Source organism: Rothia sp. HMSC069D01 (assembly GCF_001810135.1).
In the GTDB taxonomy this organism is placed as follows: domain Bacteria; phylum Actinomycetota; class Actinomycetes; order Actinomycetales; family Micrococcaceae; genus Rothia.
In genome coordinates, this window is record NZ_KV800109.1 from 248,324 (window position 1) to 305,994 (window position 57,671).

The following is a 57,671-nucleotide window of genomic DNA, read 5'->3' on the forward strand; positions in this document are numbered from 1 at the left end:
CCCCCCCGCCACAACGGCGGGGTAGCTTAGTGGGGTTGAGCGATACACGCATCAGCCCCAAGGACCAAAGGTGAGGCACACCTGACGAGGTGCCTCGGAACCGGCACCGGGTGAACCCGCAACACCCACCCAACGGTGGAGGCGCGTGCCCATCCTAAAGTGACGACCCGGTTCCCTACTCGGCGGAAGCCTGTGCCTTCAACTCGGCAGGCATAGCGTCTGCCAGAGAATTAGTTACGGGCTTCGCCTTGGTCGTGTCAATACGCTCGCGACCCTTGCGACCGCCGGCGCCCTGCTCACGGCGAGCCTCTGCCTTACCGCGAAGCGGAGCCAGAACCATCACCATGTTGCGGCCATCCTGGCGGGGGCGAGACTCAACGGTGCTCACCTCAGCCAGCTCAGCCGCCAGACGCTCCAGCAGACGCACACCCATCTCGGGGCGCTGCTGCTCACGACCACGGAACTGAATCATTGCCTTGACCTTGTCACCACCGGAAAGGAAACGACGAGCGTGTCCAACCTTGGTTTCGTAGTCGTGGGTATCAATCTTCAGGCGGAAACGGATCTCCTTCAGAACGGCATTAACCTGCTTCTTGCGGGATTCACGAGCCTTGATTGCGGCTTCGTACTTGTACTTACCGTAATCCATGAGCTTGCACACGGGCGGCTTCGCGTTCGGGGCAACCTCGACCAGGTCGAGTTCGGCGTCCTCAGCCAGACGCAGAGCGTCCTTCAGAGGGACAACGCCTACCTGCTCGCCACCGGGACCGACAAGACGGACCTCGGGAACGCGGATACGATCGTTAATGCGTGGTTCGCTAATGACTAGCTCCTGTGCTCTGTGGGTTTCCCCGTGAATACTATCCGTTGCGGGCGCTAAAAAAGCCCCCGCAGTTACACAAGCGGAGGCACAAACCAGCGTACGCCGAAATCGGCGGACGAACCCGTTCACCTCAAAACTCGCAAACAAACGCCTGCGGCGGTCAACCGGGTGGGAGACGCGCTCCACTTGCAAACTGCCTACAACCATACCGCAGAATCCCCGACAGACGCAAGGAAATAGACGCAAAACACCATAAAATTGCGGGGGCTCCCCCAGAAAGTCCACAGAAGCACCCACTCTTAAGGACGCATTTACCGAATTAAACGAAATGTGAGATTCTAGGGTTATGAGCACTGAAAACAATAACTTCCGCTTTACCGCGGGAGAAGAAACCCCCGTCCACGGCCACACCGAGCTCACCGAGGAGCAGGTCGAGGCCGTTAATGAGCAGCTGCGCGATATTGCAGACGTTCCCGCCATCGAAATCATTAGCTCCGCGGCCATCCACATGATGAGCGCCGCAGCCGTCAAGTGCGGCCTGGCCTCCGACGAGAACGCAGACGATCTCAAGGACCTCGATGAAGCACGCAAGCTCATCACCGCCCTGGCGGGCCTGGTCACCGCTGCCGCCCCCGAAATCGGTTCCCAGCACGCAGCACCCCTGCGCGATGGCCTGCGCACCCTGCAGTTGGCATTCCGTGAGGCTTCCCCCTTCCCGGACGAGCCCGGCAAGGGCCCCGGCGAGAAGCTGACCGGCCCGGTGTACTAAACCGTACCCGGTCTATTCGCAGCGAAGCCCCGTCTCCCTCACGTTGAGGAAGACGGGGCTTCGTCATATATAAAACCTATGCGGATAAGAAATCTACGCGGGCTAAAGCAGAGCGGTAGCTTTAGCGGGAGCCAGCGACCTCAAGAGCCTGTTCAAAACTAAAGTTACCCACATACAGCGCCTTACCCAGCACCACGCCCTCCAAACCATAAGGCACCATGGAACGCAGCTTCTCAAGATCAGCCAGCGACGCCACACCACCGGACGCCACCACCCGGCAGGCAGCCTGAGCCAGCACCTCATCCAGCAGCTCCGCACCGGGACCCGCCAGGGAACCGTCCTTGCTCACATCCGTAACGATATAGCGGCGCACGCCCGCGCTCTCCAGCCACGCCAGCGCCTCCGCCAGGTCAGGGCCCGACCAGTCGGTACCGCGAGCCACCGTCACCCAGCCCCGCTCAGGGTTATAGCGGGCATCGAGACCAAGAGCCAGAAGATCAGAATCAGCGTAACGAGCCAGAGTGCTTTCAAGCCAGGAAGAATCCGCCAGAGCCGCACTGGTCACGTTCACGCGATCCGGACTCAGGCTCAGGGCGCGCTCCAGGCTCTCAGCATTACGCACGCCGCCACTAACCTGAATACGAACCGGGGCAGAGCTCCGGGCGCTCTCTGCACGGACGGCGGCAACCACCTCAGCCAGAACCTCAGTATTCGTGCCGCGACCAAACGCCAAATCAAGGTCAACCAGGTGAATCCAGCGAGCACCAGACTTCACCCAAGTCAGAGCCGCTTCAACAGGGTCGAGGCGCTGCTCACCACCGGACAGGGTGCCACCCACCGGGCGCACCGCATAGCCTTCAGAAATATCAACAGCGGGCAGAAGTTCAAGAACGGGCGCAGACATTAGTTACCTCCCGCAGCAGTAGCGGAGTCGCCAGAAAGCAGGCGACCGGTCACCGTCAGGGACGCAACCCAGCGGCGCATAAACTCCGCCCCCAGCTCGCCAGAACCTACCGGACAGAACTGCACCGCCGTCAGCGGACCGTTCTCAACCGCCGCGATGTAGGCGGGATCGGTGACAGTCCAAGTCACTGCCGGAGGGGCAATATATTCAATGCTCTGATCAAAAGCCCACTCAAAAACGCCGTGCTCAGATTTGAAGTGAGCCTCGCCCTCAAGATCCTTGAGCAGCGTACTATCGGAGGAAGAACGCAGGGCAGAAACACCGGGCGCCAGGTCGCGGGTAGAAAGCTCCACGCTCTCACCGGGCCACTCCCCCATGCACTGAACCTGAACCTGCCCCATCTGCGGATGCTCCACCGTAATAGAGTCAAAGAGGCAGCTCAGTGCCGCACCGGCAACCAGCACCGGACGACCACCGGCAACGCGGCGGCCAATCACGCGCTCAGCGTCCTTAGCTTTCAGGTCTTCGTACGCCTCAAGAGAGCTCACACCGCCGGTAACCACCATACCGTCAGCCTCACGCAGCTGATCGGGCACGGTAGTGACGATAACGTCCGCCCCAGCATCCTGAAGAAGCTTCACCAAGGCGCCACGAGTTCCGGGTTCACCCAAAACGGCAACCACAGGACGAGCAGTCTGAGCATTCTGTACAGATTCAGTTTCCTGTGCAGATTCAATTTCGGTGAGTGTGGGTTCAACGGGAACAGGCATCGGTGCGCTCCTATTTCATAGGCTCAAGAATTTAGCTCAAGCGCTCTAGCTTGAGAGATAGAGGATTCGGAGTCAAGACATCAACCTCATGCAGAAGCCAACCACACACGGGTCCATGCTTAGCGCTGAGTCTGAGGAATTTCCAGACGCTGACCGGCATCAACAGAGGTACTGGTCAACGAATTCAACTCCATAATACGAACCACAGTATCACGGGTGTCACCCTGCGGATCCACCGCCTGAGCAATATCCCACAGGGTCTCGCCGTGCTTGACCACAACGACGGTTCGAGTCGCCGAAGAGTTCTCCACGGAGGCTGAAGCCGCCGGGCCAAAGAAGCTAATAGCACCGAGCACAATCAGCGCCGCCAAAGTCAACAGAGGCAGGCCCTTCAGAAAACCGCGCACAGTGCCAAGACGACGAATAGAAGCGGGAACCGCGCGCAGAAGCTCGCCTCCCTTAGCCAGAAGAACACTCTTCGCGCCAGGCGCCTGAGCCGCAGAAGATGCCTGAGTAGAAACAGCAGGGGTAGAAGCAGCAGAGGCAGAAACAGCAGGAGCGTGGGCGGGCTGAGCCACCTGCGCAGGACGGGGTGCATGAGCCGCACGAGAAGAGCGAACAGACTACGAAGACGCAGGCACACGAGAACGCCCCTGCATGGTGCGGGCCGACACGGTGCTGGCGGACGCAGTGCGGGCGGGGTGAAGTACCACCAAACCTGCCGGAAGGTGTGCAGAAGTGCCACGAGAAGCAATAGGTGCTGCTGTAGTCATTGTGGTTCCTTTCTCTCAGCTCGCCCCGGGGTTGCCCCGCGGGTCTAGCAATGCCGAGCGATACCCGCTCGGAGGTCCTAGTTGAGTGATAACTATGGAGTGGTGATTGTTAGGCGATAACTATTGGGTAGCTAGTCCCTAGTTAGGTCAGAGCGTCGGATGCACCGGGCTGCGCTGGGTCGCACTGGGTGACCCCGGAACCCCATCCCCTGCGCTCTCTCTTCGCCAGATGCTCCCTAGAGCATCCAAGGTAGATCATGCGAAGAGAGAGGCAGAGGATTCGAATACATTCGAACACCCATTCACTCTCCTCTCCCGAAAGACTCCGGGTTGAATCTTCGAATATTTTTCGAACATTCACCCGTAAATCCTGAATTCCAGGAGAGATTCAAGAGTATATACGAACTCTTGTTCTAAAGTCTAGCAGAGATGTACTAAAAATTTCTTCGAGTTTCGAAGAAAAAATCTAGAATATTTGTTTGAGTTTTTCGGTGTAGTGTTCTACACTGGTGTCAAGAGACGTTCCACACGCTCCTGATGAGTCCTACTCACAGCAGGTTTCTGTACCCGTTACGGTTTGATTCTGTATCGAATGCAGGTGCTGCTGACTGAGTTTTATAGGGCGGAGGCGCATACTCGTTGCCTGCGTATCGCTCCGGTATCGCTCCGGCACGGATAGAATTCCTCCACCCCCTGACGAGATAAGACCCATTTCGGCAGAACCAAAAAATTTTTAGGACTTCACCAGAAAACGTGTGAAGCACCCATCCGTGCCCCGACCGGACTGTGTCTCAAACAGACTGCAGAGACCGGAGTACAGAATTCGGGGCACAGACCGAAGGAAAAGAAATGGCAACAGCACCCCGTCCGGCGCTGACCGCGCGCCAGCAGAAGATTCTTGACGCGATCCGCACCGAGATTGAACAGAAGGGTTACCCCCCGTCCATGCGCCAGATTGGTGACATGGTGGGTCTTGCGTCCCTGTCCTCGGTCACTCACCAGCTCGGTCGCCTCGAGACCATGGGCTACATTCGCCGCGACCCCAAGCTCCCCCGTGCCATTGAGGTGCTGGATGAGAACGGCATCGGCATCCACGGTAGCGCTTCCTCTTCCCTGCCCGAGCTGCCGAACTTCGAAGTCGGCGATGAGGACCTCGTACCCGTTCCCCTGGTTGGACGAATTGCAGCGGGCGGCCCCATCACTGCCGAGCAGTCCGTGGAGGATGTGCTCGCTCTGCCCCGCCAGCTGGTCGGTAGCGGCAAGCTGTTCATGCTCAAGGTCAAGGGTGATTCCATGATTGACGCCGCAATCTGCGACGGCGACTGGGTGGTTGTCCGAGAGCAGCACACCGCAGACAACGGCGATATCGTTGCTGCTCTGCTCGACGATGAAGCAACCGTAAAGGTGTTCCGTCAGGTTGACGGCCACACCTGGCTCATGCCGCGCAACTCTAACTACGAGCCGATTATGGGTGACCGCGCAACCGTTATGGGTAAGGTCGTCTCCGTGCTGCGTAGTCTCTAGAAGATACAAGTCTCTAAAAGTTGCAGTCTCTAGAAGACGCGGGCTCTCAACAGCACAGCTTCTAAAAGAAGCTGGTTCTAAACAGCACGGCTTCTAACAGACATAACCGTTAGGGCTCTTAGCTCTCTATAGAAATCACCCCGGTGATACGTAAACGTTCACGTATCACCGGGGTGATTTCTATATGTCTAAATTTATATGCCCAAAACGGGGCGGCGGCGCGGCAAGGAATGGATCTCGCCCGAGCTAACGCTCAATACTCGCCGAAAGACGAGCCAGCGCACCAATCACGGCTGCCTTATTCTGCGTCGACCACATCGGCGGCATCGCCTTCATCAAGAAACCGCCGTAACGTTTAGTCGCCACACGAGAATCCAGTACAGCCACCACGCCGCGGTCAGACACCGAACGAATCAGGCGGCCCGCGCCCTGCGCCATACGAATCGCCGCATGGTGAGCAGAAACCGCCATAAAGCCGTTACCGCGGTGACGGTTCACCGCCTCCGTACGAGCCTGCGCAATCGGGTCGTCCGGGCGGGGGAACGGAATGCGGTCCATCACCACCAGGCGGCAAGAGTCACCCGGAACATCCACGCCCTGCCATAGGCTCATCGTTCCGAACAGGCATGAGTCAACGTCCTCGCTGAACTCCTCCACCAGAGCCTTGAGCGAAGACTCACCCTGCAGAAGAATGTTCAGGTCGCTATGCTCACGCATGTACTCGGCGGCACGCTCAGCGGCACGCTTCGAGGAGAACAGGCCCAGGGCGCCGCCCTCCGACGCCTCGCACAGCTCACGCAGACGCTCCAGCTGACCCTCGTGCACACCAAATCCCGGAGGCTTCAAATCTCCGGCAACGTACATGATGCCCTGCTTGCGGTAGTCGAAAGGTGAACACACATCGATACTCGTCCAGCGCGGCGCACCCTCCCCTTGCAGTCCCAGGGCAGCGGCTGCAACATCAAAAGAGTCACCCACCGTCAGGGTCGCACTCGTCAAAATCACGGTGCGGTCAGCGAACAGGCCGTCACGCAACTGCAGGCCAACGCTCAACGGAGCGATATTCAGGGTCGCCGGGTCGGTATCGGAAGCAGCCACGTAGCGGCCGTTCTCCCAACCGCCCTGACGAGAAATCCACAGAACGTCCTGCTCGCCCGAAGCCTCCAGAACGCGGCTGCTCATATCGTGCACCTCAGAGACACGCGAGCGCGCCATCTGCAGGCCGGCGTCAACGTCCTGACCGTCCGGTTTGGTATCGGACAGGGCGGTGCGGGCGGCATCATTTACCGCAGAAATAGCGGTCAAAAGGCGACCGTCCAGGCCCTTCAGAAGGCCCTCGGCAAGACCCTCGAAAGCGGTCTCCAGGGTGCCGGCTGCCATTTCCAGTGCGCCGGAATCAGCCTTCGAATGCTTCTTCACGCTACGCGCCGCACGGCGAACCATCGCAACCGTCAAAGAACCAGACACGGCACCTGTCACGCGGTCCACCAGCTCATGAGCCTCATCAATAATGACCGTCTCATGTTCGGGCAGAACCTTCATGCCCTCGAAAGCGTTAATCGCCAGCAGGGCGTGGTTCGTGATGACAATGTCAGCCTCAGCGGCACGGCTGCGCGCCATCTCGCTAAAGCACTCTTCCACTAGCGGGCAGCGGCGGCCCAGACACTCGGCGGCGCTGACCGACACCTGAGCCCAGGCGCGGTCAGAGACTCCGGGCTTCAGCTCGTCACGGTCGCCGGTCTCCGTGCGGTCAGCCCACTCGCGCAGGCGCACCACTTCCTCACCCACGCGCGAGGTCGAAGAAGGCATGTCGAAGAGAGCATCCGGCTCGTCTTCCGGGTAGCCGCCCTCCAGCTTGTGCAGGCAGAGGTAGTTATTGCGGCCCTTGAGCAGAGCCACCTGCGCCTGCGACTCCGGGCGCGGCTCCAGCGCTTGTAGAAGACGCGGAATATCGCGGTTCACGATCTGCGCCTGCAGGGCAAGAGTCGCCGTCGCAACCACAATCGGCTGGTCCGACTCCCCCACCCGCGCCAGGGCAGGAACCAGGTAGCCCAGGGACTTACCGGTACCGGTACCCGCCTGGACCAACAGGTGACGCTGCAGTTCAAGAGCCTGCGCCACATGCGCCGCCATGATGCGCTGACCGGCACGGTTCTGACCGCCGGTGGCGGCAACCGCCTCGTCCAGCAGGGTCAGGGCATCCTTCGCACCGGGCAGGGTCTCAAGCTCCTGCCCGGTGAATCGGGTGCCGTCGGTTGCCGGTCCGGGTACAGTTCCCGGGGTGTTTTTGGGCACGTTGATGCTCTCGGTCACGCTCGTCCGCCCCTATAGAGCCTCAGCGGTGGAGGACTGCTCGGAAACAGAAGCGGTCGCTTCAGCCAGAGCGTGTGCCTCTGCAAGTTCCTCTTCCAGGACCTCTAGCAGGTCACCCTCCAGCACATACTCGGACAGTTCGGAGGCTACATCCTCACGGACCAGAGCCACCACGAAGGTGCCGTCCGATACGAAATCGGTGCTCTTAATTTCAGCGTCCCACTCGTGCAGGCGCGAAATAATCTCACCGTGCGAGTACGGAATCAGCAGCTTCACCTCAATGGAGGGGCGCGGAATGGTGTCCGCAATCTTCTGCTTCAGCTCCTCAATACCCTCACCGGTACGCGCCGAAACGATCACGTGCTCCGGCTCGCGCTGACGCATGCGCTCCAGCACGAACGGGTCGGCGGCATCCGCCTTATTCAGCACAATGATCTCAGGGATATGGCGGGCGTCAACCTCCGCGATGACCTCGCGGACAGCACGAATCTGCCCCTCCGGGTCCGGGTGCGAAGCATCCACCACGTGCAGGATGACGTCAGCGTCGGCAACCTCTTCCAGGGTGGAGCGGAACGCCTCGACCAGCTGGGTCGGTAGCGAACGCACGAAACCCACCGTGTCAGAGAGGGTGTAGCCGATACCGTCCGGGGTCTGAGCCTTACGGACGGTCGGGTCCAGGGTCGCAAACAGGGCGTTCTCAACGAGCACGCCAGCGTCGGTCAGACGGTTCAACAGGGAGGACTTACCCGCGTTCGTGTACCCGGCGATAGCCACCGAGGGCACACGGTTACGGCGGCGGTTCAGGCGCTTCGTCTCACGCGCCGGTGCCATCGCGGCAATCTCACGCTTCAGCTTCGCCATGCGAGCGCGCAGGCGGCGGCGGTCCATCTCAATCTTGGTTTCGCCGGGACCACGCGAACCGATACCCTCACCGGCTGCGGCACGGCCACCCGCCTGGCGGGACAGGGACGCACCCCAACCACGCAGACGCGGCAGCATGTACTCCAGCTGAGCCAGCTCAACCTGTGCCTTACCCTCGCGGGACTTAGCGTGCTGAGCGAAAATATCGAGAATCAGGGCGGTGCGGTCAATGACCTTGACCTTCACAATGTCTTCGAGGGCACGACGCTGAGAGGGCGCCAGTTCGGAGTCGACAATCACGGTGTCGGCGCCGGTCGCCTCCACGATGTCCTTGAGTTCCAGCGCCTTACCGGAGCCGAGGAAGGTGCCGGGGTCCGGCTTGAGGCGGCGCTGAACCAGGCCGTCCAGAACCTCGGAGCCGGCGGTTTCAGCCAGTGCGGCGAGCTCACGCAGGGAGTTCTCGGCGTCCTCTACGGTGCCTTCAGTCCACAGACCGGCAAGCACCACGCGCTCCAGGCGCAGCTGGCGGTACTCGACCTCGGTGACGTCTTCAAGCTCGGTGGAGAGGTTCGCGATACGGCGCAGTGCGCGGCGCTCGGCGAGATCTTCCTGGTCACCGTCATATTCGGAGTGTTCGCGCTGAACGTCAGAAATTTCGCGCGCGCGAGTATCCAGCACACGGCGGCTATTGTTGCCGTGGGTGCTGGAGGAGTTATCGCTGTGGTGCGCGGTACCGGCGGCGTCATACGTCGTGACGGAGGCGGCGGCCTGGGAGCGACCCAGGACGCGGTCTACGGTGCGGCGCAGCTGCTCATCGCTGGGCAGCTTTTCGGTATCAGATACGGGGGTGTTCTTAGAATTCATACGACTCTAATTCTACCGCCGTTGCCCGCATCGGGTAGGGGGTTCGGTCGCCTGTGCGCTCAGGGCGTGCAAGCTGTTGGCCCACCCCGCGCATACTCTACCGTGTGCGGCGGGATCTTGCCCTACCGGTACACTGGATAGCATGAGCGAGCAGCATTATTTCTCTGAAACCCCCGAGACCGAATTCAAGCCCCGCCCCGTGCAGGTGGAGCTTGCCGGCCGCAAGGTCACCGTCACCACAGCTAACGGCATTTTCAGCCCCTCCGGCATTGATAAGGGCACCGCTATTTTGCTGCAGGAAGCACCCGACCCGCAGGGCAAACGCATGCTCGACATCGGCTGCGGTTGGGGCCCCATCACCCTGACTCTGGCGATGCTCGCCCCGCAGGCACAGGTGCACGCGGTGGACGTGAACTCCCGCTCCATCAGCCTGACCGAACGCAACGCCGCCGCTCTCGGCCTTTCCAACGTCACCGTGGGAACCCCCGACTCCGTCGACCCCGAACTGCGTTTTGACACCATCTGGTCGAACCCGCCGATTCGCGTGGGCAAGGAGGTTCTGCACGAGATCCTGCTGACCTGGCTGCCGCGCCTGGCACCCGGCGGTGACGCCTACCTGGTGGTGCAGAAAAACCTGGGTTCCGATTCACTACAGAAGTGGATGGATGCGCAGCTTGAGGAGCTGCACCCCGGCGAGTTTGAGGTCTCGCGCTATGCGACCTCGAAGGGTTTCCGTATTCTGCAGGTGCACCGCTACGAGGACTAAGACCTCTAGCGCTAACTGCTTAAAACATAAAAGCGGCGGGTGTTTTCTGAATGTGTTGTCAGAAAACACCCGCCGCTTTTGTCTATAAAATCTCTGGTCTAGGACTGCTCGCTACCGCAGCAGACTATCGCAGCACGACGGTTGCAACCATCTGCGCCGGACCAGCCAGAACCACATGCTCCAGGTCATCCGGGCCCAGCACGAAAGTCACCGCGAGGGTACCGCCGGGCACGTGCACGAGCCACTCATCCGGAGCTTCCTCGCCACCCCAGAAACGGGTCGCCGCAGCCGCAGCACACGCACCGGTACCGCAGGAGAGAGTCTCGCCCACGCCGCGTTCGTGCACGCGCATACGGATAGCGCCCACCTGCGCGCCGCTCTCAACATCCAGGTCAACCGGCACCACAAACTCAACGTTCGTGCCGTTGACCGGGGCGGGGGTCACCTGCGGCAGGCTGTGCAGGTCCAGACCGTCCAGCTTACCGTCGGAACCGAGCATCACCACGGTGTGCGGGTTACCCATCGAAATGGACAGGCCAGCACGCGGAGTCTTCAGACCGCGAGCAGACACCAGGCAGTCCTCGCCGCCCTCGCGGGCAGCGTCACCGTGGATGAAGCTCCACGGACCCATGTCAATCGCGTAGCCCTCTTCGGTGCGCGCCACAGTCTTCACGCCGGCACGGGTACCAATCTTGACGGTCTCGCCCACCTCAAGCTCAATCAGGCCCTCAGTGCGCAGGTACTCCACGAACGCACGCACACCGTTGCCGCACATCTCTGCGATAGAGCCGTCACCGTTGCGGTAGTCCATGAACCAGACAGCGTCCGGGTGCTCCTCAAGCAACTTCTGACCCGCGCGGGAGGCGGTGCTGCGGGCAGCACGGATGAAGCCGTCCGCGCCGATGCCGAAGTGGCGGTCGCAGGCGCGGGCTACCAGCTCGGGGGTGAGGGCAATTTCTGCGTTCTCGTCCGTCAGAAAAATAAAGTCGTTACCGGTACCGTGACCCTTGGTGAGAGTCAGGCCTGCCAGCTCGCCCCAGATGGAAGGGTTCTCGCTCATATGCTGTCCTTAAGGTTGGTGACCTGTCCGTTTATGATTTTACCGCGCCGACCGGTTCGAGGGGGTATCTGTTCGGTGGCGGCTCGTTATTGTGGCTTATCGGGTGCTTTCGCGGATGATGGCTTCCGCTTCGTCGGCAAGGGTGGGTGAGAGCGCATCCAGCCAGTGCACGCGTGGGTCCGCACGGAACCAGGTCAGCTGGCGGCGCGCAAACTGGCGGGTGGCAATGGTCGTGTCCTCAATCGCCTGCTCCACGCTGTAGTCTTCATTCTCAAGGGCACGGGCAAACTGCGCGTAACCAATCGCGCGGGAGGCGGTCTTACCTTCCTGCAAACCCTGCTCGTTCAGGGTGCGAACCTCATCGAGCAGACCCTGCTCATGCATGAGCTCCACGCGGCGGTGCAGACGCTCATGCAGCAGGGCACGATCCATGTCCAGACCAATCTGAATACTCTCGGTCACGTACTCGCGCACCGGCATGAACGCCGAGAACGGGCGGCCCGTCACCTCGAACACCTCCAGGGCTCGAATGATGCGACGCTCATCCTTCACACGCGCAGCCGACTCCGGGTCAACCTCCGCCAGGCGGGCATGCAGAACACCAATACCCTCGGTACGTGCCTGCTCCTCCAGACGCTCACGCACCCGCGCATCCGTGCCGGGGAACTCCAACTTATCCAGGGCGGCACGTACATACAGGCCGGAACCGCCCACCAGAATCGGGTAGCGGCCACGGCCGCGAATCTGCTCAATCAGCTCACGGCTACGCTCCTGAAACTCCGCCACGGACGCCTCATCCCGCACATCCATAATGTCCAGCAGGTGGTGCGGAACGCCGCGCATCTCCTCTGCAGTGACCTTCGCGGTACCAATATCCATGCCCCGGTAGAACTGCATGGAGTCAGCGTTAATGCACTCACCATTCAGGCGCAGAGCCAGCTCAATGGCGAGCGCACTCTTACCGGTGCCGGTCGGGCCCACAATAGCGATAACGGGCAGAGTTTCGGAGATAGTCATGCGCCCCATTCTACCGGTTCCCTCACCCCCACTTGCGGTGAGGATGAGGGCCCGAAGAACAGGGCGCATGAATCGTTATAGGTTTTAGGGGCGCAGACCGATGGTCGGCATGCCCAGACCCACCGGCGCACCGGGTACCTGGGTGGTGCCGGTACCGCAAGAGTCAGCCTGGGAGCGGTCCCACGCGTCACCGGCGCGGGTGCGGCGCAGCTGGTACTGCTCGGCGGTCGGGTCAGAAATCAGGTGGAAGGAGCCGGCCTCGGTAATCGGCACGGTCACCATGTCGCCGGGGCGGGGAATCTCGCAGCCCTCGGGCACCGAGAAGTGCACGAGGCGCTGGTCCGGGCCGCGACCGGAGAGGCGGTGAGTCTGGTCAGCCTTACGACCTGCCTCGGCAACGACCATCAGCTCAACGGTCTTACCGAGCTGCTTGCGGTTCTCCTCACCGGCGATGCGGTCCTGCAGGGCAATCAGACGCTCGTAGCGTTCCTGCACGACCTCCTTCGGGATCTGGTTCTCCATGGTCGCCGCGGGGGTGCCGGGGCGGATTGAGTACTGGAAGGTGAACGCGGAGGAGAAACGAGCCTGCTCCACAACCTTCAGGGTGTCCTGGAAGTCCTCTTCAGTCTCGCCGGGGAAGCCCACAATGATGTCGGTGGTAATCACGGCGTTCGGGATGCGCTCGCGCACCTTGTCCAGAATGTTCAGGAACTTCTTGGAACGGTAGGAGCGGCGCATGTCCTTGAGCACCTTGTCGGAGCCGGACTGCAGCGGCATGTGCAGCACGGGCATGACGTTCGGGGTTTCCGCCATCGCGTCAATCACGTCGTCGGTGAACATTGCCGGGTGCGGGGAGGTGAAGCGTACACGCTCCAGGCCCTCAATCTCGCCGCAGGCGCGCAGCAGCTTAGAGAACGCCTGACGGTCGCCGAACTCCACGCCGTAGGAGTTCACGTTCTGACCGAGCAGGGTCACCTCAATGGCGCCATCATCAACCAGCGCCTGAACCTCAGCGAGAATGTCGCCGGGGCGGCGGTCCTTCTCCTTACCGCGCAGGGACGGCACGATGCAGAAGGTGCAGGTGTTGTTACAGCCAACGGAGATGGACACCCAGCCGGAGTACACGTGATCGCGCTTAGTGGGCAGGGTGGAGGGGAAAACTTCGAGGGATTCGAGCAGTTCTGCCTGCGCCTCGTGGTTGTGGCGGGCACGCTCCAGTAGCGCCGGCAGGGAACCAATGTTGTGGGTACCGAACACGACGTCAACCCAGGGCGCCTTCTCGATGATGGCGTCCTGGTCTTTCTGCGCCAGGCAGCCGCCCACGGCGATCTGCATGCCCTTGTGGGCGCGCTTGACCGGCGCGAGCTGGCCGAGGTGACCGTACAGGCGGTTGGAAGCATTTTCGCGAACCGCGCAGGTGTTGAACACGACCAGGTCGGGCTGGGTGCCTTCCTCAGCGCGAACGTAGCCGTTAGCCTCCAGCAGGCCGGACATTCGTTCGGAGTCGTGCACGTTCATCTGGCAGCCGAAAGTGCGCACTTCGTAGGTGCGGGGGCTGGTTTCGGGGGTCTGGGCGGAATCGCTGAGGGTCGAAGTCATGCCCTATAGGGTATCCGATGGGGGATAATGGCTCTATGCAGGTTTCCCTTAGTAGTAACTTTCCGGCTCTGTCACCGAACGATTCTTCCGCTCCCGCCCCTGACGGGGAGCTTCTGAGCGCCCTCATTGAGGAGGCAATCACCGCCTACTCCCCCGTGCCGCCTCAGGCGAGCGCCGATTCTGCCTCGATGCGTCAGAACCTGATGCAGCTGCTCTGCTGGGCGCATTCCCTGGAGCAGGTGGCTGGGCGCACGGTTGAGCGCGTGCAGATTCTGGGTACCGGTATGCGTTCCGTTGTGGTGCGTGTGGCGTATGAGCCTGCGGCCGAGTCTGCCCAGTCTTTCGAGTCTGCACAGTCTTTGCCGACCTCGATTATTGTGAAGCGTTACCGCCGTAAGGATTCGACGGTGAACGCGGGCGGTTTCGGGTACCTGCGTGAGCGCTACGGTTTGGAAGCGCTGAACCAGCAGGTTCCGGGTCTGTTCCCGCAGCTTTACGGTGCGGATGCTGAACTGCGCGTGCTGGCACTGGAGGATGTGAGCGACGGAACCGTGGAGGGCGAGCAGTATTCGGTCGCCCACGCCCTGCTGGAGGGCACCGAGGAGCAGGCGCTGGATGCGCTGAACTACTACATTGAGGCGTACCGTTCCCTTGCCGCCAGCGGCATTATGGGTGAGGCGGTCGAGGATTACCGCCTGAACCTGGCGCGTGCCGACCGCAAGGCGCAGTTCCCGGGTGCTATCGCCTCGCCGGGACTGGCTGAGCGCGGCTTGAAGAAGCTGTACGGTGTGGCTGATGAGGCGCGCGCACCCGAGCAGGGTGCTGACTCTAGCCCCGTCTCTGCCTCCGCTGAGCATGAGGATGCGCCCGTTCTTCCCGCCGCAGTTGAGGAGCTGTCCTTCCGCTTCCGCCGTGTTCTGCAGCCCTTCTTCACCAAGCGCCCGCCCGTGCCCGAGCAGTTCAAGCTCAACCGTGGACGTGTCTATATGCTCTCGTCGGGCGATTTTTCGCCGCAGAACGTGCTGATTGGTTCAGCGGACGGCGCGCAGGTGCGCATGGTCGATGCGGAGGGCACCTGCCTGCACCACCGAGGCTTCCCCTTCGTTGAGGCGATGCTGGGATTCCCCTCCTCGCCGGAGTACCCGCGCTACCGTGTGGACCGCAAAAAGGCGCTACCGGCGCTGTACTCTGCCCTCTTTGAGGACGCCCCGCTGGATGAGCACCTGGCGGAGGATTTGGCGGTGTGCACGGCGGTGACCGTGTGCGCCCTGTTGGAGCTGTACTCTTCTTCGGCACGTTCCGATCTGTTGCCTCGTATTCGCCGTGAGGGTGCGCAGCTGATGCGCTTGCTGTTGGAGATCGCCGGTTCTCAGGATGCAACCCTCGCCGAGTTCGCGAACCGTCTGGGAGCGGTCGAGTAACCAGCGGATATGGCCTTCGACAAGGTATTTTATAAATCTCAAAAACGTAAGGGTGAGCCCGCCACAGAGTGTGTCTGTAGCGGGCTCACCCTTTATAGTGCCTATTTTCTCGGTCACCCCGGCATGGGTCTATCCGTGCGTGCGGAATGTATTACTTCGCTCTCTACCAGAGCTCGTCCTCTGCACCGTAGGCGGCGAGTTCCTCACGAATCACCGACATCGACACCGAGGAGGAGTACCCGCGGCGAGCCAGCATCCCCAGCAGTCGGCGAGTCACCCTATCCTTTTCAGCGCGGTCGCTCAGATCCATGCCGGGGCGCAGCTTCTTACGCACCAGATCGGCGGCGTCCTCACGTTCCTGCTCGTCGGTGCGCTGAGCCAGGGCATTCTCCGCCTCTTCACCGCGCACCCCGCGTTCAGCGAGCTCACGGCGCAGCGCGGCGCGGGAGAGCTTCTTGGTGCGGCTCTTCTGCGCCACAAAGCTTTGGGCGTATTCGGCGTCGTCAATGAGTTTTGCCGCCTCGAACTTATCGAGCAGCGGCTCAATGAGCTCCGCATCGAAGCCTTCTGCCTGCAGCTTCTTCCGCAGCTGACCTCGGGTTTTTGCCGAGTACGCCAGCTGGTTGTACACGATGGTTTTAGCGCGTGTGTAGGGGCCTGTTTCTTCCGCGGCTCGGGCGGCACGCACCTTCTGCTTCCAGGAAGGCACGTTACTTTCCGGTTGTGAGGAAGCATGTCCCATCTGAGAGCCGCCCGGTTGGGAGCCGCGTGCTCGAGAACCGCCCTTTGGGGATCCAGCCGAAGCGGCACGGCGCTTTCCGGTACCAACGCCCTGCGCCTCCTCCTCGGCAATACCGCGGATGAGTGCTTCTTCGGCGGGGGTGAGTTCTTCGTTCAAACTACTTCCCTCCCTAAATAGGTTGCTCCCCGAGCCGCGGCCCGCAGGACTCTTGCGGGTTTCCTCGTCGTCACTTCGAGCCCCAAAGGCGGGCGCGTAGGGCGAACGGCTCCGCATTTTCTCTTGCTGCACCGCGCTCATGCGGCGGAACCCACGCTTGTAGTCGGTGTTCTTGGAGGCACGCGAAGATTTGCGTTTCTTCTGCTTATCCCGCTGAGCGGCTTGCCTCTCGATCTCTTCCTTCTCTTCGGCAGTGAGCCCCGATCCGATGGAGGCGGCACCCGCTCGACTCATGCGCCCCGCCGCCATAGGGCGCGGCTCGGCACCGCCGGGGGTGAAGGCACGAGCGGGCGCTTCGTCAATGGAGACGGCGGGCAGGTTCGGGTCAACGAGCAGGCTGCGGCGCGGCGATTCGCCGTCTTCCTCAGAGCTGCCATCTTCAAAGTTGGCGGGCACAGCCTGCAGGGGCAGCTCGGGTACGCGGAACTCCCCGGCGTAGTCGCCGCCGTTATCGCGGGCGATGCTTTCTTCAACAAAGCCGTGCGCGGCGGGGTGCCAGTCCGGGAACTCCTCAGCGGCTACCGAATCCGCGGTCCTGTTCCGCACCCACTTTTTGGGGGCGTTTTCTGTGGCCGCTGACTTCTTCTTAGGCGCTGGCTTCTTCTGAGGCGCGGGCTTTTCAGCCTGCCGCGCTTTCGGCTTGGTTTTCTGGGGTGCGGTTTCTTGGCCCCCACGCTGCTCCGCTATTGCTTCTGCGAGTGCCGCTTCGTCCGAGGGTACCCAATATTCCCCTGCGTACTCTGCTTCAATGTACGAAGGCTCTGCCGGATACGCAGGTTCGTCCTCGTAGGGAGGTTCGCCCTCATAGGGAGGCTCATCAGGGTATGGGGGTTCATCAGGGTATGGGGGCTCATCCTCATACGGGGGCTCTTCAACAGAAGGAGGTGTAACAGCGGCAGGCACCTCCCAGCTGAGGGTGGGCTCAGCCAGGGGCGCGGGTGCCTCAAAATTGAGGGCCTCGAAGCCGTCTACCTCAACCGGCGGGGCAACAGGCTCAAAGGAAACAAAGTTACCAAGCGCTGAGGAACCGAAGTGCGGTTCGGTCGCCTCCAGCGCCGCAAAACCGGCGTCGCCGTCACGCGCGCTGTTTTGCTCACGCTCTTCATGACCGTTCTGTTCCGTCATGCGCTGTTCCATCATGCACTGCTCCGTCATGTTCAGTTCCTCCTCTCCCCTGTGTTGGCGCTCGCTTGATGACCCGTGCGCCCGGCTATACGGCGCTCCCCCATTGTAACGAGGCGTTGTCTCGGCACCCCCGATACGCCCGTTAACGGGCTCCCGTTAACGACAGATTGCCGTGCACCGTGCGGAATGCACAGCACACGGCAATCAGTCGTGGCGTTAGCAAGAAGCTACGCGGGCGGGTTTAGAACTCCTCAGCCAGCTCGTCCAGCGGGTCGTTGCCCTCGGACTCAGCAACTGCCTGCTCCTCAACTTCTTCCTCAATGATGCCCAGCTTCACCAGAACCTTGTACTGCAGTTCCTCGGTGAGCTCGGGGTTGTCCTTGAGCAGCTTACGAACGTTCTCGCGGCCCTGGCCCAGCTGCTCACCGTCGTAGGTGAACCATGCGCCGGACTTCTTGACGATGTCGTTCTCCACCGCCAGGTCCAGGATGCCGCCCTCAACGGAGATGCCCTCACCGTAGAGGATGTCGAACTCAGCCTGCTTGAAGGGCGGAGCCATCTTGTTCTTCACGATCTTGGCGCGGGTGCGGTTACCGATCGGGTTAGCGCCGTCCTTGAGGGTCTCAATGCGGCGGATGTCGATACGGACCGAAGCGTAGAACTTCAGCGCCTTACCACCGGTGGTGGTTTCGGGAGAGCCGAAGAAGACACCAATCTTCTCACGCAGCTGGTTGATGAAGATTGCGGTGGTGCCGGTTGCAGAGAGGCGGCCGGTAATCTTACGCAGCGCCTGGCTCATGAGGCGAGCCTGCAGACCCACGTGGGAGTCACCCATGTCGCCTTCAATTTCGGCGCGGGGTACCAGCGCGGCGACGGAGTCGACGACCACGATATCAACAGCGCCGGAACCAACCAGCATGTCCATGATTTCCAGCGCCTGCTCACCGGTGTCGGGCTGAGAGACCAGCAGCTGGTCGATGTCCACGCCCAGCTTAGCCGCGTAGATTGGGTCCAGTGCGTGCTCGGCATCGATAAACGCCGCCACGCCGCCTGCCTTCTGAACGTTCGCTACAGCGTGCAGCGCAACGGTGGTCTTACCGGAGGACTCGGGACCGTAAATCTCGATGACGCGGCCGCGGGGCAGACCGCCAATACCCAGAGCGGCATCCAGGGCGATAGCGCCGGTGGAGATAACCTCGGTCTTGGTGATTTCCTTATCACCCAGGCGCATGACTGCACCCTTGCCGTAGTTCTTGTCGATCTGTGCCATCACGGCTTCAAGTGCCTTGGCGCGACCCTCTTCGGGAACGCGAGCTACGCTCTGAGACTTGGTGTTCTTAGCCACGGTAGTACCTCGTTCTTTGTGTTGTCAGTGGTTGACGGGAGTAATGTTTCTTCGGAATCGGTGGGACTCGTAATCGAGACCTTGAAGGTTTTGGCCTACCGGTTCCTTCTGAGACTACTCTAGGGTCACAGCCTGACAGGATAAGGCCATTTTTTAAAATCTGTGGAAAACTTTGAAGATTTTTCCGAAAAATTCCTGATGTGGAAAAGTCTAGCATGAGTCGAACAAAATTACGACCCGGTTTCGAATAAATCGGATAGGGTTTCGGCATATATTTTCGAAAAACCCCGGATTCTCGGCTAATTATTCGAAAATACCTCCCGCACAGGCGCCAGCACTCGAACAAACGCTAGGGAACAGACGGTGGGCACCGCCCATACGCTAGAACACGCCAGGCTCACTACCTAGCGCAGCGGTTCCTTATCCGGACCCAGGCGGCGCTCCTGCGGAATCTCCTGCTCATCACAGATCGCCAGCCACACATCCCTCGGGTTAACGCCCTGGTCCAGCGCCTCCGCAGCGGTCACATGACCCAGCGAGCCCAGCACCAGGTCCCGCGCAAGTACCGGAGCATACCCGGCACCGAACTCATACTCCATGCACGCCCAAAATTCGCTCAGCTTCACAAGCGCTCCTTCCGCTTCACCGCTAGTTTGCTTCATAATTCGTCACATCGCTCGGTAATAAACCGAGAATAAGCGATGCCGCACACCCACCTTACGGGGATGCACGGCATCGCTTCACGTTTAGTGCGGCATGTGCCGCCTCGCGTTACTTCGAGAGAATGTAGTAATCGCTCTTGTACTGCTCAGACATCTCAGCCGGAACAGTATCCGGGATCTGAACGCCCTCGAGAACCGCCATACGGTCGGCAACCTCACGCAGCATCTGGGACATCGGAATGTCCAGAGCCTGGCAAATCCATGCCAGCAGTTCGGAGGAAGCTTCCTTCTGACCGCGCTCAACTTCGCTCAGGTAACCGAGGGAAACACGGGCACGCTGGGAAACCTCACGCAGGGTGCGGCCCTGACGCTGGCGAACGTCGCGAAGGACCTCACCGATTGCCTGTCGCAGGGGAACAACCTTGGCTTCCTCAACGACCGGGGCGGCCTGTCGGGGGGTCTCCTCGATTTCCTTCCACTTAGTAATGCCATTAATCGATACGCGCTGCTTAGCCATGAGCTTCTATATCACTTTCCTGAGTAGGTATTCCCGACGCGCGGGACTGTACATAGTTAAGCCTAACTGATTTTTGGAGCGTGAGCTAGGAGCCCCGCCATTTTTGTCTTCTTCTTACGGCTTGTATCTATTCAAACAGACGAACCTATGCCTTTATTCCCTCGGAGCTGAAAGAACCCTGTGAATATATTTGAACCGTAAAATTTTTTCTCAGGTAGGCGCTGCACAGACGACTACACAGCCGTTCCAGGCGCCGCGCAGCACAGCACAGCACAGCACAGTCTAGCACGCTACGCCAGCTCATTCTTCAGAACCCCGCCAGCACCGCCGCGTACCGCACGCGCCAGCAGAGCAATCGCATCCGCACTCGCCGCCGCACGAATCTGCGCCCGGTCCCCCGAATAGTGCCGCTCAAACACCTCAGAACCGGACGGGGAACACACGCCAATATAGACCGTGCCCACCGGCTGGCCATCCGCAGGATCAGGACCGGCAACACCCGTAGTCGACACCGCATAATCGGCACCGCACACACGCGCCGCACCAACAGCCATCTGCACCGCCACCGCAGGATGCACCGCACCCTCACGCGCCAGCAGCTGAGCATCCACTCCCAGCACCTGCGCCTTCACCTCGTAGGCATAGGAAATCACGCCGCCGCGGTAATACGCGGATGCACCCGGCACCGTACAAATCGCGCCGCCCACGTCCCCGCCGGTCAGCGACTCAGCCGTCGCCACCTGCACCGGGCCCTCCTGGGCGGCGCGCAACTGCACCGCATCACGCAGTAACAGCGCCGCTGCCTCCGGGGTGCCGGAGAAAACCTCAGCGGAAGAAAGCTCAAGGGACAGAGCATCTTCAAGTACGAGGGGAACCATCATTCTCTCCTTTCAGCGGCGCACCGCCGCCCAAAACCTCACGCGGCGTACAACGCACCGCAGGTACAGCGAAGGGGAGCAGCACACGCCACTCCCCTCGCCTCTAGTTACCGCCGCCCTGGGAGGCCTGAGCCTGCAACCAGTTACGACGCAAAATATACGCATCACGCACATACACCAGGCCGGTCCACACGGTAATCGCGGTGACCGCGCCCATCAGAACCCAACCAGGAATCAGCCAGCCAAGACCCAGCTGACCCAGCGGCAGAAGCATCAGCACCAGCGCCACCGTCTGCAGCACGGTCTTAATCTTGCCGCCCTTACTAGCGGCCATCACACCGTACTTAATGACGAACAGGCGCATGATCGTAATGCCCCACTCACGTAGCAGAATCACAATCGTGACCCACCACCACAGCTCGCCCAGCGCCGACAGCACAATAAACGCCGCGCCGGTGAGGAACTTATCGGCAATCGGGTCAGCAATCTTACCGAAGCTCGTAATCAGATTACGCGAGCGCGCCAAGTAGCCGTCCGCCCAGTCCGTGAGCATGGCAAGAATGAAAATAATCCATGCGAGCCAGCGGTGCGTTGGATCAGCGGCACCAAAAGTACCGCCCGCAACCAGGGCAACGATAAAGAAAGGAACCGCAATAATACGCAGAACCGTCAACACATTCGGCACATTCCAGTTCGAAGGTTTCGCTGTGCTGACCGCACCTGCGGGTGCGGAATTGCGAGCTTCACTCATAACGGCTCCTTACGGGTAGATGGCTTTCGACGGTGAGAGACCGCGTACGCACCGACACCTAAACGTATCGGGGGTACGCAAACACCCCGTACCGTCCATTATACGTGTGCCGTAGCAGACATCACAGGGACGATGCGGGGTGCATGTCGCGCGCTCACTCAACTGAGTGGGTCAGCCGAGCGGGCAGGGCGCTGAGGCACTAGCGGCCGGTCAGCTGCCAGGCGTCCTCCGAGCCCTCATCATCAGGCTCATCGAAGTAGTCGGTGACCGCCTCGCCCGGGTCCACCGCATTCGCGTACGGGTCGGCAGCCGGAGGCTCCTCACCGCGAATACGCGCCAGGGTCGCCTGCAGGTCATCCGGGCGGATGAGCACCTCACGTGCCTTCGAACCCTCCGAGGGGCCCACCACGCCCTGCGACTCCAGCAGGTCCATGATGCGGCCAGCCTTCGCGAAGCCCATGCGCAACTTACGCTGCAGCATCGAGGTCGAACCGAACTGGGTCGTAATCACAATCTCCGCCGCCTGCAGCAGATCATCGAGGTCATCACCGATTTCCTCATCAATCTGCTTCTTCGCGGCAGAGACCATCACGTCCTCACGGTAGATGGTCGGCGCCTGCTTCTTCACGTGCTCAACCACGGCGTGAATCTCAGACTCAGACACCCACGCGCCCTGAACACGCATCGGCTTCGAGGCACCCATCGGCAGGAAGAGCGCATCGCCCTGACCGATCAGCTTCTCCGCGCCGGGCTGATCCAGCACCACGCGAGAGTCAGTAACCGAGGAGGTCGCAAACGCCATACGGGACGGAACGTTCGCCTTAATCAGACCGGTCACCACATCCACCGAAGGACGCTGGGTCGCCAGCACCAGGTGAATACCCGCCGCACGCGCCAGCTGGGTAATACGAACAATCGCCTCTTCCACATCGCGCGGAGCGACCATCATCAGGTCGGCGAGCTCGTCAACAATCACCAGCAGGTACGGGTACTCATGCACCGTGCGCTTGCTACCGGGATCGGGCTGAATCTTACCCTCACGCACCGCCTTGTTGAAGTCGTCCACGTGCTTGTAGCCGTAGTGGGCGAGGTCATCGTAGCGGGCGTCCATCTCACGAACTACCCACTGCAGGGCCTCAGCGGCCTTCTTCGGGTTCGTAATGATGGGCGTAATCAGGTGCGGAATACCCTCATAGGCGGTTAGCTCCACACGCTTCGGGTCAACCATCACCAGGCGCACCTGGTCCGGAGTCGAACGCATCAGAATCGAGGTAATCATCGAGTTCACAAACGAAGACTTACCCGCACCGGTCGCACCAGCGACCAGCATATGCGGCATCTTCGCGAGGTTCGCCAGCACGAAACCGCCCTCAACGTCCTTACCCACACCCATGACCATCGGGTGCTGGTTCGCGTGAGCCTGCGGGGAACGCAGCACATCACCCAGGGCAACGGTCTCACGGTCCGTATTCGGAATCTCAATACCAATCGCGGACTTACCCGGAATCGGGGACAGAATACGAACATCCGGGCTCGCCACAGCGTACGCAATGTTCTTGCTCAACGCCGTCACACGCTCAACCTTCGTGGCGGGACCCAGCTCAATCTCGTAACGGGTCACGGTCGGGCCGCGCGAGAAGCCGGTGACCTGCGCATCCACCTTGAACTGCTCCAGCACATTCGTCAGAGCCTCAACCACGTGCTCGTTGACCTCGGAAGATTCCTTGGCGGGAGGACCAGCAACCAGTATCTCCTCCGAGGGCAGCACATAGGTGCCGCGGGAGGACTGCACAACCTGCTCGCCGCGCGCCTGCTCGGTGGTCGCCACCTGAGTGTTGTTCTGCAGCGGGCGGGATGCGCCAGCCTCGGGCGCTCGCGAAGCCGCGGGAGCCGCGTTCTTCGGGTGCGCACCCGGCGAGTGCATGCGGGTCGGAATCGGCGGCTGCGCCGCGGGTGCGGCAGGAGCCTGGGATGCAGAAGCCGAGGCGGCGGGCTGTGCCGCAGACTGTGCAGGGTTCACCACCTGGTGCGGTTTCGTCTGCGGTGAAGCTTCCTCAGAAGCGCCGAATCCGTCATATGCCTCAACGTCAAAGAGAGGCTCCTCGCCAGGAATACGGTTCACGCGGCCGTTCGCCACAGCGGCGCGCTGCACCTGATCCAGGCGGGCTGCGGGCGCATCCGACGCCTCAACGTCGAAGAGGTCAGGGCTGCTCGAATAAGCGCCGTTCTGTGCAGAGGTACCCTGGGCTGACGCACCCTGCGCGGCCGGTGCCTGATTGAGGCGACCGGGCAGACGGGACAGACGGTTCGGCTTAGCCGCCGGGCGCGTCTGCTGAGCGGATGCCTGCGCAGAATCCTGTGCGGAGTCCTCCGGCTGTACCGGCATCTGCGTGGTCTCCGGGTGAGTCTCATCCACCACGGCGCTCACGAATGCTTCATCACCGGCGTACTCGTCCAGGGAAGAATCGGTCGACGTAGCGGGAGCAATGCCCAACCAGCCGCGCAGACGAGCGAACAGGCCGCCAGACTTCTGAGGCGTGCGTGCCGGCTTCTCATCGTCACCGTACAGGTAGCTGCGGTCATGCTCCTCAGCGTTCAGGTCCACGGTCTGAGTCGCATCCGAAGGGCTGTCCTTAACGGAGGTTCGAGTCGTGCCGTTCGGCTTCTCACCCAGAGCCAGACCGACCAGGTGCAAAGTACGCGGCACCACCTGACGAATCGGGGTATTCGTCAGAACCATCAGACCGGCAATACCCAGTAGCAGGTGAATCAGAATCTCAACGAACGCAATACCGCCGCTCACACGCACAATGGGGGTGCCCAGCAGCACGCCAGCCACACCACCACCAGCCCAGACGGCGTCAAAACCATCCGCGAAGGTCGGGTGACCCGCATGGCGAGCAAAGAACAGGGAGGTCGCCACCAGGATGATGAAGGAGCCCAACGCCACGCGGTTATTACGTTTAATCAGGTCGGGTCCACGGAAAACGCACCACGCCATGATGAGGCAGAGCACCGGGACCAGCAGGGCGCCCTGACCGAAAATACCGCCCAGCATGGTGTGCCAGGCGTCCAGGGGCGCACGCAACAAACCGAGGGAGGTGTGGGCACGCCAGTTGTACCACTCCACTCCGGCGCTAATCAGGCCGAACAGCAGGATGGTGAGCGCGCCGCCGTCACGGCGGTCTTCGGGCGCAAGGTCGGTGCGCACCGCGCCGATGGAGCGGAAGAGCCCACCGATAGCGTGAGCGATGCTCAGCCAGACGGAGGAGATAGCACCCGCTACAGGGTTCGCCGCGTTGGCACCGCGCTGGGCACCGCCTCGGGAGGTGGTGCGCTTGCGGGTAGTCTTCTTAGTGTTTGCTTTAGTAGAGGTCGTGTTACGACCCTTCGTGGTCCGTGGAGCCATACCTTTTAGGGTATCAACCTTCCCGTTAATGTACCGATTCTTTCGTTATCAGTGAGCTAAAAAGTGTGCCCCGCCCTGTGCCTGTGAGGGCATTGATAGGGCGCTGATGAGGCGCTTCTCCCCTGCTATGTTCGCTTTCGCGCAGCTTTCGCGCAGCTTTCACCCATCCGTTCGGCAGATACACAGCAGGCGGGGCCGACACAACGTATCGACCCCGCCTTTTCGCTATGACGGGCACCTAGCCTCGCGCAGAGTATTAGTTCTTCGCGGCCTTCGAGGTGTTCTCAACAACCACGGGAACGATCATGGGCTTGCGGCGCAGACGGCGAGAAATCCAGGCACCGATGGTGCGGCGCACAATCTGCTGCAGCTGCTGCACGGTGTGCACCTTCTCGGGTGCGCGGTGCAGAGCATCCTCCAGGGCGGCGGTAATCTTCGGAACAATCTCGTCGAATACCGCGTCGTCCTCCGCGATACCGCGAGCGTGAATATCCGGGCCCGTCACCACACGCTTGGTTGCACGGTCCACCACGGTCACGATGGACACGAAGCCCTCTTCACCCAGGATGCGGCGGTCCTTCAGATCGCTCTCGGTGACCTCACCGACGGAGCGGCCGTCAACGTACAGGTACTCGCAGGGAACCTCGCCCACCACGGACGCCACGCCATCGCGCAGATCCACGACGGTGCCGGACTCGCAGAGCAGCACGTTCTTCTTCGGAACGCCGGTCTCCATCGCCAGGTCACCGCTAGCAATCAGGTGGCGAACCTCACCGTGAACCGGCATAACGTTCTTCGGCTTGAGGATGTTGTAGCAGTACAGCAGCTCACCCGCGGCAGCGTGACCGGAAACGTGAACCTTCGCGTTGCCCTTGTGCACCACGTTAGCGCCCAGCTTCATGAGGGCGTTAATGATGCGGAAGACGCTGGTCTCGTTACCGGGAATCAGCGAGGAGGCGAGCACCACGGTGTCACCGGGCTCAATTTGAATCTTGTGGTCACCGTTCGCCATGCGCGACAGTGCCGCCATCGGCTCGCCCTGCGAACCGGTGCACATCATCACGATCTGGTCGGGGCGGTAGTCGTCAACCTTCTTCAGGTCCACCAGCACGTTGGCGGGAACCTTCAGGTAGCCCAGCTTCTCGGCAATGGTCATGTTACGCACCATGGAGCGGCCCACGAGCACGACCTTGCGGCCACGCTCAGCGGCTGCGTCCAGCACCTGCTGCACGCGGTGAACGTGCGAGGAGAAGGACGCCACAATGATGCGGCCGCTTGCGTCACGGAAAACGTTCGACAGCACCGGACCGATGTGCTTCTCGGTCGGGGTGAAGCCGGGAACCTCAGCGTTGGTGGAGTCCGGCAGGAACAGGTCCACGCCCTCCTCGCCCAGGCGAGCGAAGTGGCGCAGGTCGGTGATGCGGCCGTCCAGCGGCAGCTGGTCCATCTTGAAGTCACCGGTGTGCAGAACCTTGCCGGCCTTGGTGCGGATGTAGACAGCCAGCGCATCCGGAATCGAGTGGTTCACAGCAACGAACTCACACTCAAACGGACCGAAACGCTCCACCTGGTGCTCCTTCACCGCGAGGGTGTAGGGCTTGATGCGGTGCTCGGCGAGCTTCGCCTCAACCAGTGCCAGGGTCAGTTCGGAACCGACCAGGGGGATGTCGGGGCGGCGGCGCAGCAGGTAGGGAACCGCGCCGATGTGGTCCTCGTGGCCGTGGGTCAGCACCATGGCAACCACGTCGTCCAAACGGTCGACAATGTAGCTGAAGTCGGGCAGGATCAGATCCACGCCGGGCTGGGACTCTTCGGGGAAGAGCACGCCGCAGTCAACAATCAGCAGCTTGCCGTTGATTTCGTACACGGTCATGTTACGACCGACTTCGCCCAGGCCGCCCAGGGGCACCACGCGCAGGGTGTCCTTCTTCAGGCGGGGAGGGAGGGGAAGATTCGCTTCAAAGACGCTCATCGTGTGTCTCCTCTTTCTTCTATGTTTTCTTGTGATGTCTGTGATTCGTAGGCGACGCTTCGTACCGCAAGCACTACAGCCGGCTTTCTTGTGCCGAGGCGGTGGTGCTGCCGGTGCGTCCAAATCACCGAAAGTATTCAAAAGTATTCGGGGCGTAGTGCTCGGGTGCCTCTGCCTAAGGTGGGCCCCTGTCTGAGTGGGAGCCGCTTCATGTGGCGGTAAACCGCGACAATACGCCAGAGCGGACCCCTCACCTAGTGTTAGGTGCGGAGTCCGCGTCCGTTGGCTACATCACGCGCCCCAAAAGCGGGGCGTAGGGTAGCCGAAATCCTCTATATATACGCTCCCCGCGCTATTGCGTGCGCCGGGTATGCGTCAAAGTTTAGGAGTTCTTCAGGGTGTGAGCAATGCTCGAGGAGAGCAGGTCAGCTCGCATAGCCTGTGCCACCTCCGGCTCGGAGAGTACGTGCGGCAGGCGAACGACGGGCTCATCCAGCACACCCTGCCAGGAAAGAATTTCCTTGGCGGCAACGCAACCGGGCGCACGGCCCATAGTTGCGCGGACAATCGGAGTCAGTTCCAGGTGCAGACGCTGCGCCTCCACCAAATCCTGTGCAACAACAGCATCAATCAGGGCACGGAAGAGTGCGGGTGCCACATGTGCGGTCACCGAAACGAGGCCGACGGCGCCCATTGCCATCCAGGGAAGGGTCAGTCCGTCGTCGCCGCTGTAGTAGTGCAGGTCGGTGGTTGCCATGACCTCGGTTGCGGCACCGAAGTCTGCCTTGGCGTCTTTCACCGCTACAATACTATCAATTTCTGCAAGGCGACGGTAGGTTTCGGGTGCGATGGGGATGCCCGCACGACCCGGAATATCGTACAGCATGACGGGGGTCTCAGTTGCCTGCGCAACGGTCGCAAAATGGGCGTAGACACCCGGCTGAGTCGGCTTGTTGTAATAGGGGGTCACAACCAGCAGGCCGTCCACACCAATCTTTTCGGCACGGTGCGCCAGCTCAATAGTATGCGCCGTATCGTTCGAACCAACACCGGCAATAATCTTCGCGCGAGAACCGACGGTATCCTTCACAATCTGGAAGACGCGCTCGTTCTCGTCATCGGTCATGGTGGAGTATTCACCGGTGGTACCGCAGACCACCAGACCATCGTGGCCGTTCTCCACAAGGTAGTTCGCCAGGTCTGCGACCTGCTTTTCATCAACGGAGCCGTCCTTCGCGAAGGGGGTCACCATTGCGGTCAGGAGGCGACCGAAGACGGGTTCAACAAAAGTACCGGGGTTCGAAAGGTTCTCAGACATATGTCCAGAGTACGCCCGAAATGCAGATTTTTCCGTTAGAACGCATAAGTTTTCATGCGTGTTCTACTATTCGGACTCTTTCAAACCCGCGGTACTTCCACGAGAGCCTATGAAACCGGGCACATAGCCTCGGCGTTATCAGTCTCATACCGAAAATAAATGTGGCATTGACTAGGGATCGCAGGGTCAGAGCCTAACGCATGCCCTTCGCCTGACCGCCCGAACGCAACGCCCACGCGTTGCGCATCGCCGCACGGGCACGCTTGCGTTCACCACCGGCATCGTACATGCACGCCAGGTTGAACCACGCCTTCCAGTTCTCGGGGTCCTGCTCAACCGCCGCCGCAAAGCCTTCAAACTCCACCGCCGCCGCCTCACGGTCCACACGACCGGAGGGGGTGCGCGGCAGGGTATCCTCCGCCAGCTCACCCGAAGCAGCCAACTCCTGAGCCATACGCTGAATACGAGCACCGAAAAGCACCTCACGCACCAGCGCCCACGCACCCAGAATCGGCAGCAAAATCATACCCGCGCCAAGCACAATGCCAGCCACCGAACCGGAGGTGAGCATCACGAACCCCTGCTGCGCAATGTGTACCAGGTACAGGGTCAGCAGCGCGCAAGTCAGTGCCGCGAAGGTCTTACCCCAGCCGCCGGCATCCACCGTCACAAAGACGGCACTAAAAATCAGCACGCCCAGGATAGAGGCACGCGCCGCCAGAGGCAGCGGCAGAATCAGCACGGTCAGCACCATCAGCACGCAGGCGCAGACAGTCCACAAACGTAGCGAAGTCCACCAGGGGCTACGAGCCTCGGAAGATACCGGCGAGGTGTCGGGTGAAGTCTGTTCAGACAATATTCTCTCCTAGGACAAATCCATGTAGGCGTCCAAGCCCACGCTCAAACCCGGATGCGCCGCCACCTCACGCACACCCAACAGCACGCCGGGCATGAAGGAGACACGGTCAAAGGAATCGTGACGAATCACGAGCTGCTGACCGGGATCGCCCAGCAGAATCTCCTGATGCGCCACCATGCCGCGCAGACGCACCGCGTGTACGTGAATATCGTCGACCACGGCACCGCGCGAGCCCAAAGGATCGGAGGTGGTGGCGTCCGGGCTTGCACCCACGCCAGCCTCCGCGCGGGCGGCGGCCACCTTGCGGGCGGTGTGCACAGCGGTACCGGAGGGGGCGTCCACCTTGTTCGGGTGGTGAATCTCAATGATTTCTACCGATTCGAAGTAGCGTGCCGCCTTCGCCGCGAACTCGGTGGCGAGAATCGAACCAATCGCGAAGTTCGGGGCGATGAGCACACCCACCTCGGGGTGCTCGGTCAGCAGTTCGCGCAGGGAGTCCAGGCGTTCGGGGGTCCAACCGGTCGTACCAACCACCGCGTGCATACCGTGCTCCACCGCGAAACGCACATTCGCCTCGCTGGATTCGGGAACTGTCAGGTCAATAACAATCTCTGCGCCGGCATCGACCAGCTCCTGCAGGTCATCGCCACGGCCCAGTGCCGCCACCAGGTCCATGTCTGCGGAGGTGTTGACGGCGCGCACCGCCTCAGAGCCCATGCGGCCTGCGGCACCGAGTACCGCTACCTTCCAGATTTTTTCGTCGCCCTCGTGGGCCATCTTCTCTCCTCCGTAGCTTTTGTGCACCCCGACTATGGGGCAGACGCTGTGACGTACAGCCTCTATTATCCCCCGTGTGGGCGCGGTGCACGCCATCGCACACGCTGGGTGAGATACCCCGCGGAACCTCAGCGGTCTAAAAAGCGAAGTAATCTAACCGTCATACAAGCCGTTTAATACGCTATCTAAAGTTAGCAACCATATAATTAGGAAGTATTTCTATAATTTCCATCCTACGGAGTGCTTTGACAGTATGAAGTCCCTCTTTACCTCCTCCGTGCGTCCAGATGAGGCTAACCGGCGTTATATTCTGCCGGGTCTGGACGGTCTGCGAGCAATCGCCGTGCTCCTCGTGATGGTGTACCATTTCTGGCCCACCGTACTACCCGGCGGCATGATTGGCGTGGATATTTTCTTCGTCATCTCCGGTTTCCTGATTACCTCCCTGCTTCTGCGTGAAGGTGCTCTCACCGGCAAAATTGCCCTGGGCAATTTCTGGATCCGACGTGCCCGCCGTCTGCTTCCCGCCATTACCCTGCTGATTCTGGTCATGGGACCGGTCAGCCTGCTCATTGGCGGCGATATTCAGGTGAACCTGGGCCGTCAGCTCGCTGGTGCGGCGACCTTCTCGTCCAACTGGATTTCTATTTTTGCCGGTAACGACTACTTCACGCAGACCTCCCCGGAGCTCTTCACGAACTTCTGGTCCCTGGCGGTGGAAGAACAGTTCTACGTGGTGTGGCCGCTGCTGATTGTTGCGGCTGGTCTGTTGCTGCGCCGCCGCTGGCGTCGTTTTAGCGTGGTCATGGTGCTGGGTATTATTGCGTCGCTGAGCACCGCCACCGCTCTTCTGATGTCTGGCGCACCCATTAGCCGCGTCTACTACGGTACCGACACGCACCTGTACGGCCTGCTGCTCGGCGCCCTGCTGGCGTTCGCGCGCCCCTGGTCGCTGTACCCGCCGCTGCAGCAGTCCGTGCTGTACCGTGTGGCTCAGCCCTTCGGCCTGGTCGCGTTCGCCCGCGTCATGATTAGCTGGCTGTCCCTGTTCGCGCTGATTCCCTACGCAATTCTGGTTCCCGAGTCGGCACCCGGCGCGATTCCCTGGGGTCTGTTCGGCGCCTCCCTGCTGGCGCTGGGCGTGATTCAGGGTATGCTGCCCGACATGCTCGCTGGTGCCTCCGAGATGCTGCGCCGCCTGCTGAACTTCGCGCCCCTGCGCTGGGTGGGCGAACGTTCCTACGGCCTGTACCTGTGGCACTGGCCGCTCGCCGTGGTCATGCACTACCTGATGGGTGCGGACCGCTCCCCGCTGGTAAATGTGGGCGTTTTGGTGGCGACCTTCGCTATTGCGGAGATGTCGTACCGCTGGGTTGAGACCCCGATTCGCCGCTACGGTTTCCGCGGTAGCGCTAATCGCGTGGTGGCGGCTTTCCAGTCTTCACGCACTAAGTTCCTGCCGGTTTCGGTGGCTCTTGCCGTTGTTGTGGCGGCTGCTTCGACCGGTCTGGCGGTGCACACCGCTCCAGCAATGACTACCGCCCAGCAGTCCGTTGAGGACGGCAAGCGTGCCGCCGCTGAACGCCTGAAGGCTCGTCAGGAGGCGCAGGCTGCGAGCGCATCGGCAAGCCCGAGCGCTGCGGGTAAGGACGCGAAGGCTTCGGCAAGCCCCTCGGCATCGAAGGCTGCAACCGGTTCGGTGGACTCTTCGCAGGTGACCATTGTGGGTGACTCCATTGTGGTGGCGGTATCCCCCGAGCTGTACGACAAGATGCCCGAGGCATCTATCGATGCGGCTGAGGGACGAACCATTGCTAAGGCCCTGCCGATTATTAAGTCCATGGGTGCCAACGGCCAGATTCGTAAAACCTTCGTGCTGTCGGTGACCGCGAACTCGACCATTCTGGATGGTCAGCTCGACGAGGTTCTGGCGGCTATGCCCGCCGATTCTAAGCTGGTGCTGGTCACCGGTTACGGCCCGCGCAACCTGACCTGGATTGACTACTCGAACGGTAAGATTCGTGAGTTTGCGGCTCAGCATTCTGATCGTGTGATCATTGCGGATTGGAACTCTACGATCCGCCAGGCTCTGCAGACTCAGAGCGGTCTGCTGGCCTCTGACGGTGTTCACCCTGAGGTTGCTGGTCAGGAGCTCTACGCCCAGGTGCTGATGGAGGCTATTGCCAAGGCGCAGAAATAGTAGCTCTCAGCAGTAGCTTTTCGGGTTCTGCCGCTCATGCTGAGCGTCAAGAGCATGGGCAGCAGAGCGCCCGGAAGCACTTCTTGGAGGCATCTCTTTGACTTGGAGGCATCTCTTTGATAGGTGCCGATACATACAAAATACCCGTTCCCTCCCCCTCAGATGGGGTGTGGGAACGGGCGTTTTTATGCCTTATCAGCGTTGTGCGTTAGGGATGTTCAGGGGTTAGCGCACGATGGTGGTAATCATCTGCTGCTCACCCAGGTACGCCGCCAGGTCGCGGACCTCTTCCAGGGAGACCGCGCGAATCTTCTCCAGCAGCTCATCGGTGCTCGTGAACAGTCCAGAGTCCAGCTCGGCGCGACCCAGGCGGGACATGCGCGAGCCCGAGTCCTCGCTACCGAGCACGGTGGAACCAGCCAGCTGGCCGCGGACCTTCGTCAGCTCCTCCTCGGTAATACCGGCGGTGGCGAGCTTATCGAACTCGTAGCCCATAACCTCGCGCACCTGCTCGGTCTTAGCGGGCAGGCAGCCCGCGTACATGCCGAAGTAGCCGGCATCCGAGTACGCACCGGAGAACGCGAACGTGCTGTAGGCGAGGCCTCGCTTCTCACGAATCTCCTGGAACAGGCGCGAGGACATGCCCGCACCGAATGCGCTGGTCAGCACGCTCATCGCGTAGCGGCGGTCGTCACCGGCGATAATGCTCGGGCAACCCATCACAATGTTGGTCTGTTCGAAGCCCTTCTCCACCTCACGCAGCTCCCTCAGCGGAACAATGCCGCTGTCGGTGCGTACGCGACGCGGTGCCGGTGCCACGCCCTCCTGCAGGTTCCAGCCGTAGCGGGTCAGCGCCTCCAGCACGAGGCGAACCATGGTGCTGTGCTCCAGCGAACCTGCGGCAGAAATAACCAGGCGGTCGGGGGTGTAGTAGCGCTTGTAGTGCTCCCACACGGCGTCACGCGGCACCTCGGTAATCTCCTGCGGGGTACCGCCGATGGGGCGGCCCAGCGGGTTCTCACCCATAAGCTGCTCCACGAAGTTCTCGAAAGCAACGTCGGTCGGGTCGTCCTGGTCCATGGCGATCTCTTCAAGAATCACACCGCGTTCCTGTTCCAGGTGAGCCGGATCCAGCAGGGCGTTGGTGACCATGTCGGTAATGACGTCCACCGCCATGGGCGCGTCATCGTCGAGCACACGCGCGTAGTAGCAGGTGTGCTCCTTAGCGGTCAGGGCGTTGGATTCGCCGCCTACCGCGTCGAAGGAGGATGCGATGTCCAGGGCGGTGCGGGTGCCGGTGCCCTTGAACAGCAGGTGCTCCAGGAAGTGGGTGGAGCCGAGCATGCCGGGGGCTTCGTCGCGCGAGCCGACTCCCACCCAGAATCCGATGGATACGCCGCGGGTACCGGGCATTTTTTCGGTAATCACGCGTACGCCACCGGGCAGGATGGAGCGGCGCACCTCGTTACCGCCTACACCCTCGTAGATGAGGCGGCCGTGCTCGTAGTTGAGCTCTTCGGCGATTGCCTCAAGCTCGACGGGCAGGGAAATAGACATAGAGAGAAGAACCTTTCAACAGGTACGTCTGAAGGTAAGCATTCCCGCCCCACTACCTGTAGGCAGTCCCACAGTTGGTGGGCGGGTGAGCATCAAAAGATGCAGGGCAAGCACAGCGAAGGGGCGCCCGGCACACCCGGCGGGGAATGAACCGCACCGGGTGCGCCGAACGCCCCTCATCACTTAGCGGGGGTTACGACTACTCGTCGTCGCCACCCTCAACGACCGGTGCCAGCGAGAGCTTGCCACGGTCATCAATCTTGGTGATCTCCACCTGGACCTTCTGGCCCACGGAGACAACGTCCTCAGCGTCAACAACGCGCTTGCCGCCGTTGAGCTTACGCATCTCGGAGATGTGCAGCAGGCCGTCCTTACCGGGGGTCAGCGAGATGAACGCGCCGAAGTCGGTCACCTTCACCACGGTACCCAGGTAGCGTTCGCCCACCTCGGGAACCTGCGGGTTAGCGATAGCGTTCACTGCCGAACGTGCAGCCTCGGCGGAGGGGCCGTCAGCTGCGCCGATGTACACGGTGCCGTCGTCCTCAATGGAGATGTCTGCGCCGGTGTCTTCCTGGATCTGGTTGATCATCTTACCCTTGGGGCCGATGACCTCACCGATCTTGGCTACCGGGATCTTCACGGAAATAATGCGCGGTGCGAACTCGCTCATCTCATCCGGTGCGTCAATCGCGCTGACGAGCACCTCGAGGATGTGCAGGCGAGCCTCACGTGCCTGGGTCAGTGCGCCAGCGAGCACGGATGCGGGGATACCGTCGAGCTTGGTGTCCAGCTGGATAGCGGTCACGAACTCGGAGGTACCTGCAACCTTGAAGTCCATATCGCCCAGTGCGTCTTCCGCGCCGAGGATGTCGGTCAGGGCTGCGTAGCGGGTCTCGCCGTCAACCTCGTCAGAGACCAGGCCCATTGCGATACCTGCAACGGGTGCGCGCAGCGGCACACCGGCGTTCAGCAGGGACAGGGTCGATGCGCAGACCGAACCCATGGAGGTCGAGCCGTTGGAGCCCAGAGCCTCAGAGACCTGACGGATTGCGTAGGGGAACTCTTCGCGGGAGGGCAGCACCGGGGTGATTGCGCGTTCTGCGAGTGCACCGTGGCCGATTTCGCGGCGCTTGGGCGAACCCACGCGGCCGGTCTCACCGGTGGAGTACGGCGGGAAGTTGTAGTGGTGGATGTAGCGCTTGGACTTGACCGGGTGCAGGGAGTCCAGCTGCTGCTCCATCTTGAGCATGTTCAGGGTGGTGATACCCATGATCTGGGTTTCGCCGCGCTCGAAGAGAGCGGAACCGTGAACGCGGGGCAGGATTTCAACCTCAGCGGTGAGCTGGCGGATGTCGGTCAGGCCGCGGCCGTCAATACGGACCTGCTCGGTGAGGATGCGCTGGCGAACCACGTGCTTGGTCAGTGCCGCGAATGCTACGGAGACCTCGTTGGCGCGCTCTTCGAATTCCTTGCCTTCGCCGGTGAGAGCTTCCATGAGCTCGTCCTGCAGCTCAGCTGCTGCGGCTTCGCGCTCCTGCTTGCCAGCGATGGAGTACACCTCTGCCAGGCGGTCTGCTGCGAATGCCTCAACTGCTGCGTCAACGTCCTCGCCGTGGCCACCGAAGAAGGGCAGCTCGAGGGCGGGCTTGCCGGCGCGGGCTGCCAGGTCGGACTGAGCCTTGCACAGGGCGGCGATGAAGGGCTTAGCGGCCTCCAGACCCTGGGCGACGACCTCTTCGGTGGGGGCGGTCTGGCCGTCCTCCTTGATGAGCTTCCAGGAGTTGTCGGTGGCCTCAGCCTCGACCATCATGATGGCGACGTCTTCGGTACCGTCAGCCTTGGTGACGATACGACCGGCAACAGCCATGTCGAACACAGCGTTTTCCAGCTGGGAGTACTTGGGGAAGCAGACCCACTGGCCGTCAATCAGTGCCATACGCACGCCACCGATGGGGCCGTTGAACGGCGCACCGGAGAGCGTGGTCGATGCGGATGCAGCGTTGATCGCGAAGGTGTTGTAGATTTCGTCCGGGTTGTAGGTCAGGACGGTCACGACGACCTGCACCTCGTTGCGGATGCCCTTGGTGAAGGCGGGGCGCAGCGGGCGGTCAATCAGGCGGGCTGCCAAAATCGCCTCGGTGCTGGGGCGGCCTTCGCGGCGGAAGTAGGATGCCGGGATCTTGCCGGCGGCGTACATGCGCTCTTCCACGTCCACGGTCAGCGGGAAGAAGTCGAAGCCCTCGCGGGGAGACTTGCCGACCACGGTTGCGGAGAGCAGGGTGGTCTCGTCATCGATGGTGACGAGCACCGAGCCGTTAGCCTGCTTGGCGAGACGGCCGGTTTCAAAGCGCACGTGGCGCTTTCCGTGAATGCCGTTGTCGATTTCGACTTCAGCAAACTTGATTTCGGGACCTTCCACGGTTCCTTCTTTCTTCTTGGTAGGCCGTACGGCGCACGAGTCGGCCTTCGATAGGAAACCACGGCACCGCTCCCCTACATATGCCGATTTTTATCAGCAAGGTTGTGGGGTGGTGTTGTTCCGTAATTCGCTACCGAGGACCGCGGCGTGTGTGCCGGCACGGCCTTCTGTTCTTTCTTTCAGGTGAGGCGGCATCTTCTCACGCAGCTTTGGAATCTAGCCAAACATCTAGCTAGGAATTTAGCCAGCGGAAGATGCGCCCCTCAACGCGGCAGTACGGACGCGCTGGCGCTACCCGCCTCCGAATTGGAGGGCTGGTAGTGCTGACAGCACGTCCGCACACACCGCCTAAAGGCGATTAATCACCACAAAAGCGTCAAGACGCTCCTGTTTTATCGGCGCAGACCCAGGCGCTCGATCAGCGAACGGTAACGCTCGATGTCGACGCTCTTCAGGTAGCCGAGCATGTTGCGGCGACGACCAACGAGGATCATCAGGCCACGACGGGAGTGGTGATCGTGCTTGTGGAACTTCAGGTGCTCGGTCAGGTCGGCGATACGACGAGACAGAACTGCAATCTGAACCTCGGGCGAACCGGTGTCGCCCTCGTGGGTTGCGTATTCCTTGATGATTGCCTGCTTGACAGCGGGATCCAGTGCCACTTTTAACTCCTAGAGTTAGTACCGCATACGTCCCGTACGGACGGTTGCCGCCGGGTGGTGGGCTTACGCCCTGTAATACACGTCGTCTACTGCGGACTGCAGACGCGTTCTTCCCATTCTACGCTACCGGGGCGCTTTCGTGGAAGGGTGAGCAGAAGCCCGGCAACAGGTAGCTCATCACACTACCGGTCGCCGGGCTTCACAGCCGGGCTCTCACGCAGGGCTCTCGCACCGGGCTTTACGTTGAGGATTCAGCGTTTATGCTTCTGCTCTCTGTGATTCTGTTCTCTACGCTTCTGTTCTCTATACTTCAACGCGAGCGCGGACCACCACGAGGCGGTAGTAGCCCAGCAGGAACAGGCACCAGATTGCGCCCATCACCAGCGCCAGCTGGGTGTCGGCGAAGCAGCCGAAGAGCACCACGATAAAGATCATGAACACCAACGCCAGGTAGCTCAGCCACAGGGGCTGGCGTACCGGCTGCGCCTCGGTATCGGCGCCGCTGCGCTTGAAGGCAATGTGCGCCAGCAGAATCATGACCCACACGAACACCGTCGCGAAGGTTGCCAGGGAGGCGACCACCTCGAACGCGTTCTCAAAGAGCACGTTCACAATCACGCCGACTGCCATGACCAGCACCATGATGAGGGTGGTCATCCAGGGTGCGCCGTTCTTGGTAACCTTCGCGAAGGATGCGGGGGCGAGGTTCTGCTTTGCTAGGCCGTACATCATGCGGCCGGCACCGTACACGTCCGCGTTCAGCGCAGAGATAGCGGCAGTAATGATGACCACGTTCAGAATCGAGGCAGCCGCCGGAATGCCCAGACCCTCAAAGATCTGCACGAACGGCGAGTTCGCCTTGGTCACCGAGTACCAGGGGTACAGGGACATGATGACCGACAGGGTCAGAATGTAGAAGATGAGGATGCGGAACGGCACCGTGCGAATCGCCTTGGGGATCGAGGTGCGCGGGTCCTTCGCCTCACCGGCGGCAATACCGATGTTCTCAATACCACCGAAGGCAAACATCACCACGGTAAAGCAAGCGAGGAAGCCGGTAAATCCGTTCGCGAAGAAGCCGCCTTCAAGAGCCCAGAGGTTCGTGACGGAGGGCGCCACGGAGTCGTGCGCCTGCACACCCACGAAGAGCAGAACCACGCCGCCAACGATCATGGCGATAATGGCGCTGACCTTCACGAGGGTGAACCAGAATTCGGTTTCGCCGAACGCCTTGACCTTCGCCAGGTTAATGGCGAGCAGAATCAGCAGAACCGAGACAATCCAAATCCAGGAGGGGCTGTTCGGGAACCAGAACTTCATGTACACCGCGAAAGCGGTCACGTCCGCGATGGCGACCAGCGCCATTTCCAGGGCGTAGGTCCAGCCGGTCACGAAGCCAGCCCAGCGTCCGAGGTAGCGGGTCGCGTATTCAGAGAACGCACCGGAAACCGGGTGCGCCAGGGCGAGTTCGCCCATTGCGCGCATCACCATGAACACTGCCGCGCCGCCAATAACGTAGGCAAGCAGCACGGAGGGGCCCGCCAGCTGAATGGCGGATGCAGAGCCGTAGAACAGGCCCGTACCAATGGCGGAGCCGAGGGCGATGAACATGATGTGACGCAGGGAGAGTCCACGCGCTAGCTGCGGGCTCTCGGAGGTAGCCTCAGCTACGCCCTGCTGTACCGGGGATGAGTCCGGAGTGGTATTCATCTTCTTCTTTTCCTTTACCTCGTGGGGTGTACCCGCCGGTGGCGGGGAAACTTATCGAGCGGTGCCGCAGCTCAGCAGGTGACTGAGAGCGGTACCGGTTGATTCACTCCCCATCGAGTGATGGGGCGTTGCGCAGAAAGTGTTGCCTTCGCGCGTCGCCCCGGCGCATCCCCACCCAACCGGTACGGTGGGAGGGAACGCAAAAGACGGCGGGAAGGCAACGTTGCCTTTCCGCCGTCTTTTCGTCAAAGACTACTTCTGTCGCTTACGTCCAATGACGATAGAGCACAGAGCGGTTGCAGCAGTCACGGTGTAGACTGCAGGCCACGCGCCAAGCTTCTTGGCGAGCGGATGAGCGGCGCCAAACGCGCCGAGGTAGACAGCGGTGAGGAAGGTGGCACGGCCTGCGCCAGCCTTACGCTTCCAATTCTTGTAAGCCACGGCACCGCACAGTGCCAGGACAGCGCCACCGAGCGGGCGGATGCCGGTGCTAGATGCAACCTTGTAGCCACCGAGCAGACCGGTGACGGAGGCGAGAGTCGGGCAGAACTTCACGACGTACTCCTCTGTGAGATCGGACAGTTTCCTCATTCATAGTACTCCACAACACACAGAATGTATATTCACCACGGTTAATATTTCTGCGTTTCTTACGGACCGGGTACATCAAAGTGCCTGATCAGAAAAAGACTGGGGTACAAAAACCAGTACAAAAAGACCGGCATAAAAGGACCGGGGCGCAAAGAGCGGGGCGCAAACCATTCAGGTTCACGCCCCGGCACTTGCCGCATGCGAGCTCACATCGTGCCGCATGCTCTAGAACTTTAGAGAGCCAGCTCCAGCGCCTCCAGCTGCGCCTCGGTCCACAGCTCAGCGGCCAGCTGCAGCGCGTAACGAGCCGAACGAGGAGCCACCACGTCCACGGAGAGGTGGAAGTCCTGGTCAGCCTCCGGGCCGCACAGATCAGACACGCAACGCACTCCGATAAACGGAATCTCGTAGTTGTGGCAGACCTGCGCAATAGCGGTGGTCTCCATATCGGTGCTGATGGCGCCCTCGAACGCCTCGCGGGTGTCCTTCACGTTGTGGGCGGTTACGAAGGAGTTACCCGCCAGCATCTGGCCGCGGCGCACCTCCCACACGCTCTCAGCCTGCTCACGCACCGGCTCAAGTGCGGCGAGCGCATGCTCCAGAGCATCCTGCCACTCGTCCGCCTGGCCGTCGTAGCTTTCGGGCATGCCCGGAACCTGGCCGCGCGCGTAACCGAAGGCGGTCGCGTCGGCGTCAGTGTAGGTGTAGTTCTCGCCAATCAGCACGTCGCCCACGTTAATGCCGCGAGCCAAACCGCCGGCGGTACCTGCGCTAATGACGCCCAGGCAGTTCGAGGAGTAGCTGATCGCCTCGGTGACGGCGCTCGCCGCGTTCACCAGACCGATCTTGGAGCGAACCAGCAGCAGCGGAACCTGGTCCTCACCCACCTGCAGGTAACGCGGATGGAATACCGCCGCCCCCTCGGTGAAGGACGGCTGCAGCTCCTCGGTCACCTTCAGGAAAGGTGCGAGTTCCTCATCCATTGCCACCTGAATAATGATGGCGTTGGACATGCCGTCCATCAGCTCAAACATGCTGTTGAACGCCTCAGCCGGGTCGAAAGCGTTCGGGTCAAAGTCCACCGGGTTGAAGGCGGATGCGAAAGCGTCAGGGATCTGTGCGCTCATTACGCCATCACCTGAGCCCACTCATCGCGTGCCGCGAGGAACTCGCGAGCCGCAGCCTGCGCGCCTTCGAGGGTGTGGTTGGCACCCCAACCGCACTGCACCTCGTTCGCTGCCGGAACCTCGGTCGCGTTGAGGATATCGTTGAGGGTTGCTTCCAGGATGGGGAAGAACTCCTCGGGCTCCAGGCCCAGGGTCAGCGCGTAGAAACCGGTCTGGCAGCCCATCGGGGAGAAGTCAATCAGACGGTCGGTGTGGTTGCGCATGTGCTCGGCGCTCAGGTGCTCGATGGAGTGCACAGTCGGCATTTCCAGGTGCGCGGTGTTCGGCTGAGTGAAGCGGATATCGTACTTGATGAGGGTGTCGCCACCGGGCAGAACCTTGCGGTCCGCGATACGCACGTAGGGTGCCGCCACGGCGCGGTGGTCGAGGTTGAAGGATTCGACGTTCATTTTTTCCATGACTCTATCTTCTCTTAAAACGGGGACGACTAAAACAGGGGTGCCTCACGGGAGGCGCAGAACGTCAAGGCGTGCAGCGCAGAACGTCAAGGCGTGCGGGGCACGAGGTTTCGTCGGAAGGCGCGGGCGGTCAGGTGCGAAGAAGGTGCCCGCTTTTGCGCATCCGGTCGGGTACGCAAAGGCCCCGCGGCAGATCCGAAAATCTGCCGTCGGGGCTTCAAAGCCGTTAAAGGCAAAAGCTATGAGCGCAGGCTGTTGCTCTAGAGATGAGGATGCTTCACTTCCGCCTGTACCGGGCACTCCGGCGGACAGTAGTTCTTCGCATCCTCAGCCAGCACCTCGCGGGTCTGCACCACGTCATCGTTAATCTGCTCAATCAGCGCCTCAACACCGGTGTACGCCACCATCGGACGCAGACGCTTCACGAACTCAATGAGCACACGCTGACCGTACAGGTTGAAATCCTCCACGCGCTCCTCGGGACGGTCAATCACGTGCGCCTCAACCTGGCGGTGCTCAATACCGTCAAAGGTCGGGTTGGTACCCACCGAAATAGCGGAGGGGTGACGGTTACCGTGTTCATCCACGAGCCAGCCGGCGTACACGCCGTCGGCGGGAATCAGGCCGCGCGCCTCAAGCTCAAGGTTCGCGGTCGGGAAGCCCAGCTCGCGGCCACGCGCCAGACCGTGCACAACCTCACCAGCCATCATGTGGTGGCGGCCCAGCAGCTCGGTTGCGGCGGGCATATCGCCCTCCAACAGCAGCTGGCGGATGCGGGTCGAGGAGCAGCGGGTGTTCTCATCCACCATCAGGTCCTCAACGACCACGACCTCGAAGCCGTACTTCTCCCCCAGCTCACGCATCGTGTTCAGGTCGCCCGAGTTGTTGCGGCCAAAGCGCACGTCGTCGCCAATCACCACGTAGCGGGCATTGAGGCCGTCCACGAAGGTGGTCTTCACGAACTCCTCGGGGGTCTGCGCAGCGAACTCCAGGCTGTAGTGCAGCAGCAGGTAGTCCTCCAGGCCCAGCAGGCACATGAAGTAGCGGCGCGAGCCCTGACCCATGATGTCGTGGTGGGTCACCTCGGGACGGTGCACCTGCATCGGGTGCGGGTCAAAAGAGACCGCGATAGAGCTCAAACCGTGCTCTTCAGCAAGGGAGACCACGCGCGAAATCACGCGGGCATGTCCACGGTGCACGCCGTCAAAATTGCCGATGGTCACGACCGAGGGGCCGTAGCCGGCGGGGACCTCGCTCAAAGCGGTGTAGAGGGTCACGGGCTCTCCTGAAAAAGATAAATGTACCTATCCATCCTAGACCACAGGCGGCAGGATGCAGAATTCAAAACGGGAATCAACAGGGAATGGAACGGCGCCCCTCGCAGGCGGTGCCTTCTCCCCCACTTTTGCGGATGCGGCGGGGTATCTAACACGCAACTGTGCAGCCTCAGCACCTGGAAAATCCATGCGCAGCACCCACCCATAAGAAAGCCCGGGCAGGCACCCCACCGTGCGGCAGGAACCTTCCCGGGCGTTACGACTACTTACGAGCCTGGTTACGAGAAGCCTTCAGCATCTCCTCGCGAATCTTATTGGACTTGTTAATCCAGCCGTACCACACCAGCAGGCACGGAGGAATCACAAGCTCAGTCACCATCAGCACGATCAGCGACCAGTGCGGGGTGCCGAAGAACGCCCACGACAGGATACGACCCACGCCGCCCAAGAAAACCACCAGGCAGGAGAACACGAGCATGTTCACCCACTTGAACTTCAGGGCAATGAACACGAAGGACAGGCCCACACCCACATAGGCTGCCGCGAAGAACACGTAGTTCGACTGCACCGAGGCGTTCGCAAAGTCCTGAGGCGCATCCGGAATGACGCGGACACCGCCCAGAACCTGCCACACACCGTACGCAATCATGAACAGACCGTACAGCGCCACCGCCGCGCGGAACGCCGCACGGTTCTGAGGCTTAGCCGCCTCCTCAAGGCTCTTGGGGCGGGCAAACGCCTCGCGGGTTGCCTTCTTCTCAGCCTTCTTATCGGCCTTCTGCGACGCCTTATCGCCGGACGCCGGTGCGGCTACGCGAACACCCTCGGGTGCCTTCGCCGCAGAAATAGGCTCAGCGTTCTTAGCACCGGCAGCCTTCGCGGCACCGCTCTGAGTAGCAGCCCCGGTTACGGTAGCTTCAGCCTGTGCAGACTCCACTCGGGGTACCGGCGCGGTACGAGGCTCACTCGCCTTCTTAGCAGAGCTCTGGTTCTCGCTCATCTTCTCTCCTTCAGCAGGGCCGGGCGGCACCCGCACGAGTAGTCATGTGTGTTCAGGGGTTGTTTACGTTAGCGTGTTGAATGAATAGGGGGCGCACATTCGGTAGGGCGCATATTCAATAGGCACTGGATCAATCAGGCTTGAGGAATCAGGCTTGAAGGAATCAGGTGTGGGCAGGCGCAAACGCCGAACCCTCTTCGCCCATCATAAGCCCTCAACGCCTAGTTGAAGGAACGATTCGCCTCAAAAACCAGCACCGGAGCGGCCTGCACCTTCCCGCGCTGCTTCTTATTCTCCAGAAGGGCAACCAGGGTACCGTCCGGGGCGAAGCCCGCCACAATACCCTCAACGCTGGCATGCTGCACCGCGCCGGACTCATCCGCGCTCGCGTGCACGGAACGCTTCACCACGGAACCGTCACCGCTGGGGCTAATACGACGACCGTAAGAAATGTCGCTCGCCTCCGCGGCAGAGAGCTCACGCGCACCAAAGATGCGGCGTGCCGCCTCCTCCAGGGGAAGCAGCGGCAAATCTTCCAGCTTTGCTGACTCTTCACGGCGCTGCTTCAACTGCGCCAAATCGGCGGCATCCTCAAGCACCACCGCGCCCACACGGGTACGGCGAAGAGCCGTCAGGTGGCCACCGGTGCCCAGAATCTTGCCCAAATCACGCGCCAGGGCACGAATATAGGTGCCCGAAGAGCACGAAACCGTCACCTTGCAGTCAATCACGGGAACCGAGGTTGCCGCGTGTTCGCCCTCATTCTCGGGGTCCTCAATCACGTACTCGGCAAAACCAGGGTTGATGGAATGTACCGTGAACTCGCTAATCGTCACCGGACGCGCCGCCAACTCAACCTGCTCACCGCTACGCACACGCGCATACGAACGAACACCGTTGATCTTAATAGCGGACACCGCAGAAGGAACCTGCAGAATATCGCCGCTCAGCTGCGCCACAGCCTCCAGGATGCGCGCACGCATCTGCTCAGCGTCCAGACCGGTCAGCGCCTCGACGGCATCAGGATGCGCGGCGGTGTGCTCACCCTCGGCATCCTCAGTCAGCGTCTCAATGCCCAGGCGAATCGTCGCGTCATAGGTTTTATCCTGACCGACCAGGTAGGTCAGCAGCTTCGTTGCCTTATTGATGCCCAAAATCAGCACGCCGGTCGCGGCGGGATCCAGTGTACCGGCGTGACCGACCCGCCGGGTGCCAGCAATACGACGCATCTGAGAGACTGCGTCGTGGCTACTCATCCCGGCGGGCTTATCAATGACCATCAGGCCGGACGGGCCCTGAGGTTGCTTCTTCGCCACTTAGGCGTCCTCACCCTCGGCAGGCTCATCCTTCTTGTAGGGGTCAGCCTCACCAGCGTACTCGGCACCCTCAGCTGCAGCAGCCAGGGCGGCGTCGCGCTCGCGAGTCTCACGCAGAAGCGCCTCAATGTGGAAGGCGTTCTCGGGAACCTCATCAGCGACGAAAGTCAGGGTGGGGGTCAGGCGGGCTGTGATGTTCTTACCCACCTCGGCGCGCAGAATACCCTTAGCGGATTCCAGCGCCTTCTTGGTGTTTGCGGCGTCCTCTTCGGAGCCGAACACGGTGTAGTACAGGGTTGCGTGCTGCAGGTCGTTGGTCACGCGGGCATCGGTAATGGTCACAAAACCGAGGCGGGGATCCTTAACACGACGCTCCAGCGCCTTCGCCACAATTACCTTGATGCGGTCGGCAAGTCGTGCCGCGCGGGCTGCATCAGCCATGTGTTTCTCCTTGAAATATCGTGGCGCCTTCCGCGAACACTCGGGGTGTTACGGAGGCGTTCCAGGTAATGCGGAAGCGCCCGCCCCGCCAGCATCCGCCCCGCAGGCTCTAAGTTTTAGAAGCCTGCGGGTGCGGGAACACTAGCGGGTGACGGGCGCATCAGCGTGTGAGTCTTAGACACGCGGCTTTTCGCGCATCTCCCAAGTCTCGATAATGTCGCCTTCCTTGATGTCGTTGAAGGAGCCGAGGCCAATACCACACTCGAAACCTTCGCGAACCTCGGTAGCGTCGTCCTTGAAACGACGCAGCGACTCGATGGTGAGGTTGTCTGCCACCACGGAACCGTCGCGCACCAGGCGTGCCTTGGCGTTGCGCTTGATGATGCCGTTCTTGACGATTGAACCTGCGATGTTGCCCCACTTGGAGGAGCGGAAGACCTCACGGATCTCTGCGGAGCCGAGCTCCACTTCCTCGTACTCGGGCTTGAGCATACCCTTGACGGCCTGCTCAATTTCCTCAATCGCACGGTAGATGACCGAGTAGAACTTCATCTCGACGCCTTCGCGGTCGGCAAGTTCTGCAACGCGCTCTGCCGGGCGGACGTTGAAGCCGATGATGACCGCGTTGTCCACGGTAGCCAGGTTCACGTCGTTCTGGGTAATAGCACCCACACCGCGGTGGATGACGCGCAGCTGAACCTCGTCGCCACCGGCGTCGATCTTCATCAGGGACTCTTCCAGTGCTTCCACAGCACCGGAGACGTCACCCTTAATGATCAGGTTCAGGGTGTCCATCTTGCCCTCAGCCACAGCGGCATCGAAGGACTCGAGGGTCACGCGCTTACGACGCTTAGCCAGCTGAGCGTTACGATCAGCAGCCTCACGCTTCTCAGCGATCTGACGAGCGGTACGCTCTTCCTCGGTGGAGAGGAAGGTGTCGCCTGCACGAGGAACGGTGGACAGACCCAGCACCTGAACGGGGCGGGACGGGCCAGCTTCCTTCACAGCCTGACCGTTCTCATCGAACATTGCACGAACGCGACCGTGAGCAACACCGGCAACGATAGCGTCACCGACGCGCAGGGTACCGGACTGAACCAGGACGGTGGAAACCGCACCGCGGCCCTTGTCCAGGTTTGCTTCAATAGCAACGCCGCGTGCTTCCTTGTTCGGGTTAGCGGTCAGTTCGAGCACGTCAGCGGTCAGGGTGACAGCCTCAAGCAGCTCGTCGATGTTGGTGCCGTTGCGAGCGGAGACGTCCACGAACATGGTGTCGCCACCGTACTCTTCGGGGATCAGACCGTACTCGGTGAGCTGGCCACGGATCTTGTCCGGGGACGCGCCTTCCTTATCGATCTTGTTCACAGCAACCACGATCGGCACGTTAGCTGCCTGTGCGTGGTTCAGTGCCTCAACGGTCTGGGGCATAACGCCGTCATCCGCTGCGACCACGAGGATTGCCACGTCGGTGACCTTCGCACCGCGGGCACGCATAGCGGTGAACGCCTCGTGACCGGGGGTATCGATGAAGGTAATCGCGCGGTCTTCACCCTCAACGGTGGTGTGGACCTGGTATGCACCAATGTGCTGGGTAATGCCGCCGGCCTCACCCTCAATAACGTTGGTGTTACGGATAGCGTCCAGCAGGCGGGTCTTACCGTGGTCAACGTGACCCATGACGGTAACAACCGGGGGACGAACCTCCAGGACGTCCTCGCCCTCAGCTTCTGCTTCGGCTTCGAGGTTGATGTCGAAGGACTCGAGCAGCTCGCGCTCCTCATCCTCCGGGGAAACAATCTTGATGACGTAACCCAGTTCGGCACCCAACAGCTCGAAGGTCTCCTCGTCCAGGGACTGAGTCTGGGTAGCCATCTCACCCAGGTGGAAGAGAACCGTAATCAGCGATGCCGGGTTTGCGCCAATCTTCTCAGCGAAGTCCATGATGGACGCGCCGCGGCGCAGACGAATCTCGGTCGAGCCGTCGCCGCGAGGAACAACCACGCCACCGGGTGCCGGTGCGTTCAGCTGCTCCTGCTCATGGCGGCGAGCTGCCTTGGACTTGCGGCCCTTACGCTTGGAGCCACCGCGACCGAATGCACCCTGTGCGTTGCCGCGACCGCCGGGGCCGGGACGACCCGGACCGCGGTTGAAGCCGCCGGAACCGCCGCCGCGACGTGCGCCGCCGCCACCGTTACCGCCACCGTTGTTGGAACCGGACGCGCCGCCACCAACGTTGGAAACCTTGGGCATCATCGAGGGGTTCGGGCGTGCGCCGCCGCCACCAGCCGGACGGGGTGCACCGGGACGTGCGCCAGCTGCCGGGCGGGGACCACCGTTGCCACCGGGACGTGCGCCAGCTGCCGGACGGGGTGCACCGGGGCGGGGACCGCCGTTACCGCCGGGGCGTGCGCCACCGTTGCCGCCGGGACGACCGTTACGTGCCGGACGGGGACCGCCGGAACGCTGGGAGTCGCCGCCGTTACGCTTCATACCCTGCTGGGATGCGAAGGGGTTGTTACCGGGGCGAGGACCGGGCTTGGGGCCGGGCTTCGGAGCGGCAGGCTTGGGAGCGGCAGGCTTCGGTGCAGCCTCGGGGCGTGCCATGCCCTGCTGGGATGCGAAGGGGTTGTTACCCGGGCGGGGGCCGCCGGGCTTGGGTGCTGCTGCCGGCTTTGCGGCGGGCTTAGCTGCTGCGGGCTTGGGAGCTGCGCTCTCAGCTGCTGCGGGCTTAGCTGCAGGCTTGGGTGCCGGCTTAGCGGCAGGCTTTGCCGCTGCGGGCTTGGGGGCTGCCGCAGGCTTAGCGGCGGGCTTAGCCGCTGCGGGCTTGGGTGCCGGCTTAGCTGCCGACTCCGCGGGTGCGGCCTTTGCGGGTGCTGCCTTTGCGGCAGGCTTAGCGGCTGCGGCGGGGAATTCCGCGCGCAGCTTCTTCAGAACCATGGGGTTCAGGGTGGAAGAGGAGCTCTTAACGAACTCGCCCATATCCTTGAGCTTGGCGATAACTTCCTTGGAAGGTACGCCTACTTCTTTAGCAAACTCGTGTACTCGAGGCTGAGCCAAATTTTCTCCATTCCCGGTCCGCACCGGGAATGGTGCGGACACTAATGTTTACGGGGTGCACGCCCGAAGGCGCGCCAATTCGTGAAATTGCCGGTGGGTGAGCACGAAAGGGTACTCATTTCGCGGCACTCATTAGATATCCATCAGTTTTCTGACTCGCTTTCAGATAAGAAGTCGTCAAACTCGTTGACTTACAGAGGGCATATACCCGAAAAGCGTCTATGAGGGGGTCGAGTCCGCAATCACGGCTCGAATCTGCTCACAGCACGCCTGCAACTGGGCTGCAGGGACCGCTTTTTTGAAGGCGCGCGCCAGACCGTTCTTTTTCTGCAGAGCGGCTACGCACTTTTCGCTCGGATGGATCCAAGCGCCTCGCCCGGGCATAGTTCCCGCCGCATCGGGCTGATAGGGCGGGGTGTCCGCCTGCTCGGTAGCAGACGTGACGGGTGTGCGGGCGATGCGCAGCAGGTTGCGCTGTTCATCGCGGGCACGGCATCCGATGCAGGTGCGGACCGGTCCTTCAAACGCTTCGGAGGTTGCGGTGAGGTCGTGATCGCTCATGGTCCTCTCCCCTCTCTAGCGTGTGTAGAACCGCGTTCGCAGTACATTCGTGATGCTCCATCCGGTGTATGCGAGGGCGCGTTAAAGCGCCCGGTTACACACCGGCACATCTTAATAGTGTATCCCGTTTTTAAGAATCATGGGCAAAACTGTGACGCAGGCGCAAGAACACCGGGCACGTTACTGCCCGATCTCTTGCGCCTGCATCAAAAGGATATGCCGCGGGATACGCCCCTCACCGGGGCTAATGCTTATTCAGCGTCCTGTGCGGACTCTTCTGTTGCTTCTTCAATTGCCTTCTCAGCGGAAGCTTCTTCAGCCAGGCTACGAGCCACGCGAGCTGCAACCTCTTCCTCGGCACGAACCTGAGCGTACTTGGACTCGGAGAGAATATCGATACGCCAGCCGGTCAGCTTCGCTGCCAGACGCGCATTCTGACCCTCACGGCCGATAGCCAGGGACAGCTGGTCGTCCGGAACCACGGCACGAGCGGAGTACTCACGCGGGTTCGCGATAATGACCTCGGTGACCTTCGCCGGGGACAGCGCAGCAGCGATGAAGGTTGCCGGATCGGTCGAGTAGTCGACAATGTCAATCTTCTCGTCGTTCAGCTCGGCAGCAACCGCACGCACGCGGGCACCCATATCGCCGATGCACGCACCTTTAGCGTTAATGGTCGGGTTCTTCGCGGACACCGCAATCTTGGAGCGGTGACCAGCTTCACGGGCGATGGAGTTAATAGCAACCAGGCCCTCAGAAATCTCGGGAACCTCGTGCTCGAACAGGCGCAGAACCAGGTTCGGGTGCGAACGAGAAACCACAATCGAGGGGCCCTTGGGGCCGCGGCGAGCCTCAACCAGGTAGGCGCGCAGGCGGGAGCCGTGCGGGTACTTCTCGCCCGGAACCTGCTCGTTGCTGGGCAGAACAGCTTCAACGGTGCCCAGGTCAACCTGAACCATACGCGGGTTGTTGCCCTGCTGGATCACGCCGGACACCAGGGTGCCCTCACGGTCCTTGAACTCGCCCAGAACGGATGCGTCCTCAGCGTCACGCAGACGCTGCGAGAGCACCTGACGTACGGTTGCGGCAGCGATACGGCCAAAGTTGTTCGGGGTATCGTCGAACTCGTCAATCTTCTGGTTATCCTCATCAAGCTCAGGAGCCAGAATGACGAACTCGCCGGTGGTGTGGTCGATGACGGCACGAGAGCCCTTAATAGCGCCGGGCTGCTTCATGTACGCGAGCAGCAGGGCGTTCTCAACCAGGGTGAAGAGCTCCTCCATGACGAGAGAGCGCTGCTTCGCCAATGCGCGCAGTGCGCCCAGGTCAATAGTTTTAATATCCTCCACGCTTTTCAGCCTTTCCCAGTTAGCACGGCGCCGGGACGCTCAACGCGCCCCGGCTCCCGAACGGTATATACCTGACACGGAACACCCCGTGCCTGAAGCTTTAATAACTCTATTCTACCGGCTCAGCGGGCGAATTGAAGTCAATCTCGACGTGAGCAGAAGCAATATTTTCCCACGGAAGCAAAGACGGCTCGTGGTACGACTCCTTCTGACCCTTCTTCGTGTTCTTCTTACGAGCCAGCACCGGGCCCTCATCCTGCACCTCGTGCAGACGCGCCAGGTACTCGGTGCCGTCGGGTGCGGTCACCGCAATCAGGCGGGTGCGGGCACGCTCCCAGTGGCGGCGCTCGGTCAGGGCGCGGGTAGCGCCGGGCGAGGACACCTCCAGCTCGTACGGGAAGAACTCGTCATTCTCATCCGCGCGGTCCAGAGCGCTCGAAATCGCGCCGGAAATCTCCGCCAGAGAATCCAGCGACAGCGAATCGGTACGCTCAGCGGTGTAGTCCACCGTAATCTTCACGGTACGGTTCGCCGCCGGGCCCGAAATCTTCAGGCCCTCCAGCACCAGCGAGAACTCGGAGATAACCGGGGCAATCGCATCGGCAACCTCTTCCTCACGGATCGCGCGGATACCCACGCGCACCGGTGCCTCCACCACGGGCTCACTCTCAGCGCGAGTGCGGGGAGCGTTCACACCATTCGCCACGCGGGATGCGGCACGGCGAGCGCGCGCATTCGGGGCGCTCTTCTTAGAGCCAGAACGCTTCGGCTTATATGCCATAGTTCTCTTCTTTCATTCTTCCGCCGCTACCCTGCCCCACCTCCGGGGAGGCGGGGCAGGTGGCGACGGTTTTACGTCTTAGCGGGCTAGTGGCGTGCCTTAGGCGCGCGCACCTCAGCGATGACCTCAGCCACCGCGTTCTCGACGGACACCTCGCGAGCCTCACCGCTGCGGCGGTCCTTCAGCTCCAGCACGCCGTCCTTGAAGCCGCGACCAATCACCAGGATGGTGGGCACACCCAGCAGCTCGGCGTCGCCGAACTTCACGCCGGGGCTGGTCTTCGGGCGGTCATCCAGCATGACCTGCAGGCCGGCGGATTCCAGGGATGCGCTGAGCTTTTCAGCGTACTCGTGGGATGCTGCGTCCTTGCCGGTGATGACGATGTGCACATCTGCCGGTGCCAGGTTGCGCGGCCAGATCAGGCCCTTCTCGTCGTGGTTGCCCTCGGCGATAGCAGCCAGTGCGCGGGTCACGCCCACGCCGTAGGAGCCCATGGTCACGGTCTGCAGCTTGCCGTTCTGGTCCAGAACCTTCAGGCCCAGTGCCTCAGCGTACTTGCGGCCCAGGGCGAAGATGTGACCCATCTCGATGCCGCGGGCTGCCACCAGTTCGCCGGAGCCGTCCGGTGCCGGGTCGCCTTCGCGCACCTCGCACGCCTCAATGACGCCGTCGGCGGTGAAGTCGCGGCCGAAGACCAGGTTCGCCACGTGCTTGCCCTCTTCGTTTGCGCCGGTCACCCAGCGGGTACCGCGCACCACGCGGGGGTCAACGAAGAAGGGAATGCCGGTTGCGGAAGCTACGGCGGCCTCATCCTCGGTGTGCGCACCGAACAGGGGCGCATCCAGGCTCAGGCCGGGGCCAATGTAGCCCTTGACCAGCTGGGGGTATGCCTTCAGGTCCTCTTCGCTGGCTGCCTCAACCTCAACCTCGCCGCCGATGCCCAGCAGGGCGCCGATGTTGACCTCAACGCGGCCCAGGTCCACGGCACGGTCGCCGGGAACGCCCACGGCGAAGACCTTACGCTCGCCGGAGGGGGTGATGACGGTGCCCAGGAAGCACTTGAGGGTCTGCGAAGCTTCCAGGGTGCCGCCGGTAACCTCGGAGTGCAGTTCGTTCATGCGCTCCACCAGGGTCTCAATGGTGGCGGAGTCGGGGGTGTCCACAACGATTGCCGCCGGGGTGTCCTCGGTGATTTCGATTTCCTCGGGAACCACGGTGGTGACGGCCTCAACGTTTGCCGCGTAGCCGCCCGCGGAACGCACGAAGGTGTCCTCACCGATGGGGGTCGGGTGCAGGAACTCTTCACTGCGGGAGCCGCCCATTGCGCCGGACTGTGCGGTCACAATGACAATCTCCAGGCCCAGGCGCTCGAAGATGCGCTGGTATGCGGCGCGGTGCGCCATGTACGCCTCGTTCAGGCCCTCATCGTCAATGTTGAAGGAGTAGGAGTCCTTCATGACGAACTCGCGGCCGCGCAGCAGACCCGCGCGGGGGCGCGCCTCATCGCGGTACTTGGTCTGAATCTGGTACAGGTAAACCGGAAGGTCCTTGTAGGAGGAGTACAGGTCCTTGACCAGCAGGGTGAACATTTCCTCGTGGGTGGGTGCCAGCAGCATGTCGGCACCCTTGCGGTCCTTGAGGCGGAAGAGGTTATCGCCGTATTCGTCCCAGCGGTTGGTTGCCTCGTAGGGCTCGCGGGGCAGCAGTGCGGGGAAGTGAACTTCCTGCGCGCCGATGGCGTCCATCTCTTCGCGGATGATGTTCTCGACCTTGCGCAGTACCTTCAGGCCCAGGGGCAGCCAGGTGTACACGCCGGGGGCTGCGCGGCGGATGTAACCGGCGCGAACCAGCAGCTTGTGGCTGGCGACCTCAGCGTCTACGGGGTCCTCGCGCAGAGTGCGCACGAAGAGGTTGGAAAGGCGAAGTACCACGATTCTCCTTGAAAGGTCGATAGGTTTAGGTAGGGTGCCCACGGCTCACCGGGTAAGCCACGAAAAAGGCACAGTCGTCTTTAATTTTATAGCGTTTTAGGGTTCGGCGTGTTTAGCGCTCAAAAATGATGGTCGAGAACTGCCCAATCTGCTCCCAACCGGTCCCCCGGTACATGGCAAGAGCGCGGGCGTTGTAGTCGTTCACGTACAGGCTCAAATGCGGGTAGCGGCGCTGCAGAATCTGCGCGGCGGCGGCAAAGAACGGCTTAGCCAGCCCGTAGCCGCGGTAGTCCGGGTGCAGCCACACGCCCTGCACCTGCGCGGCATCCAGGTTCACGATGCCCGCATCCGCCTTGAAGATAACGCGACCGTTCACATCGGTGACAATGGCGCAACGCTGACCGGCAATCAGCGTGCGCAGGCGCGCCGCGTAGCCCTCCCCGTAGCGGGCAACCGGGTCGAAGCCGACCTCCTCGGTGAACATGGCGGCTGCAGCGGGCAGAAGCTCCCCCAGGTCCGCGGAGGTGGCGAGGCGCGCATACCCGGCAGGCTCACCGCTGAGTTGGACAGCACCGGCGGGGCTCTGCCCCGGCTTGAGGGGCTCGGGTTTGATGGGCACGGGTTTGAGAGGCGCGGGCAGGTGCGCCGGCAGCTCAGGAAGCTCCGCCTCGTAGAAGCGGGCGAGGTCCTTCTCCGGCGGCAGATACAGCAGCGGCTGATTGGGACGCTCCGACAGAACCCGCGCACGGTGATCGCAACCGTCACCCAGGCTCGGCTGCAGCATCTGCAACAGCGGGCTCTTACCGCCGCGAGTCTGCTCGCACAGCTCCTGCATGCGCGTCCACAGGGGCATCACGAAGGCGCTCTCACCGAACATGGAATCCAGGCGAGCACCCACCTGCAGTAGCAGCTGAGCCAGCGCGTCACGATGCGCGAGCGCCGTAGCATCCAGAGCGGGGGCATCCGCCGCTTCAGCAACGTGAGAGTCGGCGCCATGAGAATCCGCATCGTGTTCAGCGTGTTCAACGGCGGCGTGTTCAACCGCGGCACCGCACAGGCGCACCGGCACCACATTCGAACCCAACAGCAGCACACAGCACAACTGCCCGTCACGCTCACAACCCACAAAACCCTGATAGTAATGCAACGGAATACGCGGGGACCTCACCGGAAGAGGGCACGCCAAATAATGCTCAATGGAGTACAGATTCGGGACCGGGTCACTGAACAGGACCTCCTCCAGCTCATCGCACCACCGAGCATCCAGAGCAAAAACGTGTTCCTTCACGCAATCAGGCATAGGGGAAGAGCCCATCGACGAAACAGCAGCAGACGAAACAGCAGCACGCCGGGCACGATTAGCCTTACGGCGGCGAGAAAAAAGAGTGAACATGACCTGTTGAGTGATAGAGAATGAGCGACAAAAATAAGTGAAAACACGGGGGTACGCACCCCCGAAAAAGCAGCCGGATCCTGCGGCCACAACCAGCAGCGGCAAACACCAAGCCTGCCACCACAATAACCGGAAAAACGCGGAGGCACCCCTCACCAGGGCGCCTCCGCGCACAAAGCTAACTAGCTCACCGAAACAGCCGGGGAACCCTCGGGAACATACTCGCCCGAAGCCTCCATCTCAGCCGCAATACGGGTCGCCTCTTCAATCAGAGTCTCAACGATCTGATCCTCAGGCACAGTCTTAATGACCTCACCCTTCACAAAAATCTGGCCCTTACCGTTACCGGACGCAACACCCAGGTCAGCCTCACGAGCCTCACCCGGACCGTTCACCACGCAACCCATCACGGCAACACGCAGCGGAACCTTCATGTGCTCCAGGCCCTTAGTCACGTTCTCAGCAAGCTCCCACACGTTCACCTGCGCACGACCACACGACGGGCAAGACACGATATCCAGCTTGCGGGGGCGAAGGTTCAGCGACTCCAGAATCTTGGTGCCCACCTTCACCTCCTCAACCGGAGGAGCAGACAGCGACACGCGAATAGTATCGCCAATACCCTGAGACAGCAGAGTACCGAACGCCACCGAGCTCTTAATAGTGCCCTGGAACGCCGGACCAGCCTCAGTCACACCCAAGTGCAGGGGCCAGTCACCGCGCTCAGCCAGCTGACGGTACGCCTCCACCATCACCACAGGGTCATTGTGCTTCACAGAAATCTTGAAATCACGGAAACCGTGCTCCTCAAAGAGCGAAGCCTCCCACACAGCAGACTCAACCAGAGCCTCCGGAGTAGCCTTACCGTACTTCTCCAATAGACGCTTATCCAGCGAACCAGCGTTCACACCAATACGCAGAGAAACGCCGTGGTCCGAAGCCATCTGAGCGATTTCCTTCACCTGGTCATCGAACTTACGGATATTACCCGGGTTCACGCGCACAGCACCGCAACCAGCCTGAATAGCCGCATACACGTACTTCGGCTGGAAGTGAATATCAGCAATCACCGGAATACGGGACTGCTTCGCAATAATGGGCAGAGCCTCCGCATCCTTATCAGTCGGGCACGCCACACGCACAATATCGCAACCGGCAGCGGTCAACTCAGCAATCTGCTGCAGAGTCGCACCAATGTCGTGGGTCTTAGTGGTCGTCATCGACTGCACCGAAATCGGAGATTCAGAACCAACACCGACAGAACCCACCTTAAACTGGCGAGTCTTACGACGCGGGGACAGAACCGCGGGAGCGGGCTTCGGCATACCAAGGCTGACCGACAAGGTTTTCCTCCATACATGGGTTATGAAGGACGTACGACGCATCCTTCGTTCAACTTTTTATTGTGCCACTGACGCGAAAGAAAGCACTAATACGGGTACCCTTACCGCGTGCAACAACACACTAAAACAGGGTGATGGGCTTAACAATATCCGCCACAATCAGAATGACAGACATCACAATGAACGCGCCCGCCACCACATACGTCAACGGCAATAACTTCACCGGATCAAACGGACCCGGATCCTTACGCCCAGTCAAACGCGCAAAGAAACGACGCACACCCTCCCAGAGCGCACCCAACACGTGGCCACCATCCAGAGGCAGAAGCGGAATCAGATTAAACGCAAAAAGCATCAAATTCATATTCGCCACCAGCGAGACCAACATCGCAGCCTTCGCCTTCACATCAATACGGTCAGTAGCCGTCACCTCACCGGCAATACGACTCACACCAACCACAGACACCGGCGACTCGGCGCTACGCTCACCACCAGTCACCAAAGTCACCGTCAACTCCCACACACGCTGCGGCAACGACAACATCGACGAACCCACACGCGAGAGCGTATCGCCCACCATCGCAGGCACCTCAGTAATAGAACCGGGCACCAACTCACTCGACGGGGAAACACCCACAAAACCGCCGCGAGTCGTCGCAATCGAACCATCCGCAGCACGCGCATACTGGCCCTTACCATCAGAAATCGGGCGGATCATCTCAACCGGAGTCACCGACAAATCCAGACGCTGACCATTACGCTCCACCGTCAAAGTGCTCGGGTGAGAACCCGCCGCACGAATCGCCGAAGACACAGCCTCCCACGAACCAGTCTGGGTACCGTTCACCGCCACCACGCGGTCACCCACCTGCACACCAGCAGCCTTCGCCGGCGACGGAGTGGACTTATCAGTACATTCGCCATAGCTAATCGAATCATGAGTGACATTCACGCTCGGCACGCACTCAGACACTGCCGACACCTTATTCGTCACCTGAGCCGTACCAAAACCACAAATCAGCACAGCAGTACACAACACACCAATCAGCAGGTTCATGGTCGGGCCGCCCAACATAATCACCATGCGCTTGAGCACCGGCAACTTATAGAAAAGGCGGTTCTCATCACCGGGCTTCATGCGCTCAGCATCCGCCGCACGCGCCTCCTCAGCCATGGACGCAAACGGGCTGGTACTGCCCGAATGGCCCTCCTCATGGTGCTCCTTCACCTCAGCAGGGCTCGGCGGGTACATGCCAATCATCGAAATGTAACCGCCCAACGGGATTGCCTTGAAACCGTACTCAGTCTCGCCGCGGCGGAAAGAGAACACGGTCTTACCGAAGCCAATCATGTACTGCGGAACGCGCACATTAAATAGCTTCGCGGGCACCAGATGCCCCACCTCGTGCAGGGCAATCGAGACGGCAATAGCGATTGCCATGAGGATAATGCCCACAGCGTACAGCAGGATTTCCACGCTTTTTCTCGTTTCGGTTCGGGGATACGAAGCTTCTAGGATACTCGCTCAGCCTGTGAAGGCGCCCTCCCCTGCTTTCTTTTGGGCTGGCTGGCCACTTTCTTTGGGCAGAGGAGGAGGCGGTGTTCGTCCTCGTTCCTACAGGGGCACCCGCCCTCGCTTCGCTTCGGGCACCCTGATGTCACTACGGACGACACCGCCCCTCCAAACCCTACTCAGCGCGACTAGCCTGCCGCCAGGGTCTGCGCCGGGTCAATACGCGAAGCCTTCGCCGCCGGGTACAGACCAGCCAACACACCAACCAGCGCACCAGCACCCAGGCCCAGCAGAATAGTGTCGGCACTAATAATCGGCGTCCAACGGTTCATCAAAGACACAATCGAGATGCCGTTAACCGCCAGCACAATACCAGCCACAGCGCCCAGGATGCCGGTCAGCAGCGCCTCCGCCGAGAACTGCAGCAGAATACCCGAAGGGCGCATACCAATAGCCAGACGCAAACCAACCTCACGGCGACGCTCCATCACCGCAACCAAGAACGTATTCATAATGCCCATCGCACCAATCACGAGGGTAATAACGCTCATGGCAAGAAGCATCGTGCGTTGCTGCTGGTCGACAGCCTCACGAAGGGTCTTCGGCTCCGGCGGCACACTCACGCTATACAGGGCGGGACGTTCCGGCGAGAGCGCGTACGGTGCTTCCTCCGCAATCTGGTTTGCGGCACCGGCAACAGTACTCACCACAATCTGAGTGGAACGCTTACCGGTCTGCGCCGCAGCGGCACCACCACCGGCAGCGGGCTGCGCTTCTTCAACATCGGCACCAGGCTTCGCGCCCAGAGGCAGGTAGACCGAACCGTACGACAGAGTCAGCGAGGGATTCTCCCGCACCACACCGATGACGGTGTACGGCTCATCGTGAATATAAACCGTGACCCCGGGGCTATAGGGCAGCCCGAGCTGGCGCATCACGCTTTCGCTGAG

At 61.2% G+C, this 57,671-nt stretch carries 46 protein-coding genes (1 of these 46 cut by a window edge); 5 read left to right on the forward strand and 41 right to left on the reverse strand.

From position 1 onward, the window contains the following. Window positions 1–175: 175 nt before the first annotated feature. Window positions 176–1,030, reverse strand: a complete 855-nt coding sequence (gene infC, locus HMPREF2710_RS08820; RefSeq protein WP_371326375.1) for a translation initiation factor IF-3 — start codon at window positions 1,028–1,030, stop codon at window positions 176–178. Window positions 1,031–1,169: 139 nt separating this feature from the next. Between infC and HMPREF2710_RS08825 the strand changes: the two genes are divergently transcribed. Next, the gene (locus tag HMPREF2710_RS08825) at window positions 1,170–1,592 is read left to right on the forward strand and encodes a DUF1844 domain-containing protein (RefSeq protein ID WP_049332734.1); all 423 of its coding nucleotides are present in this window, start codon (window positions 1,170–1,172) and stop codon (window positions 1,590–1,592) included. A gap of 121 nt (window positions 1,593–1,713) precedes the next feature. Here HMPREF2710_RS08825 and HMPREF2710_RS08830 read toward each other — a convergent pair whose 3' ends face one another. From HMPREF2710_RS08830 to HMPREF2710_RS09580, 4 genes are all read right to left on the reverse strand, one after another. After that, complete coding sequence (locus HMPREF2710_RS08830) at window positions 1,714–2,496, reverse strand: HisA/HisF-related TIM barrel protein (RefSeq protein ID WP_070600691.1); 783 nt, start codon at window positions 2,494–2,496, stop codon at window positions 1,714–1,716. Further along, on the reverse strand, window positions 2,496–3,266 hold the full coding sequence (locus HMPREF2710_RS08835; RefSeq protein WP_083303520.1) for a type 1 glutamine amidotransferase family protein: 771 nt from the start codon (window positions 3,264–3,266) through the stop codon (window positions 2,496–2,498). Before HMPREF2710_RS08835 ends, HMPREF2710_RS08830 begins: the two co-directional genes overlap by 1 nt. A 119-nt stretch (window positions 3,267–3,385) precedes the next feature. Further along, entirely contained in the window at window positions 3,386–3,844 is a 459-nt protein-coding gene (locus tag HMPREF2710_RS09315) for a LysM peptidoglycan-binding domain-containing protein (RefSeq protein ID WP_246824560.1), read from the reverse strand. Between the two features lie 45 nt (window positions 3,845–3,889). After that, entirely contained in the window at window positions 3,890–4,039 is a 150-nt protein-coding gene (locus tag HMPREF2710_RS09580; RefSeq protein WP_246824561.1) for a hypothetical protein, read from the reverse strand. A gap of 849 nt (window positions 4,040–4,888) precedes the next feature. On the opposite strand from HMPREF2710_RS09580, the gene lexA reads away from it, so the two are divergent. Continuing rightward, window positions 4,889–5,563 (forward strand): transcriptional repressor LexA, encoded by a 675-nt coding sequence (lexA, locus tag HMPREF2710_RS08845; protein ID WP_049341736.1) that lies wholly within the window; start codon window positions 4,889–4,891, stop codon window positions 5,561–5,563. A gap of 246 nt (window positions 5,564–5,809) precedes the next feature. Here the strand turns inward: lexA and HMPREF2710_RS08850 are convergent, their stop codons facing one another. Both HMPREF2710_RS08850 and hflX read right to left on the reverse strand, forming a co-directional pair. After that, the gene (locus HMPREF2710_RS08850) at window positions 5,810–7,858 is read right to left on the reverse strand and encodes an ATP-dependent DNA helicase (RefSeq protein WP_070600728.1); all 2,049 of its coding nucleotides are present in this window, start codon (window positions 7,856–7,858) and stop codon (window positions 5,810–5,812) included. A 30-nt stretch (window positions 7,859–7,888) separates the two neighbouring features. Continuing rightward, window positions 7,889–9,601, reverse strand: a complete 1,713-nt coding sequence (gene hflX / locus HMPREF2710_RS08855; RefSeq protein ID WP_070600693.1) for a GTPase HflX — start codon at window positions 9,599–9,601, stop codon at window positions 7,889–7,891. A 142-nt stretch (window positions 9,602–9,743) separates the two neighbouring features. Between hflX and HMPREF2710_RS08860 the strand changes: the two genes are divergently transcribed. Beyond that, window positions 9,744–10,367: a class I SAM-dependent methyltransferase gene (locus tag HMPREF2710_RS08860; protein WP_070600694.1), complete on the forward strand. Its 624-nt coding sequence runs from the start codon at window positions 9,744–9,746 to the stop codon at window positions 10,365–10,367. Between the two features lie 124 nt (window positions 10,368–10,491). Here the strand turns inward: HMPREF2710_RS08860 and dapF are convergent, their stop codons facing one another. From dapF to miaB, 3 genes are all read right to left on the reverse strand, one after another. Then, complete coding sequence (gene dapF / locus HMPREF2710_RS08865) at window positions 10,492–11,427, reverse strand: diaminopimelate epimerase (RefSeq protein ID WP_070600695.1); 936 nt, start codon at window positions 11,425–11,427, stop codon at window positions 10,492–10,494. Window positions 11,428–11,523: 96 nt separating this feature from the next. Then, the gene (gene miaA, locus HMPREF2710_RS08870; protein WP_070600696.1) at window positions 11,524–12,444 is read right to left on the reverse strand and encodes a tRNA (adenosine(37)-N6)-dimethylallyltransferase MiaA; all 921 of its coding nucleotides are present in this window, start codon (window positions 12,442–12,444) and stop codon (window positions 11,524–11,526) included. An 84-nt stretch (window positions 12,445–12,528) separates the two neighbouring features. Continuing rightward, window positions 12,529–14,043: a tRNA (N6-isopentenyl adenosine(37)-C2)-methylthiotransferase MiaB gene (miaB, locus tag HMPREF2710_RS08875; protein WP_070600697.1), complete on the reverse strand. Its 1,515-nt coding sequence runs from the start codon at window positions 14,041–14,043 to the stop codon at window positions 12,529–12,531. 35 nt (window positions 14,044–14,078) lie between these two features. On the opposite strand from miaB, the gene HMPREF2710_RS08880 reads away from it, so the two are divergent. Continuing rightward, window positions 14,079–15,464 (forward strand): hemin ABC transporter substrate-binding protein, encoded by a 1,386-nt coding sequence (locus HMPREF2710_RS08880; protein ID WP_070600729.1) that lies wholly within the window; start codon window positions 14,079–14,081, stop codon window positions 15,462–15,464. A 163-nt stretch (window positions 15,465–15,627) separates the two neighbouring features. Here the strand turns inward: HMPREF2710_RS08880 and HMPREF2710_RS08885 are convergent, their stop codons facing one another. The 11 genes from HMPREF2710_RS08885 to dapB all read right to left on the reverse strand — a co-directional run bounded on the left by HMPREF2710_RS08885 (window position 15,628) and on the right by dapB (window position 30,035). Continuing rightward, the gene (locus HMPREF2710_RS08885; RefSeq protein ID WP_239669204.1) at window positions 15,628–17,577 is read right to left on the reverse strand and encodes a regulatory protein RecX; all 1,950 of its coding nucleotides are present in this window, start codon (window positions 17,575–17,577) and stop codon (window positions 15,628–15,630) included. Window positions 17,578–17,788: 211 nt separating this feature from the next. Beyond that, window positions 17,789–18,892: a recombinase RecA gene (gene recA / locus HMPREF2710_RS08890; protein WP_049351794.1), complete on the reverse strand. Its 1,104-nt coding sequence runs from the start codon at window positions 18,890–18,892 to the stop codon at window positions 17,789–17,791. 404 nt (window positions 18,893–19,296) lie between these two features. Then, window positions 19,297–19,518: a DUF3046 domain-containing protein gene (locus HMPREF2710_RS08895; protein WP_049351797.1), complete on the reverse strand. Its 222-nt coding sequence runs from the start codon at window positions 19,516–19,518 to the stop codon at window positions 19,297–19,299. A gap of 145 nt (window positions 19,519–19,663) precedes the next feature. Further along, entirely contained in the window at window positions 19,664–20,071 is a 408-nt protein-coding gene (locus HMPREF2710_RS08900; RefSeq protein WP_012903910.1) for a helix-turn-helix domain-containing protein, read from the reverse strand. A 290-nt stretch (window positions 20,072–20,361) separates the two neighbouring features. Beyond that, complete coding sequence (locus HMPREF2710_RS08905; protein ID WP_049362910.1) at window positions 20,362–20,952, reverse strand: CinA family protein; 591 nt, start codon at window positions 20,950–20,952, stop codon at window positions 20,362–20,364. A gap of 100 nt (window positions 20,953–21,052) precedes the next feature. Then, window positions 21,053–21,700 carry a CDP-diacylglycerol--glycerol-3-phosphate 3-phosphatidyltransferase gene (pgsA, locus tag HMPREF2710_RS08910; protein ID WP_049341715.1) on the reverse strand — a complete coding sequence of 216 codons (648 nt, stop codon included), beginning with the start codon at window positions 21,698–21,700 and terminating at the stop codon, window positions 21,053–21,055. A gap of 199 nt (window positions 21,701–21,899) precedes the next feature. Further along, entirely contained in the window at window positions 21,900–25,109 is a 3,210-nt protein-coding gene (locus HMPREF2710_RS08915) for an FtsK/SpoIIIE family DNA translocase (protein ID WP_070600698.1), read from the reverse strand. 256 nt (window positions 25,110–25,365) lie between these two features. Then, window positions 25,366–27,081: a ribonuclease J gene (locus HMPREF2710_RS08920; RefSeq protein ID WP_005507894.1), complete on the reverse strand. Its 1,716-nt coding sequence runs from the start codon at window positions 27,079–27,081 to the stop codon at window positions 25,366–25,368. 382 nt (window positions 27,082–27,463) lie between these two features. Further along, window positions 27,464–28,399: a 4-hydroxy-tetrahydrodipicolinate synthase gene (gene dapA / locus HMPREF2710_RS08925; RefSeq protein ID WP_070600699.1), complete on the reverse strand. Its 936-nt coding sequence runs from the start codon at window positions 28,397–28,399 to the stop codon at window positions 27,464–27,466. Window positions 28,400–28,592: 193 nt separating this feature from the next. Continuing rightward, window positions 28,593–29,255 carry a tetratricopeptide repeat protein gene (locus HMPREF2710_RS08930; protein ID WP_049348889.1) on the reverse strand — a complete coding sequence of 221 codons (663 nt, stop codon included), beginning with the start codon at window positions 29,253–29,255 and terminating at the stop codon, window positions 28,593–28,595. Between the two features lie 9 nt (window positions 29,256–29,264). Beyond that, window positions 29,265–30,035 (reverse strand): 4-hydroxy-tetrahydrodipicolinate reductase, encoded by a 771-nt coding sequence (gene dapB / locus HMPREF2710_RS08935; RefSeq protein WP_049351807.1) that lies wholly within the window; start codon window positions 30,033–30,035, stop codon window positions 29,265–29,267. A gap of 253 nt (window positions 30,036–30,288) precedes the next feature. Here dapB and HMPREF2710_RS08940 point away from each other — a divergent pair, with 253 nt between their 5' ends. Continuing rightward, window positions 30,289–32,235 carry an acyltransferase family protein gene (locus HMPREF2710_RS08940; protein WP_049351808.1) on the forward strand — a complete coding sequence of 649 codons (1,947 nt, stop codon included), beginning with the start codon at window positions 30,289–30,291 and terminating at the stop codon, window positions 32,233–32,235. 225 nt (window positions 32,236–32,460) lie between these two features. Here HMPREF2710_RS08940 and HMPREF2710_RS08945 read toward each other — a convergent pair whose 3' ends face one another. From HMPREF2710_RS08945 to HMPREF2710_RS09040, 20 genes are all read right to left on the reverse strand, one after another. Next, window positions 32,461–33,792: a M16 family metallopeptidase gene (locus HMPREF2710_RS08945; RefSeq protein ID WP_070600700.1), complete on the reverse strand. Its 1,332-nt coding sequence runs from the start codon at window positions 33,790–33,792 to the stop codon at window positions 32,461–32,463. 199 nt (window positions 33,793–33,991) lie between these two features. Beyond that, window positions 33,992–36,211 (reverse strand): polyribonucleotide nucleotidyltransferase, encoded by a 2,220-nt coding sequence (locus HMPREF2710_RS08950; RefSeq protein WP_070600701.1) that lies wholly within the window; start codon window positions 36,209–36,211, stop codon window positions 33,992–33,994. A gap of 392 nt (window positions 36,212–36,603) precedes the next feature. After that, window positions 36,604–36,873 carry a 30S ribosomal protein S15 gene (gene rpsO, locus HMPREF2710_RS08955; protein WP_005507098.1) on the reverse strand — a complete coding sequence of 90 codons (270 nt, stop codon included), beginning with the start codon at window positions 36,871–36,873 and terminating at the stop codon, window positions 36,604–36,606. A 303-nt stretch (window positions 36,874–37,176) separates the two neighbouring features. Then, entirely contained in the window at window positions 37,177–38,583 is a 1,407-nt protein-coding gene (locus tag HMPREF2710_RS08960) for an amino acid permease (protein ID WP_070600702.1), read from the reverse strand. A gap of 252 nt (window positions 38,584–38,835) precedes the next feature. Further along, window positions 38,836–39,174 (reverse strand): hypothetical protein, encoded by a 339-nt coding sequence (locus HMPREF2710_RS08965; RefSeq protein WP_049341701.1) that lies wholly within the window; start codon window positions 39,172–39,174, stop codon window positions 38,836–38,838. Window positions 39,175–39,407: 233 nt separating this feature from the next. Then, window positions 39,408–40,301, reverse strand: coding sequence for a 5'-methylthioadenosine/S-adenosylhomocysteine nucleosidase (gene mtnN, locus HMPREF2710_RS08970; RefSeq protein ID WP_049341700.1), 894 nt, complete (start codon window positions 40,299–40,301; stop codon window positions 39,408–39,410). Next, window positions 40,301–40,759: an S-ribosylhomocysteine lyase gene (locus tag HMPREF2710_RS08975; protein ID WP_005507094.1), complete on the reverse strand. Its 459-nt coding sequence runs from the start codon at window positions 40,757–40,759 to the stop codon at window positions 40,301–40,303. Before HMPREF2710_RS08975 ends, mtnN begins: the two co-directional genes overlap by 1 nt. 260 nt (window positions 40,760–41,019) lie before the next feature. Continuing rightward, window positions 41,020–42,036 carry a bifunctional riboflavin kinase/FAD synthetase gene (locus tag HMPREF2710_RS08980; RefSeq protein ID WP_070600703.1) on the reverse strand — a complete coding sequence of 339 codons (1,017 nt, stop codon included), beginning with the start codon at window positions 42,034–42,036 and terminating at the stop codon, window positions 41,020–41,022. A gap of 262 nt (window positions 42,037–42,298) precedes the next feature. Beyond that, window positions 42,299–43,036, reverse strand: coding sequence for a DUF4345 domain-containing protein (locus HMPREF2710_RS08985; RefSeq protein ID WP_049338490.1), 738 nt, complete (start codon window positions 43,034–43,036; stop codon window positions 42,299–42,301). A 221-nt stretch (window positions 43,037–43,257) separates the two neighbouring features. Beyond that, window positions 43,258–44,352 (reverse strand): tRNA pseudouridine(55) synthase TruB, encoded by a 1,095-nt coding sequence (gene truB, locus HMPREF2710_RS08990; RefSeq protein WP_070600704.1) that lies wholly within the window; start codon window positions 44,350–44,352, stop codon window positions 43,258–43,260. Beyond that, on the reverse strand, window positions 44,353–44,793 hold the full coding sequence (gene rbfA, locus HMPREF2710_RS08995) for a 30S ribosome-binding factor RbfA (protein WP_005507090.1): 441 nt from the start codon (window positions 44,791–44,793) through the stop codon (window positions 44,353–44,355). A gap of 174 nt (window positions 44,794–44,967) precedes the next feature. Next, entirely contained in the window at window positions 44,968–47,850 is a 2,883-nt protein-coding gene (infB, locus tag HMPREF2710_RS09000) for a translation initiation factor IF-2 (protein ID WP_070600705.1), read from the reverse strand. Between the two features lie 219 nt (window positions 47,851–48,069). Next, on the reverse strand, window positions 48,070–48,411 hold the full coding sequence (locus HMPREF2710_RS09005; RefSeq protein ID WP_012903934.1) for a YlxR family protein: 342 nt from the start codon (window positions 48,409–48,411) through the stop codon (window positions 48,070–48,072). Window positions 48,412–48,662: 251 nt separating this feature from the next. Then, window positions 48,663–49,760, reverse strand: a complete 1,098-nt coding sequence (gene nusA / locus HMPREF2710_RS09010) for a transcription termination factor NusA (RefSeq protein WP_005507087.1) — start codon at window positions 49,758–49,760, stop codon at window positions 48,663–48,665. Between the two features lie 109 nt (window positions 49,761–49,869). Continuing rightward, window positions 49,870–50,541 carry a ribosome maturation factor RimP gene (gene rimP / locus HMPREF2710_RS09015; protein WP_070507734.1) on the reverse strand — a complete coding sequence of 224 codons (672 nt, stop codon included), beginning with the start codon at window positions 50,539–50,541 and terminating at the stop codon, window positions 49,870–49,872. 86 nt (window positions 50,542–50,627) lie between these two features. Next, window positions 50,628–52,472: a proline--tRNA ligase gene (locus tag HMPREF2710_RS09020; RefSeq protein WP_070600706.1), complete on the reverse strand. Its 1,845-nt coding sequence runs from the start codon at window positions 52,470–52,472 to the stop codon at window positions 50,628–50,630. Between the two features lie 112 nt (window positions 52,473–52,584). Then, window positions 52,585–53,865, reverse strand: a complete 1,281-nt coding sequence (locus HMPREF2710_RS09025; RefSeq protein ID WP_070600707.1) for a GNAT family N-acetyltransferase — start codon at window positions 53,863–53,865, stop codon at window positions 52,585–52,587. Window positions 53,866–54,047: 182 nt separating this feature from the next. Continuing rightward, the gene (gene ispG / locus HMPREF2710_RS09030; protein ID WP_044142245.1) at window positions 54,048–55,190 is read right to left on the reverse strand and encodes a flavodoxin-dependent (E)-4-hydroxy-3-methylbut-2-enyl-diphosphate synthase; all 1,143 of its coding nucleotides are present in this window, start codon (window positions 55,188–55,190) and stop codon (window positions 54,048–54,050) included. Between the two features lie 139 nt (window positions 55,191–55,329). Further along, window positions 55,330–56,685, reverse strand: coding sequence for a M50 family metallopeptidase (locus HMPREF2710_RS09035; protein ID WP_070600708.1), 1,356 nt, complete (start codon window positions 56,683–56,685; stop codon window positions 55,330–55,332). A 224-nt stretch (window positions 56,686–56,909) separates the two neighbouring features. Further along, on the reverse strand, window positions 56,910–57,671 hold the final stretch of the coding sequence (locus HMPREF2710_RS09040; protein WP_070600709.1) for an ABC transporter ATP-binding protein/permease. The gene runs 1,287 nt beyond the window's last position; 762 of the gene's 2,049 nt are visible here — the last part of the coding sequence; its start codon lies beyond the right edge, outside the window; it ends in the stop codon at window positions 56,910–56,912.

Coding starts and splice junctions, on each gene's coding strand:
- infC (WP_371326375.1), bottom strand. CDS start 1,030: ATGGTTGTAGGCAGTTTGCAAGTGGAGCGCGTCTCCCACCCGGTTGAC.
- HMPREF2710_RS08825 (WP_049332734.1), top strand. CDS start 1,170: ATGAGCACTGAAAACAATAACTTCCGCTTTACCGCGGGAGAAGAAACC.
- HMPREF2710_RS08830 (WP_070600691.1), bottom strand. CDS start 2,496: ATGTCTGCGCCCGTTCTTGAACTTCTGCCCGCTGTTGATATTTCTGAA.
- HMPREF2710_RS08835 (WP_083303520.1), bottom strand. CDS start 3,266: ATGCCTGTTCCCGTTGAACCCACACTCACCGAAATTGAATCTGCACAG.
- HMPREF2710_RS09580 (WP_246824561.1), bottom strand. CDS start 4,039: ATGACTACAGCAGCACCTATTGCTTCTCGTGGCACTTCTGCACACCTT.
- lexA (WP_049341736.1), top strand. CDS start 4,889: ATGGCAACAGCACCCCGTCCGGCGCTGACCGCGCGCCAGCAGAAGATT.
- hflX (WP_070600693.1), bottom strand. CDS start 9,601: ATGAATTCTAAGAACACCCCCGTATCTGATACCGAAAAGCTGCCCAGC.
- HMPREF2710_RS08860 (WP_070600694.1), top strand. CDS start 9,744: ATGAGCGAGCAGCATTATTTCTCTGAAACCCCCGAGACCGAATTCAAG.
- dapF (WP_070600695.1), bottom strand. CDS start 11,427: ATGAGCGAGAACCCTTCCATCTGGGGCGAGCTGGCAGGCCTGACTCTC.
- miaA (WP_070600696.1), bottom strand. CDS start 12,444: ATGACTATCTCCGAAACTCTGCCCGTTATCGCTATTGTGGGCCCGACC.
- miaB (WP_070600697.1), bottom strand. CDS start 14,043: ATGACTTCGACCCTCAGCGATTCCGCCCAGACCCCCGAAACCAGCCCC.
- HMPREF2710_RS08880 (WP_070600729.1), top strand. CDS start 14,079: ATGCAGGTTTCCCTTAGTAGTAACTTTCCGGCTCTGTCACCGAACGAT.
- HMPREF2710_RS08885 (WP_239669204.1), bottom strand. CDS start 17,577: ATGACGGAGCAGTGCATGATGGAACAGCGCATGACGGAACAGAACGGT.
- HMPREF2710_RS08900 (WP_012903910.1), bottom strand. CDS start 20,071: ATGGCTAAGCAGCGCGTATCGATTAATGGCATTACTAAGTGGAAGGAA.
- HMPREF2710_RS08905 (WP_049362910.1), bottom strand. CDS start 20,952: ATGATGGTTCCCCTCGTACTTGAAGATGCTCTGTCCCTTGAGCTTTCT.
- pgsA (WP_049341715.1), bottom strand. CDS start 21,700: ATGAGTGAAGCTCGCAATTCCGCACCCGCAGGTGCGGTCAGCACAGCG.
- HMPREF2710_RS08915 (WP_070600698.1), bottom strand. CDS start 25,109: ATGGCTCCACGGACCACGAAGGGTCGTAACACGACCTCTACTAAAGCA.
- HMPREF2710_RS08920 (WP_005507894.1), bottom strand. CDS start 27,081: ATGAGCGTCTTTGAAGCGAATCTTCCCCTCCCTCCCCGCCTGAAGAAG.
- dapA (WP_070600699.1), bottom strand. CDS start 28,399: ATGTCTGAGAACCTTTCGAACCCCGGTACTTTTGTTGAACCCGTCTTC.
- dapB (WP_049351807.1), bottom strand. CDS start 30,035: ATGGCCCACGAGGGCGACGAAAAAATCTGGAAGGTAGCGGTACTCGGT.
- HMPREF2710_RS08940 (WP_049351808.1), top strand. CDS start 30,289: ATGAAGTCCCTCTTTACCTCCTCCGTGCGTCCAGATGAGGCTAACCGG.
- HMPREF2710_RS08945 (WP_070600700.1), bottom strand. CDS start 33,792: ATGTCTATTTCCCTGCCCGTCGAGCTTGAGGCAATCGCCGAAGAGCTC.
- HMPREF2710_RS08960 (WP_070600702.1), bottom strand. CDS start 38,583: ATGAATACCACTCCGGACTCATCCCCGGTACAGCAGGGCGTAGCTGAG.
- HMPREF2710_RS08965 (WP_049341701.1), bottom strand. CDS start 39,174: ATGAGGAAACTGTCCGATCTCACAGAGGAGTACGTCGTGAAGTTCTGC.
- mtnN (WP_049341700.1), bottom strand. CDS start 40,301: ATGAGCGCACAGATCCCTGACGCTTTCGCATCCGCCTTCAACCCGGTG.
- HMPREF2710_RS08975 (WP_005507094.1), bottom strand. CDS start 40,759: ATGGAAAAAATGAACGTCGAATCCTTCAACCTCGACCACCGCGCCGTG.
- HMPREF2710_RS08985 (WP_049338490.1), bottom strand. CDS start 43,036: ATGAGCGAGAACCAGAGCTCTGCTAAGAAGGCGAGTGAGCCTCGTACC.
- rbfA (WP_005507090.1), bottom strand. CDS start 44,793: ATGGCTGATGCAGCCCGCGCGGCACGACTTGCCGACCGCATCAAGGTA.
- HMPREF2710_RS09005 (WP_012903934.1), bottom strand. CDS start 48,411: ATGAGCGATCACGACCTCACCGCAACCTCCGAAGCGTTTGAAGGACCG.
- rimP (WP_070507734.1), bottom strand. CDS start 50,541: ATGGCATATAAGCCGAAGCGTTCTGGCTCTAAGAAGAGCGCCCCGAAT.
- HMPREF2710_RS09025 (WP_070600707.1), bottom strand. CDS start 53,865: ATGTTCACTCTTTTTTCTCGCCGCCGTAAGGCTAATCGTGCCCGGCGT.
- ispG (WP_044142245.1), bottom strand. CDS start 55,190: ATGCCGAAGCCCGCTCCCGCGGTTCTGTCCCCGCGTCGTAAGACTCGC.